The following is a 55,854-nucleotide window of genomic DNA, read 5'->3' on the forward strand; positions in this document are numbered from 1 at the left end:
ACGTCGAGCACCCGGATGTCGTGGCCGCGCCACTCCAGTTCGAGTGCCTCCGTGAGTCCGCGCACCGCGAACTTGGTGGCGCTGTATGTCGCGAGTTCGGGCTGGCCGTAGATCGCCGACGCCGACGCCAGGTTCACCACCTGCGCTCCCGGCGTCTCCTTCAGGTACGGAAACGCCGTGTACATGCCGTTCATCATGCCGACGACGTTGATGTCCACCATCCGCCGCTGTGTCTCCAGGGGAACGTCCTCGAAGTGCCCCGACGCCAGGACACCGGCATTGTTGACGAGGACGTCGAGTCGACCGTTCCCCGCGGTGAACTCGGCCAGACGCAGCCGCCACTCGTCGGCGTCGGTGACGTCCAGGACGCCGGTGCGGGCCCGGCCACCCTGCGCGACGATCTCCTCGTGCAGGGAGCCGAGCCCGTCCTCGTCGATGTCGTATGCGCCCACGAAGTACCCGCGGCGCGCGAACTCGAGGGCGGTCGCGCGGCCGATCCCCGCCGCGGCGCCGGTGACGAACACGGTGGGCCGAGATGTCGCTGCCATGCCGTCAGGCTAGGCGCTGCGGGACGAAACCGTGTGCACTCAGGCCGAGTTGGTCACCGGACGCACGTCGGGGGCCGTGTCCCGGTCGGCGGTCGGGCGCGGCACGGTGAACGTCGCGGCGACGCACGCGATCGCGACGGCGAAGCATGCGATCGCGTACCAGATGTTGCCGATCGGATCACCGTTCGTGGTGACGCCGTCGACCGCCCCGAAGAAGTCGGGCAGGGCACTCAGCCACAACCCGCCCATCACCACGAGGTACACGACGGCGTAGATGCGGACGAAGTCGTTGGAGTAGGCCGGAACGTCGGAGGTCCTCGACCGCAATCGGGACCACTGCTTGACCAGCAGCGGCACCGCAACCACCGTGACGGCCACCAGTTCGGCCGCGTAGAGGACGCCGCGGACCGTGTCGCTGCCCATGCCGAAGACCGTGGCCGGGAGCGGCAGAACGAACACCCCGACCGACGCCACGAGGCCGACCACGACAGTGCGCCAGACCAATTCGAGCCCGGAGAAGTGCCGTCCCCCGTCCACGTGCCGGCCGACGAAGAACTGGACGCACAGCGCCAGCGACATCGGCCACAGCGCGGCGAACACCACCACACTCGGCAGCGGCACCGAGTCGAAGAACGGCAGGTTGACCTTGTTGTCGAGCGTCCACTCCCACCACCGCAGCTGCGGTCCGAGCTGGTCGAAGATCTCGTAGAACGCGTGGTGGACGAAGCCGACGCACACCGCGCCGAGGAACACCCCGTAGCGCCGGAACACGCCGAGCATGCGGACGAGCTCGAACGCCAGCGTGGCCATCAACGGATAGATCGCGATGATGTACAGCGGCAGTCTGCCCCACAGGAAGTCGACGGTGAACACGTTGTGCGCGAACATCGTGCCGAGGTATTCCTCGGTACCGAACGTGCCCGGGAAGTAGATGGGCGGCTCGATCACGAACAGGAACGCGGTGGCGCCGAACCACAGCACGAGGTTGGTGGGATCGCCGTGCCGGCGCAGCCGCACGATCGCGTACACGAGCGCCAGGACCGAACCGAGGACGATGGTCAGCTCGAGGACGGGCAGCGTCCAGTTCTCCAACGCCGCCGGGTTACGCAGCTCGAAGAAGCCGCCGGCCTCCTCGCACGAGAAGCCGAGCCGGGTCGCCAGGTCCTCGAACGTGGGCGTACACAGGTCCGACATCAGTTCACCCCCGACGACACCGGCGCGGCCGAGTACCAACGGGTGCAGTCGTCACCGGCGTCGTAGCGGGTGAACCACTCGTCGGCCAGCACCGGCAGGTTCTCGTGCGTCGGATTGTGGCCGGGCATCTGGCTGCGGACGGCGCCGCGCAGCGCGGTGAGCTGCTCGCCGATGGGGAGGCCGTCGAACGCGCGCGGCATCGGACCCTTGGTCAGGTACGGCGCGAGGGTGGTGAGCACCCGCTGCTTGACCCGGTGCCGCGCGAACATCGACAGCGAGTCGACCTTCCGCTCGGACAGCGGAACATGCTGGTTGAAGCCGGCACACGCGATGCGGATGGACTTCATGACGTGCGCGAAGATCGACGGCGCCATCCGCATCCGGTACAGCTCGTTGCCGACGATCGAGTTGTAGATGATCAGTGCCGAACTGCGGTGCTCGACCTCCTCGACGAAGTGCCACAGGAACAGCGACGCGACCCGGTCGTCGCCGGGCCGGAACAGGGTGGCCTCGTTGTCGAGCATGAGCTTGAAGACGGGCGTGAACGTCGCCTCGAGGTCGGCGGTGTACGCCAGCCGGTAGTTGATCGAAGTGCGCTCGGTCAGCAGATCGAACTCGCCGACGACCGCGTCGAGGGTGTTCTGCAGGCCCGGGTAGCTGCGGATCAGCCCGTTCACGTGCTGGCGGTGTGCAGTCGAGTGGTGGCCCTCCTGCCTCATGAACGCCACCGCCTCCTCCGCGACCTCGGGGTCGGTGATGAGGGGCTTGGCCTGCAGGATCAGCTTCACGATCATCTTCTCGAAGCCGATGGCCAGGAACGACACCGCGTTCGACATGCTCGACCAGGCCGGGTTGTCGGGGTTCCACAGGAACGGGACGTCCCCGTCGTCGAAGCCGAAATCCATCTTCCGGGGCTTGAGATCCGTCATGCGCACTTACCTCGTTCGTCGTCGGTGCGGGCCCGTCCGGGCAGGCCGGGGCCACGATCGCAGCAATCATACGATCGACTTGTCACTTGTATGATTGGTTTCGGCGAAATCGTCGCCACCTGCGCGGGGACCGGCCGCACGGCTGGTACGGTCCGGCCGTGGCACGCAGACGCGGATGGGGCGGCAAGCCGCCGGTCGACGACGACGAGGCCGCGCGGCGGATCGTCGCCGCCGCGGTCGAGGGGATCTCCCGCACCGGATCGGCCGTCAGCATCGCGGACGTCGCCGAATCCCTGGGCGTGATCAGGCAGACGGTGTACCGCTACTTCCCGAGCGCCGACGCGCTGATGCGGGCGTCCGCGATCGCGTCGGTCGGCGACTTCCTCGATCGCCTCACCGACCACGTGCAGGGGCGCCGCGATCCCGCCGACGCCCTGGTCGAGGCCGTCGTCTACACGCTCGACGACGTCCGCCGGACTCCGCACCTGGGCATCATGCTCTCGGGCGCGCACTCCCACACGGACGGCATCACGTCCGAGGAGGCGCAGGCCTTCGGCCTCACCATGATCAGGCGCTTCGACGTCGACTGGGAGCGGCACGGCTACGACGACGCGGCCCTGAGCGAACTCGTCGAGCATCTGTTGCGGACGATGCAGTCGTTCTTCGTCTCCCCCGGCAACCCGCAGCGCCCGGACGCCGAACTACGCCGTTACCTGCGGCGATGGCTCGCTCCGGTGATCGTCGCGCAGCCCGGTTACGACGCTGCCGGGCGCACTTCGGGCGACTAGGCTAGGTGGCGTCAAGAAGAGAAGGCCATGAATCACCCACGCATCGTTCGCACCGTCTGCTTCATCACCGTCGGCTACCTCATCGTGCTGTCGGCCTGGCTCGGCTGGCTCGTCGAGCACACTCCCGAGGGCACGATTCCGTACCAGATCGGCGGTCTTCTCGCGGCGTACGGCTCCACCCTCGGGCTGGGCATGATGTGGGCCGACCGCCCCACCCGGTCCGAGCGCAAACTGGCCAGGCACGGGATCGAGGGATGGGCGACCATCCGCCGCGCGCAACCGCTGCGCCGGACGGTCGACAACGGTCAGCTCACCGAACTCGATCTGGCGCTGACAGTGCCCGGATCCGAGTCGTACACCGGCACCGTGGTTTACGAGGTCGCGCGCGAGTTCCGCGAGCGCTTCGTCCCGGGCGAGACGATCTCGATCCGCGTCGACCCGCGCAATCGCGATCGAATCCTGATCTACCCCTAGCCTATTCGCTTCCGGGCGTGTCGGCCCAACTCGATCATCCCCTCGACGAGCAGCAGTTGCGCGGCCGCGTACGAGGCGAGGATCGCGCCCTCGGCCACGGCCCGCGTCTTCTCGCCGCGCAGGAAGAGCTTGCGCACCACGATCGTTCCGTCGGAGCCGGTGAAGAGGAGCCCGCCGAGGCCGAGCCAGCTGCGGCGGTCGCCGCGGTTGGGCATCGGCAGTCCCGCGACGTCCGAGGCGCCGGGCGCGAGCGCGGGATCGGCGGCGAGCGTCGCGGTGGTGCCGAGCAGCGCCCCGTACCCGGTGAGGGTCTTCGCGACGGCGGGAGCTTTCGCGTGCAACAGGGTTGACGCGCCCGCCCAGGCACCGAGTCGCGGGAGAACCGCCGCCCGCCGCGGCTTGGCGCCCCGACGGACCAGCAACGACGAATACGTCGTCTGCATGACGCCGAACGACGTGGCGCCGCGGCGCAGGCGTGCGTCGACGTCGGGGTCGATCATGAACACGTCGCCGACGGTGGCGGCGGCCAGGCCCGCCACGAGCAGCGCGGCGTCGGCGGTGTCCAGGTCGTCGCGCCGGCGCAGGACCCGGGTCGCGAGCGCGGGCGCGATCAACGGCTTCGCCACCTGCTGGACCCGCTCCCGTCCGGTGACCGCACCGAAGATCGTCGCCGCCGTCGCCCCGGCGAACACCGCATGCTCGAGTCCCCACTTCTTGCCGCTCGCGAATGCCATGCCCACTCCTCGTGTCCGATCCGGCACGACGGTCTTCGTTGGGAGCGCCGTGTCCGATTTCGCACGACCGTACCGCCGCGCCCCTCCCTTCCCTGCCTTTTCCCCTCCCCGCGTTTTGCGCACTTGTCGCGGTTTCCGGGCCGCCGAACCCGCGACAAGTGCGCAAAACGCGAGGGGTAGACATAGATAGTTAGCTTATGTAATTATTATCTTCCGTGAGTTCCACCGATCCGCAGTTCCGAGACCTGCTCGTCGAGCTGGTGAGCAACGCCCACCGGTTCACCCGACTCGCGTCGGCACTCTCCGTCGACGACCGCCCCCGGCCGTGGATGCGGGCACTGTCGCTACTCGAGGAGCAGGGGCCCATCCGGATCAGCACCTTCGCGCGCCTCGACCGCTGTTCCCAGCCGTCGGCGACGGCACTGCTCAAGCGCCTCGGCGAGGAGGGGCTGGTATCGCGCCAGACGGATCCCGACGACTGCCGGGCCGTCCTCGTCGGCATCAGCGACGACGGACGGCGCTGGCTCGCCGAGGCCCGCCACGAGGTCGCCGACGCGCTGACGCCACACTTCGCGCACCTCGAGCCGGAGCAGGTAGCCCGCATCTCGGACGGACTGGGTGAACTCCGGGCGATCATCCGGACCGCCGCAGCAGAGCGCTGACCACCACGACATCACCCGAGGAGGGATACGTGAGCACCACGACCGCACCGGCCGCGAGCAAGCCGAGCATCCTGCATCAACCGAAAGCGGTGTGGGCCGTCGCCTTCGCCAGCGTCATCGCCTTCATGGGCATCGGGCTCGTCGACCCGATCCTCAAGCCCATCGCCGAACAGCTCGACGCCACCCCGTCGCAGGTGTCGCTGCTGTTCACCAGCTACATGCTGGTCACGGGCGTCGCCATGCTGTTCACCGGCATGATCTCGAGCCGCATCGGCGCCAAGAAGACGCTGCTGTGGGGCCTGGCGATCATCGTGGTGTTCGCGGCGGCGGCCGGCACGTCGGACACCATCAACCAGATCGTCGGCTTCCGTGCCGGCTGGGGTCTGGGCAACGCACTGTTCATCGCGACCGCCCTCGCGGCGATCGTCGGCGCTGCCAGTGGCGGTGTCGCACAGGCGATCATCCTGTACGAGGCGGCGCTCGGCATCGGTATCGCCGTCGGACCGCTGGTCGGTGGAGTGCTCGGCAACATCAGCTGGCGCGCACCGTTCTTCGGTGTCGCGACGCTCATGGCCATCGCCTTCATCCTGATCATGGTGATGCTGCCCAAGGCGCCCAAGCCGACGCACCGGACCTCGCTGGCCGCACCGTTCCTCGCGTTGCGCCACCGCGGTCTGCTGACGGTCGCGATCACCGCGCTGCTCTACAACTACGGCTTCTTCACGCTGCTCGCCTACACCCCGTTCCCGCTGGACATGGGCGCGTACTCGATCGGCTTCATCTTCTTCGGCTGGGGTGTGGCGCTGGCGATCGCGTCGGTGTTCCTGGCCCCGCGCCTGCAGCGCCGCTTCGGCACGCTGCCGATGATGATCGCCGCCCTCAGCCTGTTCGCCGTCGACCTCGCGGCGATGGCACTGTTCACCGACTCCAAGCCGGCACTGGTGGTGTGCGTCGTCCTGGCGGGACTGTTCCTGGGCGTCAACAACACCCTCATCACCGAGACCGTGATGATCTCGGCGCCGGTCGAACGTTCGACGGCGTCGGCCGCGTACAGCTTCGTCCGCTTCGTCGGCGGCGCAGCGGCTCCGTACGTCGCCGGCAAGCTCGGCGAGCACAACGTCCACATGCCGTTCTGGGTGGGCGCCGGATGCACCGTCCTGGGCATCCTGGTCCTCGCCACGGGGCGAAAGGTGCTGGCGCACGTCGACGATCACGATCCCGAACCGCACAGCGTCGAGGAGGCCGTCGCCGTCACGGTCGGCGACGCCGACTGAGGTCGGTACCCTTCCACCCTCCCCCTCCCCCTCCCTGTCCCCCTCCCCCTCGCGTTTTGCGCACTTGTCGCGGAAATCCCGGTGCCCCGGGCACGACAAGTGCGCAAAACGCGTTCGGGGGTCAGGTGGCCGGGGTGTGCACCAGGTCGACGTACTCCTGCGGCAACTCCTCGAACGACAGCTTGGTGACGCTCGACGGGCCGGAGTGGTACGAGTCCTCGCCCTGGATGAGCCCGTCCTCGTCCACCGGCCACAGGATCAGCTGACGGAAGACGACGAGATAGTCGGCCGCCTCGTCGTCGACCGGGATGCCGATCTGCGCGGCATACGAGCCGGGGTGGATCTGCTTGAGGAAACCCTCGGTGACCAGGCAGTGGTCGTCGACGACGAGCCGGTCGAGCTCGTACTCGAGGATGTTGGTGCGGGTCGCGAGGAAGTCGATGTAATACGTCTTCACACCCTCGGTGCCCTTCGGCCCGACGTCCTGGCCGCCGTTCCAGAAGTGGTAGTCGGGAGCGGGATTCAGCGTCGCCATCAGCCGATCCAGGTCCGGGGCGGCCTCCGCCCGCATGTGCTCGATCACCGCACCGAGAACGACTCGGTGGCGGGCATCGGTGGTGACGGCGAGGCGCTGCTCGAGCAGTTCCCACGTGCGATTCGGGTCGATCACGGCCATGTGCGAATTCCTTTCCGATGAAACGAACTTCGCGACGATCGTCACCCATCGGACCCGTACCGGTCACCCGACGCGCGTCGACCGTTCCGCCCGTCGGGTCCGACGTGCGTCGGGCGTCGGGCGTCAGGCGTCGGGCTCAGAAGCCCGAACCGAACACCTCGGACGCCGCCAACTCGGTAGACGACAAGGCCATCCGCCGGATCATCAGCACCAGCGTCGCAGTGAACCGGTCCATCGAGTCCTCGAGGTTCCAGCCCATCTCGGCTTCCAGGTGCGCCAGTCGAGCGGCGACGGTGCTGTGATGGACGTGCAGTTCGGCGGCTGTGCGTCGCAGGGACCCGAACACGCAGAACGCCTCGAGCGTCGCCACGTCCTGGGCGCCGGACGCCGACGCCGCGATCGCGTTGATCCGGGCGACGTCCCGGTCGTTGAGCAGGCGTTCGAGGGGCAGTTCGACCAGCAGCTCGAGCGAACCGAGCCGTGAATACGCCACCGCCCGCCGGCCGTACCCGGTGGACGACGCGAACCGCAGCGCCCGCCGCGCCTGTTTCCACGACGTCGGCGCCGCATACACGCTCAGTCGTTCCCCGATCCCCACCCACGGGCCGCGATCGACGCCCGACGTCGGGTACGCGTCGGCCATCGCGGCGTGCAGACCGTCGGCGAGCGTACGGCTGTCGGCGCCGTCCTGCAGGAGCACGGCCGTGAGGTTGCCGACGTCGACGGAGCGGACCAACCGGCCCGCGCAGATCCGTGAGATCTGTTCGACAGCAGCGGTACTCGTGTTCGACGACACCGCCAGGACCCGAATGTCGCGCGTGGGATCGAGTCCGAGCAGACCCACCGCCCGCACCCGGTCCTCACGGCGCTCCTTGTCCGACAGCACCACCTCGAGCAGCGCGGGATCCCCCAGCCGCAGTGTCTCCGACGATCCGGAGCGCGCGGCCGCGACCCGCAGGGTGTGGCGGAGGCGGTCCAGCAGCACCGAGTCGAGGGGGCGTTCGGTGCCGTCGCGGTCGAGCCACACGCCGGGCTCCTCGGGGCCGCAGGCCGGTGGGCGCAGGTCGCCCCGGGGGTTCCCGAGCGCGTCGTAGCCGATCACGGTGCCGGACGCCCAACCCGCACCGACGGAGCATTCCGCGAGCAGTGCCGCCGCCCGCACGATGGTGTCCGCGTTGGCGGCCGACTCCCCCAGTTCGTCGAAGTAGGCGATGATCCGCAGCACAGACACCGAGTCGGAGCCCAGCTCCGACATCCGCACCCGTTCCTGGCTCACCGGCGCTCCGTTCCTCGACTGGACCGAGCATGCCCGGTCCCTGCAGGGAGGGGATCCCCGTCTCCCGGTCCACGGGATCCCGGCTCCCGCGTTTTGCGCACTTATCGCGCCCCGGGGCACCCCGGAAGGCGCGATAAGTGCGCAAAACGCGAGAGGGGGGCGTCAGAGCAGGCGGCGGGCGGGGGCCGAAGCGGCGACGACGGCGAAGGCCGGTTCGGGCAGGCCTCGGTCCGCGGCCAGGCGGCGGGCGGTGTCGATCGCGTCGTCGACCTTCTCTGCGGGGAGCAGTGCGATCGCGGAACCACCGAACCCGCCACCGGTCATGCGCGCACCGAGCGCCCCGGCGACCATCGCGGCCTCGACGGCGGTGTCGAGCTCGGGGCACGAGACCTCGAAGTCGCGGTGCAACGACATGTGCGACGCGTACAGCAGTCGGCCGAACTCCGCGAAGTCCCCGGATTCCGCTGCCGCCACCGCGAGCCGGACGCGGGCGATCTCGCTGATCACGTGCCACGCCCGCCGCCGCAGGACGTCGTCCTTCAGCGACCGGACCGCGTCCGCGCCCTCCCGCCCCCGATCGGCCAGTACGCGCAGCGACGCCACCCCGAGCCGACGCGTCGCCCGCTCCACCGCCGCCCGACGTTTCGCGTACTGCCCGTCCGCCAACCGGTGCGGCGCCCGGGTGTCGATCACCAACAGCGACAAATCCTCCGGGACGAACGGTACGTGCGACACTTCACCCGACGCCGAATCCAACAGCAGCGCAGTCCCTTCCGATGCACGCAGCGACGCCACCTGGTCCATTCCGCCGGTGGGGGCGAGCGCGACGTCGTTCTCGGCCCGCACGCACGCCGCTGCCAGGTCCGCCCGATCGGCGTCCGGAACCAGCGCGAGCGCGAGCGAACATTCGAGCGCCGCCGAACTCGACAGCCCCGCGCCGATCGGCACGGTGGACACGAACACGGCATCCACTCCGCCGAAATCGCCAGTGAGCAAGCCCTTCTCGCGCAGTGCCCAGATCACGCCAGCCGGGTACGACGCCCACCCCGCCGGCCGTCCGGGGCCGATGTCGGCGAGCCGGCCGTCCCACGGGTCGCCGTTCGACGACCGCAGCCGGATCAGCCCGTCGGTACGACGCGTCACCGCGACCGCGGTGCTGTGCGGCAACGCGATCGGCAGGCACAGCCCGCCCGCGTAGTCCACGTGCTCACCGATCAGGTTGACCCGACCGGGTGCCGCCCACACGCCGTCCGCGCCCACGCCGAACTCGTGGCGGAACGAATCCGTTACCGCAGTAGCGAGTTCGGCGTCGGAACGGGCGTCGAACCAGACCGTCACGGCGCGACCTCCCGGAATCGTGCGGCGATCCGCTCGGGGGTGGTGTCACTGATCCACGCGCCCATCCCGGATTCGGAACCGGCGAGGAACTTCATCCGGTGTGGCGAACGCATCAGCGAGAACACCTGCAGGTGCAGCCGTCCCAGGTCACGGCCTGCGCCGATCGGAGCCTGGTGCCACCCTGCGATGTACGGCAGCCGATCGACGCCGTCGAAGAAGCGGTCCAGCCGCCCGAGCACGTCGAGGTAGAGGTGCGAGAGCTCGTCGAGTTCGGCGTCGTCGAGCTCGGTGAGATCGGCGACGTCCCGGTGCGGCGCGACATGCAGTTCGACGGGCCACCGCGCCGCAGCGGGCACGTACGCGGTCCAGTGCTCGCCCTCGACCACCACGCGGGTACCGGCGCGCCGCTCGGCGTCGAGGACGTCGCGTAGAAGCGAACGCCCCGTGCGCTTTCGGTGCTCCTCGGCCTGACGCAGCAGCGCGGTGGTGCGCGGCGGCAGCGTCGGATACGCGTAGATCTGACCGTGCGGGTGCGAGAGCGTCACCCCGATCTCCTCGCCGCGGTTCTCGAAGCAGTACACCTGCGCGACGGACGGCAGCGCCGACAGCTCGCGTGTCCGGTCCCGCAGCGCCTCGAGCACGGTCCGCACGCGGGAGACCGGAAGCTGCGCGAAGCCGCGGTCGTGGTCGCCGGTGAAGCACACCACCTCACACCGGCCGTCGGCGGCGCGCTGCGGCCAAAGATGCTCGCCGTCAACGAGTCCCGGAACCTCCTCCGCCGCCGAACCCAGCGACGGGAAGCGGTTCTCGAACACCGCGACGTCGTAGTCGCCGGCCGGGATCTCGGTCGCCGGACGTCCGGGCCGCGTCGGGCACAGCGGGCACTCGTCGGTCGCCGGCAGGAAGGTGCGGTTCATCCGGTGCGCGGCGAGCGTCACCCACTCCCCCGTCAGCACGTCGAAGCGCATCGTCGACGCCGCCTCGACCGGTGCCAGGTCACGGCCGTCGTGCAACTCGCGTGTCACTACCCCACTTGCGTACGGCTCGGTGTCGTCGAAATAGATCAGCTCGCGCCCGTCGGACAGGCGTGTCCGCGTCTTCCGGATCGGCATCGGAACACGATATGCGACAGCCACTGTTCCGTCGCCGACCATCCGGTTTGGTGTCGCCGCGGGTTGTGTGTGAGCATGCTCGAGGCTGTTGCAACGTGACGGGGAGTCACGGGACGGCCGGGGGAACGAAACACATCAAAAACGGGGGATTCACATGAAGCTTCGCAGCTTTGCCGTGCGCGCATTCGGCGCCGCGGCCATCGCGACCGCCACCATCACGGGCGTCGCCACCACCGCGAGCGCCGCACCGGCACCGGCGCCGCTCGTGCACATGACGATCAACGGACCCACCCTTCCGGTGCTCGGGCAGAACGACTACTGCAACGGCCTCATCGACACCGTCGTCGAGACCGATCCGGCGCGACCGGGTCTCGCGACCATCGCGTTCACGCCGCGTGTCCTGAACGGTGTCGGGCCGGGCTGGGCGCAGAACCCGGTCTGCCGGCTGAAGGTCGCCGTCGGATGGAATTTCGGGATCTTCACCGGGCAGCTCAGAGATGTCGAACTCCTCGCACGCCAAGGCGAGACCGTCCGAACCGAGATCAATCCCGGTTCCGGGCTCGCGAGGCTGACGATGCAGGTGAGCCCGATCGGCCCCTGGTACAACGAACTGCGCCCGCAGGCGGGATACGGCGTCGTCAGCGCGTTCTTCCTCGTCCCCTGACCGGACGCCACTTACAGCTGAAGGGACCCTTTATGCGCCGCGAGCGCACGAAGGGTCCCTTCAGCTGTTGAGAAAAGGCGCCTAGCTCAGCCCCAGATCGTCGAGGCCCAGGAGCGAGCGGTACTCGAGGCCCTCGGCGGCGATGACGGCGTCGGCGCCGGTGGCGCGGTCGACGACGGTGGCGACACCGACGACGATGGCGCCGGCGTCACGCAGTGCCTTGACGGCGGTGAGCGGCGAGTTGCCGGTGGTGGTGGTGTCCTCGACGACCAGGACGCGCTTGCCGACGACGTCGGGGCCTTCGATCTGACGCTGCATGCCGTGTGCCTTGGCGGCCTTGCGGACGACGAACGCGTCGATCGGCCGGCCCTCGGCGTGCATGACGGCCATCGCGACCGGGTCGGCGCCCATCGTGAGGCCACCGACGGAGGCGAAGTCCCAGTCGGCGACCAGTTCGCGCAGCAGCTTGCCGATCAGCGGTCCGGCCCGGTGATGCAGGGTCGCGCGGCGCAGGTCCACGTAGTAGTCGGCTTCCTTGCCGGAGGACAAGGTGACCTTTCCGTGCACCACCGCCAGCTCGCGCACCAGCGCGGCGAGCTCGTCGCGATCCGTCATCGGCCGCTCCCATCATCGTTCGAAGTCAGTGACTTTTCGTCGTGTCGAGCCTAGCGAGGCGGCCAGGTCACGGCGCTGGCGGCCCTATGCGGCCTGCTCGGCGGCGGACGCGTCGTCCGCGCTCGTGGGCATCTGGAGTGTCGCCGCCTCGAACAGCGGTGCCGCGGCGATTCCCGCGGGCCGCGCGAGCAGCGACGCGGGGAACGTGCGCAGCGAGTCGTTCAGTTTGCGGGCCAGATCGTTGTAGACGGTGACGGCGCCGGCGAGACGCGTCTCGGTCTGGTCGATCTCGTGTGCCGGGCGGACGAACGCCCAGTCGCGGCGCAGCGCGGGATAGCTGCGCGCGGTCCCCATCAACGACGCCAGCGCGGCGGAGAGAGCGTTCTCGGCGCCGGCCTGTCGGCCGAGGTCCAGATTCTCCTCGCGGACCCGCATCGCCAGGGAACGCGCCCCGGTGACCGTGCTGACCAGTTCGCGGCCCACGGTGTCCGCGACGGCGAGCACGAGACCGGGCACGTACTCGCAGCGACGGTCCTGTTCCACGTGGATCAACGACAGCGCGGTGCGCAGATTGGCGTCGAGGCGGCGCAGGTTCCGGTTCACCGACGCCAGCCAGGCCACAAGAATCACAACAACAACAAGAACAACACCCGACACAGCAACCACAGCTGCGGAATCTACTGAAACAGGATCCGAGCCGCTATTCGGGAACGGGTTCAGGGGCGATCGGACGGCCGGGATCGTGCGCGGCGGGCTGCATCGCCGGCGGTTCGACGGCCGGCGGCAGCACACGCAGCATCCCCGACAGCCGGGCCACGACCTCGATCGCGGCGTCCCAGTCGCGGCCGGTACTGCCGATCGGGAGCGAACCGAGCGTCCATTCCCCCTCGCTCCACAGCATCTGCAGCTGCGGCGGCACCGACTCGGTGAACGCCACCATGCGCTGATCGCACACGCGGCGCGCGATCTCGAGATCGGTCGCGAACACGACGCGCGGGCCGATCGCGCCCAGCAGGTTCAGGTCGCTGTCGCGCGGCGGAGGCGTCGACTTCAGGCGCAGATCGATGTCGACGTCGGAGCCCACCTCCCGGTGCACCGCGACGATCGTCGCCGTGTCCTCGAGGTCGAACAGCACGAACTGCTCGCCGCGGCGGACGCCGCGCACGACGTCCACGGCGCCCAGGTACTCCTGCTTGGCGAGGGCCGCCCGATGCCACTGCGACGGCAGATGCTCGTCCGCGGTGTTGTAGGTGTACCCCTGCGCCTTCGCCCAGATCTGCCGCACCCGACCGGTCTGGTCACGACGCGAACGATCGACATAGAGCAGCACGACAGCACCCGCGAGCGCTATCACTGCCAATCCGAACCACATAGCCGTCATCGAGGGTCAGCCTAGCCACTCCCGGCGCACTTCCGGGCATCCGGTGCCGCGAGTCAGTTACCGAACTCGGGAAGCGTGGTGCCGATGATCAACTTCGCGGTGAGGGTGCCGTCCTTCACCTTGTCGCCCTGCACCAGCACCGACTCGCCGGGCTTCAGTTCGGCGATGCTGTTCGCGGTCAACGAGATGAGCGAGGTGTCGGGCGTGGTCTTGACGGTGATCGTGGTTCCGCCGAGCCCGTCGATGGTGAGAGTGCCACCGTCGTTGGCGGTGATCGTGCCCATCGCCGTCCCGGCGTTGCCGATGACGTCACCGATGCCACCGGGCAGGTTCTCGAAGGGCGAGGTGGTCTCGGGTTCCGTCGTCGGCGCACCCGCACGGGGCGGGACGGCAGGCGCCGAGGTCCGCGGCGAGGGCGCGGCCGCGGTGTCGCTCTCGTCGGAGTTCCCGTTCAGCATCAACCCGACGATCAGGCCCAGCGCCAGCAGCACCACGCCGGCGCCGACCGCCGCCCACAGTCCCACCCGGCGTCCGGGCTTGTTGCCCGGACCGTTCTCGAGTGGCGGGACCTCACCGGTGGGTGGCTGTCCGGGCGGCGGGTAGCCGCCCGGCGGGTAGCCACCTGCGCCGTAGTAGGTCGGATACGCCTGTGTCGCGTTCGGCGGCGCGGCCTGCGGGTCGTAGCGCGGGTCGTACGCCGGATACGCCTGCGTCGGGTACGCCTGCGTCGCCTCGGGGGCCTGCGCGCCGTACGCCTGGTACGGGTCGGCCGTGTAGTACTGCTCGGTCGGCTGCTCCGGGGCCGGCGTCCCGACCGGCCCGAGCTGCTGGGTCGGGCCGTCCGCGGGGCGGGCCCACTGGACGGTCTCGTCCGGCGCCTGCTGCTCGGCCGGGTCGTATGCGCGTTCCTGCGGAGTGCGCGGATCCTCGGGGTTGGTCATGGGGCGGGCCTGCTCTCTTCCGTCCGGGCGCCGACAGTTCAGGGTAGATCCGGATTCTGAGATCCGTCTGAAGCCCGCGAGCCGCGGAATTTCTCCATGTCCCGGCGCTCGCGTTTGGTGGGCCGGCCCGCGCCCCGGTCACGCCGCGGGATCGACGCGATCAACTCCGGCGACGGCGGCGGCGGGCTGTTGTCCTGCAGGCACTCGGCCGCGATCGGCGGGCCGACCCGTTTCGCGACCGGCCGGACCACGACGACGATCCGTTCGCGCCCGGCGATCCGCACCCGCACCTCATCCCCCGGCTTGACCTGCACCGACGCCTTCGCGGCCGTCCCGTTCACCCGGACATGACCGGAACGGCACGCCGACGCGGATTGCGAACGCGTCTTGAACAGCCGCACCGCCCACATCCAGCTGTCGAGGCGGGCACTCGTCGGATCGGGGTTCGGGGTCGGCACGTCGCCCAGGCTACCGAGGCTCCCGTGGGCCGGAATCGTCCCTCGTGGTGGGAGCCTGCCGCGCCTGCACCGGGGCGGCATCCGCCCTGCAAGAAGCCGGTTTCGTCGCTCGCCGAAAGTCCCTGTTCCAGGGAAACGACCCGCTGGGCGGGACGGTCCGCTGTCACGTGGTTCACACGGCCATAGCGTGAATTCATCGCAAGAACCGTGAGGTCTGGTCCGATCCGGGCCGGCAGCTCACGCTCGTGGAAGGACAGTTTTCGTGAACGGACAGGATTCGGCACTGGGGACCACCGCTTCGTTCGACGTCGTCGTGGTCGGCGCGGGCGTCGCGGGACTCTACGCGGTACACCGGTTCCGTCAGCAGGGTCTGACGGTCCGCGCCTTCGAGGCCGCGTCCGGCGTCGGCGGCGTCTGGTACTGGAACCGCTACCCCGGCGCCCGCTGCGACGTCGAGTCCGTGGACTACTCGTACTCGTTCTCCCCGGAGCTCGAGCAGGAATGGGACTGGAGCGAGAAGTACGCCACCCAGCCGGAGATCCTCGCCTACCTCGAGCACGTCGCCGATCGCTTCGATCTGCGCCGCGACATCCAGTTCGACACCCGCGTCACGTCCGCGACCCTCGACGAGGAGACGCTGCGCTGGACCGTCCGCACCAACCGCGGCGACGTCGTCTCGGCGCGCTTCTTCGTCGTCGCCGCGGGTCCGCTGTCGAACGCCAACACCCCCGACTTCGACGGCCTCGACACCTTCGCCGGCGACGTCTTCCACACCGCGCACTGGCCCCACGACGGCGTCGACTTCAACGGCAAGCGGGTAGGGGTGATCGGCACCGGCTCGTCGGGCATCCAGTCGATCCCGCACATCGCCGAGCAGGCCGACAAGCTGTTCGTGTTCCAGCGGTCGGCGAACTACAGCGTCCCCGCCGGCAACGCCCCGCTCGACGACGCCACCCGCGCCGAGCAGAAGGCCAACTACGCGGAACGACGCCGGCTGTCGTGGGAGTCCGGTGGCGGCTCGCCGCACCGCGCGCACCCCAAGCTGACGCTCGAGGCAACCGAGGAGGAACGCCGCGCCGCGTACGAGGAGCGCTGGAAGCTCGGCGGTGTCCTCTACTCCAAGACGTTCCCCGACCAGCTGACCGACCAGGCCGCGAACGACGCCGCCCGCGAGTTCTGGGAGGAGAAGGTCCGCGCCGTCATCGACGATCCCGCGATCGCCGATCTGCTCATCCCCGACGACCACGCGATCGGCGCCAAGCGCATCGTCACCGACAGCGGCTACTACGAGACCTACAACCGCGACAACGTCGAATTGGTCAATCTCAAGGCCACCCCGATCGTCGGCATGGACGCCGCGGGTGTCAACACCACCGAGGCCCACTACGACCTCGACGCGATCGTCCTCGCCACCGGGTTCGACGCCATGACCGGCTCGCTCGACAAGCTCGACATCGTCGGCCGCGGCGGGCAGTCGCTGAAGGAGAAGTGGGCTGCCGGCCCCGAAACCTACCTCGGTCTCGGCATCGACGGCTTCCCCAACTTCTTCAACCTCACCGGGCCCGGTAGCCCGTCGGTGCTGGCGAACATGGTGCTGCACTCCGAACTCCACGTCGACTGGGTCGCCGACGCGATCGCCTACCTCGACGACCGCGGTGCCGCGGCGATCGAGGGCACACCGGAGGCCGTGGCCGACTGGGTCGAGGAATGCCGCACCCGCGCCGAGGCATCGCTGCTGAACACCGCGAACTCGTGGTACCTCGGCGCCAACATCCCCGGCCGCCCGCGGGTGTTCATGCCGTTCCTCGGCGGCTTCGCCGGCTACCGCCAGATCATCACGGAGGTCGCCGATTCCGGCTACAAGGGCTTCGCGATCCTGGAGGGGTGATCGCTGCATGACGGCGGAGGCCCGGCACCTGTGGTGAGGTGCCGGGCCTTCGCCGTATCCATTACTTCGACAGGTTCAGCTGCACAGCAGCCCGCACGAGGGCCGCGAACGCCGCACCGTCGATCTCGTCGTCCTCGTGGAAATCGATGGCACGTCGGGTGTTTCCCTCGAGGCTCGAATTGAACATCCCCGTCGGGTCGTCCAGCGATGCACCCTTGGCGAACGTGACCTTGACGATCTTCTTGTACGTCTCGCCGGTGCAGATCATCCCGGCGTGGGACCACGTCGGGACCCCGCGCCACTTCCATTCCTCGACGACCTCGGGATCCGCGCGGTGCACCAGTTCCCGGATCTCGGCGAGCTTCTCGCCGCGCCAGTCACCCAGTTCCTCGATGCGCTGATCGATCAGGTCGGACGGCGCGAGCACACCGTCGGCGTTCTTCGAACTGTTCGTGGCCATGTCGCGGTCGCTCTCTGCGCGTGGGGTTCTCCGGTCACCCGAGTATCGACGACGGCGGGGCAGACCGCACCACGAATCGGAGCGAAAGCGGTTGTCAGAAAGGATGCCCCGTGATGAGACCCAGAAGCTGGAGTGGCATCGCCAGGAACATCGAGCCGACGTAGAGCGGATACCGGATCGGGTCACCCGCGAGGTACCCCTCCGCCAGCCAGGACGTGATATCTGCAGCCGATCCCATTCGTGCACCCCTCCAGTAGTCGGTTCACCCTGCCTGTCGGCGATGCGGGTCCGAACGTTTCAGTCCACGCATTTCACGTTACGGCCGGTACCGCTCGTGCTAGGTTCCCCCGAGCGGTCGGGACGTCACACCGAGACAGGGAGCTCACGTGCGAAAGTTGTTCGCAGGACTTGCAATAGCAGCCTCGACCATACTCCTGGCAGCGGGTACCGCGCAGGCCGCGCCGACCCCGCCGCTCGCTGTGCCCGACGGCTTCTTCTCCGGCATCCCGCCGGAGCTGATCAATCCGGCCGGCTCGCTGCCCGGCTCCAACGACTTCTCGTGCAAGCCCACCGCCGAGCATCCCGAACCGGTGATCCTGGTACACGGCACCGGCGGTGGGCAGCAGACCAACTGGGGCAAGTACGCGCCGCTGCTCGCCAACGAGGGCTACTGCGTGTTCGCCCTGACCTACGGTGGGGTGCCCGGGATGCCGTGGCCGGTGAGCGCGATCGGCGGGATGCTGCCGATCGAGCAGAGCGCGCAGCAGTTCGGGCAGTTCGTCGACCGAGTGCTCGCCGCGACCGGGGCGTCGAAGGTGAATGTCGTCGGACACTCACAGGGCACGTTGATGCCCAGCTACTACCTCAAGTTCCTGGGCGGTGCCGACAAGGTGGACAAGTACGTATCGCTGGCGCCCCTGTGGAAGGGCGTCGACGCGCTCGGTGTCTCGCAGCTGGCACCGGCCGTCAAGCGTGCGGGGCTCGAGCAGGTGCAGGCCGACACGGTCGAGAAGCTGTGCGGGGCATGCTTCCAGATGGCGGCCGGTACCGACTTCATGAACAAGATGAACGAAGGTGGGCCGTACGTGCCGCAGGTGACGTACACCAACATCATGACCCGCTACGACGAGGCCGTCGTCCCGTACACCGCCGGGTTCGTCGAGGCCCCGAACGCCACCAACATCGTCGTGCAGGACGGCTGCGCACTCGACTACGCCGAGCACGCGGGCATCGCCGCCGACCCGATCGCAGCCACGCACGTGCTCAATGCGCTGGACCCGGCGAATCCGCGTCCGGTGCCGTGCTTCTTCGTCCCGCCGTTCACGGGCTGAGGCCTTCGGCCCGTGCGCCTTTTCGGTAGTGCGTACTACCGAAAAGGCGCACGGGCGCGCAGCGCCTAGCCCAGCACCAGACGATCCCCGTCCTCGGAGACGGTCACCGGCACGGTGTCGCCGTCCCGGACGGTGCCCGCGAGGAGCAGCTTGGCGAGCTGGTCGCCGATCGCCTGCTGGATGAGGCGCCGCAGCGGACGGGCGCCGTACAGCGGGTCGTAGCCGCGCACCGCGAGCCACAGCCGCGCCCCGTCCGACACCTCCAGCGTGAGTCGGCGCGCCGCGAGACGGGTTGCCAGCTGGTCGAGCTGGATGTCGACGATCGACTCGAGCTGCTCCTCCGAGAGCGGGTCGAAGACGACGACGTCGTCGAGCCGGTTGACGAACTCCGGCTTGAACGCCGACCGCACCGCCGCCATCACCTGGTCCCGGTCACCGCCCGCACCGAGGTTGGAGGTGAGGATCAGGATGGTGTTGCGGAAGTCGACCGTGCGCCCCTGGCCGTCGGTGAGGCGGCCGTCGTCGAGCACCTGCAGCAGGATGTCGAAGACGTCCGGGTGCGCCTTCTCGACCTCGTCGAACAGCACCACGGTGTACGGCCGGCGTCGCACCGCCTCGGTGAGCTGCCCGCCCGACTCGTAGCCGACGTAGCCGGGAGGGGCGCCGACGAGCCGAGCCACCGAGTGCTTCTCGCTGTACTCCGACATGTCGATGCGCACCATCGCGCGTTCGTCGTCGAACAGGAAGTCCGCCAACCCCTTCGCGAGCTCGGTCTTGCCGACACCGGTGGGGCCGAGGAACAGGAACGATCCGGTGGGCCGGTTCGGATCGGCGACGCCGGCCCGGGCGCGGCGCACCGCGTCCGACACAGCCTGCACCGCTTCGGTCTGCCCGACGACCCGCTTGGCGAGTTCGGTCTCCATGCGCAGCAGCTTGGCGGTCTCGCCTTCCATCATGCGGCCGGCGGGGATGCCGGTCCATGCGGCGACGACGTCGGCGACGTCGTCCGGGCCGACCTCCTCCTTGAGCATGACGGCTCCGTCGGACGCCCCGTCCGACACGGCCGCGGCGGCCTCGAGCTGCTTCTCCAGCTCGGGGATCCGGCCGTAGCGCAGCTCGGCGACCTTGCCGAGGTCGCCGTCGCGTTCGGCGCGTTCCTCCTCGCCGCGCAGCGCCTCGAGCTGCTCCTTGACCTCGCGCACCGAGTCGATGGCGTTCTTCTCGTTCTGCCAGCGGGCGGTGAGCTGACGCAGCTTCTCCCGGTCGTCCGCGAGTTCCTCGCGCAGCTTCTCGAGCCGCTCCTTGGACGCGGCGTCGGTCTCCTTGGTCAGCGCCATCTCCTCGATCTCGAGGCGGCGCACGGTGCGTTCCACCTCGTCGATCTCGACGGGACGCGAGTCGATCTCCATGCGGAGGCGCGACGCGGCCTCGTCGACGAGGTCGATCGCCTTGTCGGGGAGGAAGCGCGAGGTGATGTAGCGGTCCGACAGCGTCGCGGCGGCGACCAGCGCCGAGTCGGTGATGCGCACGCCGTGGTGCACCTCGTAGCGTTCCTTGAGGCCGCGCAGGATGCCGACGGTGTCCTCGACGGACGGCTCCCCGACCAGCACCTGCTGGAACCGGCGTTCGAGCGCGGCGTCCTTCTCGATGTACTGGCGGTACTCCTCGAGCGTGGTGGCACCGACCAGCCGCAGCTCACCGCGGGCGAGCATCGGCTTGATCATGTTGCCGGCGTCCATCGCCGACTCGCCCGTCGCGCCGGCACCGACGATGGTGTGCAGTTCGTCGATGAACGTGATGACCTGGCCGGCCGAGTTCTTGATGTCATCGAGCACGGCCTTGAGGCGTTCCTCGAACTCGCCGCGGTACTTGGCGCCGGCCACCATCGACCCGAGGTCGAGGGAGATGACGGTCTTGCCGCGCAGCGACTCCGGGACGTCACCGGCGACGATGCGCTGTGCGAGCCCCTCGACGATCGCGGTCTTGCCGACGCCGGGTTCGCCGATGAGCACCGGGTTGTTCTTGGTGCGCCGGCTCAGCACCTGCACGACGCGGCGAATCTCCGTGTCGCGGCCGATCACCGGGTCGAGCTTGCCCTCGCGGGCGCGGGCGGTGAGGTCGGTCGAGTACTTCTCGAGCGCCTGGTAGCTGCCCTCCGGGTCGGGGCTGGTGACGCGCGCGCTACCGCGGACGGCGGTGAACGCGTCGCGCAGCGCCTCCGGGGTGGCGCCGTGCCCGACGAGCAGCTTCGCGACGTCCGAGTCCTCGGCGGCGAGCCCCACCATGACGTGCTCGGTGGAGACGTACTCGTCGTCGAGTTCGGTGGCCAGGTGCTGCGCCGACGTGATGGCGGCGAGGGCCTCGCGGCCGAGTTGCGGCTGGGTGGTGGCACCGGTGGCCCGCGGCAGCCGGTCGACGATGACCTGCGCCTCGCGCCGCACCACCGTCGGATCGACCCCGACGGCCTTGAGCAGCGGCGCAGCGATGCCGTCGGTCTGGTCGAGCAGCGCCACGAGCAGGTGCGCGGGCCGGATGTCCGGATTGCCCGCCGCGGCCGCGGACTGCAACGCAGCCGTCAGCGCGGCCTGGGTCTTGGTGGTGGGAGAGAACGAGTCCACTGGTCACCTTCCTTGCGACGAACGAACGTAAGCATTGTGCCGCGGCGGACGGATCCGTACGGCTGTCGTTACCCTCAACGAACGAAACCTTGAGTCTGTTCCGCTCAACTTCGACAATATCGAAGAGATTTCCCCCACGGTCGGCGAGGCCACCACCGGGACACCGTCCGGCGCGGTGCACACTGGTATGCGGTGCCGGTCGGTTTCCCACGCCCGGGCCAGGAACACGCGAGGGAGGACGACGTGGACACGGCCGAGATCGGGCTCATCCGCTCACTTTTCACTACCGTCACCGCGTCCCCCGGCCACCGCGACCGCTTCGCCCGCACCTTCTACACGCAGTTCTTCGGACGGCTCCCGCAGTGCCGGTCGCTGTTCCCGGCCGGGATGGACGCGCAGCGCGCGAAGCTGGTCTCCGCGGTCGAGTTCATCGTGCGCGGGCTCGACGACACCGATCGCCTGCTACCGTTCCTCGCCCAGCTCGGTCGCGACCACCGCAAGTACGGTGTCGAGCGCGAGCACTACGCCGCCGCCGGCAACGCCCTGCTGGACGCGGCTCGCGACGTCGACTCGGACGAGCCGTGGAGCCCGGAGAGCGACGCCGCGTGGCGGGAGATGATCGCGCTGATCACCACCACGATGTCCGACGCCGCCGACGCCGACGACTTCCCGGCCCTCTGGGGTGCCACCGTCGTCGGTCACGAGCGGGTGCTGCGCGACCTCGCCATCATCCGCCTCGAGTGCGACTCACCGATCCCGTACGCGGCCGGCCAGTACGTGAGCGTGCAGATTCCGCAGCGGCCGCAGATGTGGCGCTATCTCTCGCCCGCGATCCCGACGAACCCGTTCGGCCAGATCGAGTTCCACGTGCGGCGGGTCTCCGGCGGGTGGGTGAGCCCGGCGATGGTGAACGAGACGGCGGTCGGGGACCGCTGGCAGATCAGCTCTCCGCTCGGCGGCCTGCACGTGGACCTCGCGAGCGACCGGGACGTGCTGATGATCGCGGGCGGCACCGGCCTGGCCCCGCTGCGCGCCCAGGTGATGGACATGGCGCACCGGGGGATCAATCCGCGCGTACACCTGTTCGTCGGCGGCGCCTACCCGTGCGACCTGTACGACATCGAGACGCTCTGGCATCTGTCGCTGAGCAACCCGTGGCTCACCATCGTCCCGGTCACCGAGGAGGACGAGAACCCGTGGTGGCACCCGTATCCGGTGCTCGAACCGCCACACGGCTTGCACCAGCGACTGCGCGGGCCGATCGGCGCCGTGGTGAGCCGCTTCGGATCGTGGGCCGACCGGCAGGTCCAGATCTGCGGTTCGCCGTCGATGGTCAAGACCACCGCGTACGCGTTGCAGCGGGCGGGCACTCCGGTCGAGGCCATCTCGCACGACCCGCTGCGCTGAAACGGCCCACCCAGCGGGAGCACCCGTGGAATCCGTCGCCCGACCGGACTAGTGGACTCGAAACACACTGTCGCGCAGATTCATTCGACACGCGCACGGTGAGCCGAGGTCGTTGACGCGACCCGTGTCACACCCCTAGTGTCGGCGCATCCAAGCATCCGCTTGCCATCCGTCGTGTCTCCACTGGAGGTAACTGGCATGAAGTTTCGGCACTCAGCGCTCGTGGCGTCGATCGCCGTGTCCGCGTTGACCCTCGCGGGCTGTTCGAGTTCGGCGGCCGACGACGAGGCGTCCGACAGCGGGCCGTTCCGCGTCCTGGTGACCGGGGCGATCAGCGGTCAGGGATCGTTGGCCGCGAACGCGCAGACCTCGATCCTCGCCGCCAAGGCCGGCGTCGAGCAGGTCAACAAGGACGGCGGAATCGGCGGCCGCCAGGTGGAACTCACCGTCACCGACGACGGCGGCGACGCGACCAAGGCCGTGTCCAACCTGCGCGACGCGATCAATTCCGGCAAGAGGCCGGACCTGTACCTCAACTCGGGTCCGTCCACGGTGTCCGCGGCGACGCTCCCGATCCTGAAGCAGAACAAGATCCTCTCCTTCAATGTCGGTCCCACCAACGACTCCTCGGACCCGGCGCAGTTCCCGCTCAACTTCGACCTGTCCCCGTCGCCCACCGAGTACGCGGTGTCGATCGCCCGGTACGCGAAGAGCAAGAACTACCAGCAGGTGGGCGTCATCCACGGCAGCAGCGCCTACGGTGAGGCCTTCGGCCAGGCGATGGACGACGCGCTGTCCGCCGAGGGCGTCAGCGCATCGGGCGCCGAGGAGTACGACGTTGCGGCCCTCGACATGACGGCGCAGCTGCAGGCGCTCAAGAACAAGGGGACGCAGGCACTAGTCATCGACGCCTACGGTGCGCCGTTGGGCTATCTGCTCTCGAGCCTCGAGCGTCTCGACTGGAACATCCCGCTGATCGGCAACACGTCCGTCTCCGGCACGGCGCTGATCGCGAAGCCGGCCCCCGAGGGCGCGCTCGGTACCCGGGCGGCGTCCAATCTCGTGATGCAGGTGTTCCCGAGCACCGTCTACGACGCGTCCGACGCCGCCGTCAACACGATGGTCGACGCGATGGCCTCGATGGGATCGATTCCCTCGACGCTGATCCTGGCCGACAACTACGACCCGTTCGGCCTCGTCGCCGCCGCCGCGAAGAAGGTCGGATCCACCACGGACGCCACCGAACTCGCGAAGGCACTCGAGGATCAGGACGTGCTCGACGACGCGAAGACCGCGTTCCTGCCGCGCTACCACTACTCGGCGCAGTCGCACGCCCCCAACCTCGCCGACGACGGCTACCGCTTCGTGCCGCCGAGCAAGGTGGTCAACGGCCAGTACGGCAATCCGGCAGCCGCGTGAACGAAGGACTCCGACCATGACGACGACATCACCGCTGCACGCACCGAGTCCGCCACCGGGCGGTTCGGTCGAGGACCGGCTGCGGGCGGTCGAGGACACCCTCGCCGTCCTGCAGTTGGAGGGCGCCTACTCGCCGGCGTGGGATTCCGGCGACGCCGACGCGTGGGCGGCGCTGTTCACCGTGGACGGAGTGTTCGAACTCGCGCAGGTCGGGGCGGTCCCCGGCACCACGGTCCGGGGACGCGACGCTCTCCGACAGTTCTGCGTCGACTTCACCGCCACGACGTCCGGGATCCATCTGCTCAACACTCCCTCGATCGTGCTGGACGGCGACGAGGCTACGGCGCGAGTACATTTCGAGTTCCGGTCGGGCGCCTCGTCCGACACCGAGACCCGCCACGCCCACGTCGCGGGCCACTACACGGTGCAGTATCGGCGAACGCCGGAAGGCTGGCGAATCGCGCATCGACGGGAGGTGGCGGTGCGGCGCGACCGAGGCTGGTTCCACTCGTACTGACCCCGGCCCGGATGTAGGCTCGCGTCGGCAGCACCCCGTGTCCGCGACCGGAGGAGATCCGATGCCCGACCACCCGATTCTCGTGCTCGCTGCCACCGGCGGGCAGGGACGTGCGGTGTGCACCGCACTGCTCGAGCGTGGTGCACCGCTGCGCGCCCTGGTCCGGAACCCGAACTCGTCCGGCGCCCGGGCCCTCGCCGAGCGTGGCGCCGAGATCGTCACCGGGTCGCTCGACGACGCGAACTCGTTGGCCGCCGCGATGACGGACGTCGCGGCGGTCTTCGCGATGACGACCCCGTTCGAGTCCGGTGTCGACGCCGAGATCGATCAGGGACGCACGATCATCACCGCGGCCGGGCGGGCGCGGGTGCCGCACCTGGTGTTCAGTTCCGTCGCGGGCGCGGACCAGGACAGCGGTGTCCCGCATTTCGAGAGCAAGCGGGTGATCGAGGCGGATCTGAGGTCGAGCGGTCTGGCGCACACGATCCTCGGGCCCACCTACTTCTACGACAACGCGCTCGGCGGCGAGGACCGGATCCGCACCGAGGGGGTGCTCGACCTGCCGCTGCCGCAGGACCGCCCGCTGCAGCAACTCGATCGTCGTGATCTGGGCGCCTTCGCCGCGCACGTCCTGCTCTCCCCCGAGTCCTTCTCCGGACGCCGCATCGAACTGGCAAGCGACGCGCCGACTCCCGAGGCCATGGCCGCGGCACTCACCGCCGCGATCGGGTCGCCGGTCCGGTTCGAACAGGTGCCCCTCGGCGCGATCGAGAGCCCCGACATGCACGCGATGTGGTGGTTCCTCAACGGCCCCGGCTACCGGGTCGACCTGGACGCATTGCACGCGGAATTCCCGGACGTCGGCTGGACGTCGTTCGCGGACTGGGCCACCCGCACGTTCGGGACGGCGAGCTGACGGCGTGCACGACATCCCACCCATGCGACCGGTCGACCGCGGTCGCCCCGACACTCCCCCGCCCCAACGGGGTTGGGTCGTGGGGGTCTGGTTCGTCGTAATCGTGTCCGCGGGCGTCGCACTGGCCGTGGCACCGGCTTCTCGGACAGCAGGGATCGTCGGGGGATCGGCAGTTGCCGCCGGTGTCGGCTTCGCTGTAGCCGGCACGTCGCGCACCCTTCGCGAGAATCGGGGACTGCGAGTGCCGTGGTGGGGCCCGCCGACGAACCGCCCCCGCAAGTGGGACCTATTAGCGGGAACCGGCCTGCCCCTGGTGAGCTACGGAGCGATACTCGTAGGCCGCAGCGTCCAAACCCTGCCGACGGTGGCCTTCCCGCTGACTGCGCTCGCCACCCTCTCCCTCGTCCTGTGCGCCGCCCAGTGGCGGCACAACCGCCGCGTCGTCACCTCGTGACCTGACATTCACACGGTTCCACCGAACCGGGGACAATATCGGCATGCAGCAGGATTCCTGGACCGCGACCGTCGTCGAACACCACCGTCTCCGCAACGATCTGGCGGTGGTGCGTCTGATCGGCGACCCAGTCCCGTTCCGTGCCGGACAGTACGTCGACGTCGCTGTGCCGCAGCACCCGCGGTTGCCGCGCCGGTTGTCCCCGGCTTTGCCGCCGTCGCTCGACGGCAAGCTGGAGTTCCATGTGCGGACGGTGCCGGGCGGTTGGGTGAGCCGCAGCATCGTCGAGGACACTCGGCCCGGCGATCGGTGGCAGATCTCCTCGCCGCGCGGCGATCTCCGCATCGACGAGGACGGCCCCGCCGTGGTGGTGATGGTCGCGGGCGGCACGGGCCTGGCCCCGCTGCGGGCGCTCATCCTGGATCTGCTGCAGGTCGAGAATCCGCCGCAGGTGTACCTGTTCGTCGGGGGCCGCACCGCCACCGATCTGTATGCGTCGGACATGCTGTGGGTTCTCACGCAGCAACTGCCGTGGCTCACCACGGTTCCGATCGTCGAGGACGTCACCGATCCGGGCGGGCCCGACGAGTGGTACGACCGCATCGTCGCCGAGGTGGGGCCGGTCAACTTCCACGAGGACGATCTGCTCGAGGGCACCCTCGCCGACGTCGTCGCCGATCACGGCGCCTTCGTCGACCACCAGGTGCTGCTGTGTGGTTCGCCGGCGATGGTGCAGACCACCCGGGAGCGGCTGATCGCCACCGGAACCCCCGCCGAGGCCATCCGCGCCGACCCGTTCTGACGGATCGGCGCGGACGGCGTTCGGATCACACCGAGCGCGCGGCGCCCTCCCAGAACTGTGCGCGCAGGGCCTTCTTGTCGAGCTTGCCGAGCGGGGTCAGCGGCAGCGCGTCGACGAAGTCCACCGACTTGGGTGCATGCACGGAACCCTTTGCCGACCGGACGCGTTCGACGAGTTCGGCCGCCTCCACCGTCTGCCCGTCGCGCAGCACGACGCACGCCTTGACGGCCTCGCCCCACTTCTCGTCGGGCACACCGACGACCGCGACGGACGCGACCGCGGGGTGCCCGGAGATGACGTCCTCGATCTCGCGCGGGAACACGTTGAAGCCGCCGGTGACGATCATGTCCTTCTTGCGGTCGACGACGTAGAGGAAGCCGTCCTTGTCGGCGCGGGCGATGTCACCGGTGTGCAGCCACCCGCCGCGCAGCGCCTCGGCCGTCTCCTGCGGCTTGCGCCAGTACTCCTTCATCACCAGCGGCCCGCGCACGCAGATCTCGCCGAGTTCGCCCTGCGCCACCTCGTTCAGGTCGTCGTCGAGCAGGCGGACGTCGAGCCACGGCACGGGGCGGCCGCACGACGCGAGTCGCTCGACGTTCTCCGGGTCGTGCTCCTCCTTGCGCATGACGGTGATCGTCATGCCGCACTCACTCTGCCCGAAGTACTGGAAGAAGATCGGTCCGAGCTTCGCGATGCCCTCCTGCAGTCGCGACGGCGACATCGCGGCGGCGCCGTAGAACAGTGTCTGCAGGCTCGAGACGTCGCGGGTCTCGAGATCCGGGTGGTCGAGCAGCATGTAGATCATGGTGGGCACCAACATGGTCGAGGTGATCTTGTACTTCTCGATCGCCTCGAGCACGGCGCCGGGCTCGAACGCCGGCAGCACCACCAGCGAGCCACCGCGCATCAGCGTCGGCACGAAGAACGCCATGCCCGCGTGCGACAGCGGCGTGCACGCGAGGAATCGCATCTCGTCCGGGAACTGCCATTCGGCCATCTGGATCTGCGGCAGCGTCACGCCGGAGCGGAACGTGTTGACCACGCCCTTCGGCTTACCGGTGGTGCCGCCCGTGTAGACCATGCTCGACGGGTCGTCGCCGTCCACGGCCGCGGCCACCAACCGCTGCGGCGCGAACGTCTTCGCCAGTTCGAGGATGTCGACGCCCACCTCGGAGGGGCCGAGCGAGAACAGATTCTTCAACGTCGGCACCGCGGCCTTCAGCTCCGCCGCCCGGCCCTCGAAGGCCGTCGGGTCGAAGATGAGGGTCTCGATCTCGGCGTCGCCCAGGATGTAGCTGTGGTCGTCGAGCGAACCCATCGGGGCGAGCGCGGTGTTGCGGCAGCCGAGGATCATCTGCGAGCCCACACTGATGAGGACCTCGGGGCGGTTCTTCGACAGCATCGCGACGGTCGAGCCCTTGCCGACGCCCAGCGATTCGAGGGCCTGCCCGAAACTGCTGATCTGGTCGCGCATCTGGCCGCCGGTGAGCACGACGTCACCGAGGTAGAGCGCCGGCCGGTCGGCGTTGCGCTCGAGCGCGGTGATCAGCAGGTCAGCCAGGAAACGCGGGCGGTGGAGAAGGTCGTCGAACTCGTCGGTCATGTGTGTTCCTTCTGCGTGCACGGATCCGACGGCAGCGCTGCGCGCGCCCGTCGCGCCGGGTCGGCCAGTGTGGCCCGGGTCACCGACACGATAACCGCATTACGGCAGAACTGGAACCTGTTACACCTTCCCGCCCGGCCCCGCACCCCTCAGTTCCGGCCGTCGAACAGCGCGTCGGGACGTAGCTTCTCGCCGAGCACCCGGGCGCGCTTGGACGCGAGCCGCTCGAACGACTCGGGGTGCGTGAGGATCCAGAAGTCGTCGCGGGCGATGCCGTCGAACAGCAGCTTCGCGGCCTCGTCCGCGGTGATGCCTTCCCGGATCTGGTCGCGCCAGAATCCGGCGTCGGCCGCGGTCTGCTCGTGCACCGGGGCGTCCTCGAAGATCCGCGTGGCCACCTGGCCCGGACTGAACACCGACACCGCGATCTGCGGGAACGCCTCGGCGCATTCGAGATACACGCTCTCGGTGAGCGCCTGGACGCCGTGCTTGGACGCCGCGTACGCGGTCATCCGCGGGGTGATCGCGATGCCGCCCACCGAGCACGTGTTGACGATGTGCGACGGCCGCGGGTCGGCGCCCATCCGCGGAACGAACGACCGGATGCCGTGGAAGACGCCGAGCAGGTTCACATCGATCACCCGCCGCCACTCGTCGGCGGGCACCTCCCACGTGAAACCGAGCGACTCGAGACCGGCGTTGTTCAGCAGCACCGTCACCTCGCCGAACTCGGCATAGGAGGCTTCGGCGAGCGCGTCGACCGCGGCAGCGTCGCGGACATCGGTCGGCATCGCGAGCACGGCGGCGCCGCCGGCCCGCAGGTCGGCGGCGACGGCGTCCAACCGCTCGGCCGCGACGTCGGCGAGCACCACGTTCATGCCGAGCGACGCCGCGTACCGCGCGGCGCCCTCCCCGATCCCGCTGCCCGCACCGGTCACGACCGCGGTGCGGCCTCGCAGATCCTCGAGCCTCACAGGTCTCCTCCTACTTCACGCAGTGGCCGGCATCGACCGGCAACGTCACGCCGGTGATGTAGCGGGATTCGTCGGACGCGAGGAACAGGCTCGCGTTGGCGATGTCCTCGGGTTCGATCATCGCGACGGGCAGCAGGTGCATCGACTGCGTTCCCGCCTCGAACTGTTCCTGCGTCGGCTCGTCGACACCGGGGCAGAACGTCCGCATCGTGGACTCGTTCTGGATCATCGTGGTCCGCGTGTTCGCGGGATGGATCGTGTTGACCCGCACGCTGTGCGGCGCAAGCTCGTTCGCCAGCGACTTCATCAGGCCGACGACGCCGTGCTTGGCGGCCGTGTAGTGCCCGACGCTCACCAGTCCGCGCAGACCCGCGATGGAGCTGATCAGGATGATCGAGCCACCGCGGCCGCCGTCGACGATGTGCGGGATGCCGGCCTTGCAGGTGCGCCACACGCCGGTGAGGTTCACGTCGAGCATGGTCTGCCAACGCTCGGCGCCCATCTCGACGGCGGCACCGGACGAGCTGATACCGGCGGTCGCGCAGATGACGTCGAGCCGCCCGAGCGCCTCGACACCGGCGTCGACCGCTGACGTCAGCGCCTGCTGGTCCCGGACGTCGGCCTCGAACGCGCAGATCTTGCGGCCCAGCGACTCCACCTGCCGCACGGTCTCGGCGAGATCCTCCGGCGACGCCCCGGGGGTGGTCGAATGTTCGACGGGCGCGCACACGTCGACGGCGATGATGCCGGCGCCCTCCTGCGCGAAGCGCACCGCCTGCGCGCGGCCCATTCCCCGCGCGGCGCCGGTGATCAGCGCGACCTTGCCTTCGAGACGTCCGCTCATCACGCCACCTTCTGGGTCTGACCGGCATCGATGACCATCTGCAGGCCTGTGACGTACCGGGATTCGTCCGATGCCAGGAACAGCACCGCATTGCTCACGTCGATCGACTCCACCCACGGCACCGGCAGCAGCATCCGCTGCGACAGCACCTCGGCGACGTCGGCCTCGGTCGGGTTCTCGAGGTCGGGACGCAGACGGGCGAACGTCGTCGGATTGATCGTCATCGGCGTCGCGACGGCGCCGGGGTGAATCGTGTTGACGCGGATCGACCGCTTGCCCAGTTCGTTCGCGAGAGTCTTGGACAGACCGGTGATCGCGTGCTTGGCCGCCGAGTAGTGCGACGCGCCGGGCACGGCCTTTATCGCGGCGGTGGAGCTGACGATGACGACCGAACCGCCGTCCGGGTTCAGTTCGGCGACACCCGCCTTGACGGTGTGCCACGTGCCGGTGACGTTGACGTCGATCGACCGGTTCCAGATGTCGTCGTCGATCGTCCACGACGGTCCGGGGTTGTCGCAGATACCGGCGTTGGCGACGACGGTGTCGAGCGGGCCCAGCTCGCGCACGCCCGCCTGCACGGCCGCGGTGAGCGCGTCGAGGTCCCGGATGTCCGCGGTGCCGGTGACCGCGCGGCGGCCCAGTTCCCGCACGAGGTGCGCGGTCTCGGCCAGGTCGGCCTCCGACTGCTCCCCGGGGAGGTCGATCGCGAGGATGTCGGCGCCCTCCTCCGCGAGACGGACCGCGTGCGTGCGTCCCATTCCCTTGCCTGCGCCCGTGATGAGCACGACCTTGCCGGCCATTCGTGTCATGGTCAGTCCTTTCGCCCTTCGCGACGCTAACCAGCGCGACCGAGCCGGCGGCAGGGTTCGTCCCGTGTGGTGGGAGGCCCCCGTGGTGTCCGGCCGTCCCGCATCTCACGGACCGCGTGAGCAGCGGGACGACGTGGTGCTATACCACAGCTACCAGGGTGTTCCACCCAGCGGGAGAAGCCCTTCCCGCGCGACACGCCGCCGAGTTCTATGAGGCGCATCACAGGACGGTGACCCCTCACTGCACGGAGGAACACATGGCATTCGACGCTGCCCCCACCAACGACACCGACGAGATCCGCGAGATCGTGGCCGCTGCGGCGCCCACCCGTTTCGCGCGCGGCTGGCACTGCCTCGGTCTCATCCGGGACTTCAAGGACGGCAAGCCGCACTCGATCGAGGCGTTCGGCACCAAGCTGGTCGTGTTCGCCGACAGCAAGGGCGAGCTCAACGTCCTCGACGCGTACTGCCGCCACATGGGCGGCGACCTGAGCCAGGGCGAGATCAAGGGCGACACCATCGCGTGTCCGTTCCACGACTGGCGCTGGAACGGCAAGGGCAAGTGCACCGACATCCCCTACGCCCGGCGCGTTCCCCCGGTCGCCAAGACCCGCGCGTGGACCACGCTCGAGCGCAACGGCCAGCTGTACGTCTGGAACGACCCGCAGGGCAACCCGCCGCCGGCCGACGTCACGATCCCCGAGATCGCGGGCTACGGCACCGACGAGTGGACCGACTGGAGCTGGAAGACACTGCGCATCAAGGGTTCGCACTGCCGCGAGATCGTCGACAACGTCGTCGACATGGCGCACTTCTTCTACATCCACTACTCGTTCCCGCGCTACTTCAAGAACGTCTTCGAGGGCCACACCGCCACGCAGTACATGCACTCGACCGGCCGTGAGGACATCGTCTCGGGCACCAACTACGACGACCCCAACGCCGAGCTGCGTTCGGAGGCCACGTACTTCGGCCCGTCGTACATGATCGACTGGCTCGAGTCGGACGCCAACGGCCAGACCATCGAGACCGTCCTCATCAACTGCCACTACCCGGTGAGCAACAACGAGTTCGTGCTGCAGTACGGCGCGATCGTCAAGAAGCTGCCGGGCCTGTCGGAGGAGGAGTCGACCGGCATGGCGGCGCAGTTCGCCGAGGGTGTCGAGATGGGCTTCGAGCAGGACGTCGAGATCTGGAAGAACAAGGCGCCCATCGACAACCCGCTGCTGTCGGAGGAGGACGGTCCGGTCTACCAGCTGCGTCGCTGGTACCAGCAGTTCTACGTCGATGTCGAAGACATCACGGAAGACATGACCAAGCGCTTCGAGTTCGAGATCGACACCACCCGGGCGGTCGCGAGCTGGGAGCAGGAAGTCGCCGAGAACATGGCCAAGCAGGCCCCGAACTCGCCCGCGAACTCCTAGCCTCCGGTTCGCCGAACCACACCCACCCAGAAGGAAATCCAGATGAGTTACGAAGTCCTGTCCCGCATCGAGGCCGCCGCCGACGACATCTTCGTCGAGGGCGTGGAGGCCGAGCGGATCGGCAAGGTGGCCGATGCGACCGCCAAGCGCATGAAGGAGGCCGGCTCGATCCGGATGCTCCAGCCGAAGGAGCACGGAGGCCTCGAGGTCCATCCGCGCGAGTTCGCGGAGACCGTCATGCGCACGGCGTCGCTGAATCCGTCGGCCGGCTGGGTCCACGGCATCGTCGGCGTGCACCCGTGGCAGCTGGCCTTCGCCGATCCCAAGGTCCAGCAGGAGGTCTGGGGCGAGGATCAGGACACGTGGCTCGCGTCGCCGTACATGCCCGGCGGCATGTGCGTGCCGGTCGACGGCGGATACAAGTTCTCCGGCAAGTGGTCGTTCTCCTCGGGAACGGACCACTGCGACTGGGCCTTCCTGGGGGCCTTCGCCTGCAACCCGGACGGCAGCATGGAGATGCCGCCCCGGATGCTGCACGTGATCATCCCGCGCACCGACTACGAGATCATCGAGGACTCGTGGGACGTCGTGGGTCTGCGCGGCACCGGCTCCAAGGACGTCGTCGTCAAGGACGCGTTCGTGCCGGACTACCGCGTCATGGACTGCGACGAGGTCATCGACGGCACCGCGGTGCGCAAGTACGGCCGCACCGAGACGCTCTACCTGATGCCGTGGTCCAACATGTTCCCGCTCGGCATCACGTCGGCCACGATCGGCATCTGCGAGGGCGTGCTGCACCACGCCAACGAGTACCAGCGCGAGCGGATCAACCCGCAGGGCACCGCGGTCAAGGACGACCCGTACACGATGTTCGCGGTGGGCGAGGCCACCGCGAAGCTGCGTGCGGCCCGGGACTCGCTGCTGGCCAACGTCGATCGCATGTGGGATCTGGTGGACGCCGGCAAGACTCCGACGTTCGAGCAGCGCGCGCTCGGCCGCGAGACCCAGGTCAACGCCGCCTGGCAGGCCGTCACGGCGATCGACCAGGTCTACGCCCGCTGCGGCGGCAACGCACTGCGCATGGACAAGCCGATGCAGCGCTTCTGGCGTGACGCACACGCGGGTCTGCACCACGCGATCCACGTCCCCGGCACCGTGTACCACGCGGCGACGCTGAGCAGCCTCGGCGTGGATCCGCAGGGTCCGCTGCGTTCCATGATCTGATCCGCTGGATCAGCACTACTTCGAATTCACAACGGAGACAAACCATGACGAACCCCAATGTCGGCGGCTTCGGCACCGACATCCGCGCTCTGGGCTACGTGAAGGTCCAGACCAACGACATCGAGCGCTGGCGCACCTTCGCGTTCGACGTGCTCGGCTTCGCACAGGGCTCCGGCCCGGACCCCGATGCCCTCTACCTGCGCGTGGACGAGCGGGCCGCCCGCATCGTCGTCGTGCCGGGTGAGACCGACGAGGTCGTCACCGTCGGCTGGGAGGTCCGCGACCACGCCGCCCTGGTCCGGGTCAAGGAGGCCGTCGAGCGCGCCGGCATCGCGGTCAAGCCGCTCTCACTCGAGGAGGCGGACGCCCGCCGCGTCGAGGAGGTCATCACCTTCCAGGATCCGGCCGGCACCACGCTCGAGGTCTTCCACGGCGCGGTCCTCGACCACAGCCCGGTCGTCACCCCGTTCGGCGCCAAGTTCGTCACCGGCGCACAGGGTCTCGGCCACGTCGTGCTGCCCACGATGGATCCGAACGGCACGTTCGACTTCTACACCGACGTCCTCGGCTTCCTGCCGCGCGGCGCCTTCCGGATCCCGGCACCGCCGGAGTTCGGTCCGCTGCGGGTGCGCTTCCTGGGTGTCAACCAGCGTCACCACAGCCTGGCGCTGTGCCCGGCCCCGCACGGCGGAGCCCCCGGCCTGGTGCACATCATGGTCGAGGTCGACACGCTCGACGCCGTCGGCCAGGCGCTCGACCGCGTGATGAAGGACGGTTTCTCGGTGTCCTCGACGCTGGGCCGCCACACCAACGACAAGATGGTGTCCTTCTACGTCCGCGCCCCCGGTGGTTGGGACATCGAGTTCGGCACCGAAGGCAGCCTGGTCGACGAGGCGTTCTACACGTCCGAGGAGATCACCGCCGACAGCTACTGGGGCCACGACTGGTCCGGTAGCGAGCCGCTCGCCGCGATGTAAGACCGCTCCACAGCTGCACGGTAAGACCGCTCCACAACTGCACACCGCTCCCGTCAGGGGGAACCCCGTCCCACCAGGGACAGCCGGGTTCCCCCTTTCGGCGTTTACCGATCTTGGTGATCCACTTCACAAATCTCGAATCGTGTGCGATTATTTCTAATCGAAACACCCACGTCAGATGGGTCTCGCCGCGATGCTCGACAACAGTGAGGGAGACATCGATGACCGCACACGACTCCACGGACGCGGCTCCGACCGCAATTCTCGAGCGAGTCTCGCTCGTCCTGGACACGTTCGACGGCCCCGGCCGCCTCACGCTCGCCCAGGTCGTCAAGCGCACCGGACTGCCGCGCTCGTCGGCGCACCGGATCCTCGAACGACTCGTCGACATGCGGTGGCTGCGACGCGAGGGTCGCGACTACGAGCTGGGGACGCGGCTGATGGAGCTCGGCTCGATCGCCGTCCATCAGAACCGCCTGCACACCGCGGCGGCCCCGATCCTCCAGGAACTGCACCGCGTCACCGGGTACGTCGTCCACCTCGGCGTGCTCGACGGCACCGACGTGCTCTACCTCGACAAGGTCGGCGGTCGCCTCGCCGCCGAGCTACCGACCCGCGTGGGCAGCCGCTACCCGGCCCGCAACTCCGCGATCGGCAAGGCCCTGCTCGCGTACACGCCGGGCGGCAGCGAGGACCTCCTCGACTTCACGCCGGAACTGCACAAGGTCCGCGAGATGGGGGTCGCGTACGAGGTCAGCCAGATCTCCGGCGGCATCGGCATGATCGCGGTCCCGGTCGGACCCATCGGAGGGGTCACCGCCGCCATCTCGATCTGCGGGCCGACCACCCATCTCAAGTTCGACCACCGGCACACCGCGCCGGTGCGAATGGCCGCCGCCTCGATCCTCCAGGCGATGACCGGACGCACCCGCGGCGCCGCACCGATCACGCACCGCAATCGTCTGCAGAGCCTGCCCACGGCGGCGCCGCGCACCCGACTGCAGTACGCCTGAGTTCCGATCAGACCGGCCCGAGGGAGGGTAGGGCAGTCAGCCCTGCTCGCCCTTCCCCAGGCCCTGGACGAAATCCTCGACATCACGCCAGGATCCGGCCACTTCCGGGATCGGGTTGCCGAGTTCGTCGCGTTCGCGCACCCGCGAGAGCGTCTCGGCGGCGTCGTCGATGTCGGCGAGCAGTTCCTTCGCGAGGTCGATCTCCGACTGGTAGTAGCGCTGCGCCCACTTCAAGCTCATCTTGGAGAACGCCCACGCCGGCTCGCGCGTGGCGTGGTCGCCGTGCAGCTGCGCGCGCTGCCGGAGGTCCTCCATATTGTCGATGTGCGACTGCACCAACGCCTTCAGCTGCTCGGGCTCGTTGAGATGGCCCATCCACAACCGGAGCAGTAAACCGTGCTTGAGCACCGGCTGCTCGACCGGCGCGTCACGGGACCAGTTCCGCACGGCACGGGTCCCGCGCGCGGTGATCGTGTAGACGCGACGTCCGCGCTCGCCGGGCTCGGAGACCATCTCGGATTCCACCAACCCGGAGGCCTCGAGCTTCTTGAGTTCGCCGTACACCTGGCTGATCGACGGGCTCCAGTAGAAGAACCCGATGCTCCAGTCGGCCCACTTCTTGAGGTCGTATCCGGTGAGCCCCTCGCCCAGGGTCAGCATCCCCAGAACCGCCCAGCTGGTCGCGGGCAGCGACGGGTAGCCGGCGTCGTCGGCGTCGGTGACGGGCTCGGTGTCGGACATGGCCGAAGCCTAACAGCCCAGGTAGAAGCGGGTTACAGGCGAGTAGCACATGCCCACTCACCGGGAGCGAGCCTCCCGCTCGGTGGGAGAACTGCACGCGCGGGGCCCGAGAAGTGACTACCGTCACCGGAGGAATCAGGAGGTCCGTCCATGGAAAGCGTCAACTGCAACACCTGCGGTAACCGAGTGCTCGTCGAGAAGTACAGCGATGCCCACACCAGCATCCAGTGGCTCGACGACGCCGACAACGCGTGCCCCCAGTTCGCCGAGTCGCGGACCCAGGACGGTCGCGCATGGGTCCCCACCTGCCACAAGCTGCAGGAGACGATCGACGACCTGATCATCTCCGGCCAGCTCGGCCTGTCGCTGCGCAGCTACCCGGTGCCCGGACGCCTCGAGTGATCGGTCGGCGTGGCAGTCCCTGCTACCGGGATTGTCACGCCCCCAGCTCGATTCGTGCCCTACGTTCGAACGATGAAGTGGGCATTGCCGGGCGCGATGATCGCGACCCCAGAGCTGATCGAACTGGCGCGCGTGGCCGACGAGTGCGGCTACGACGCGATCGCCATGCCGGATTCGGTGTTCTATCCCGAACACGTCTCGGCCGACTACCCGTACTCGCCCGACGGCAAGCGGATGTGGTCCCCCGAGACCCCGATGCCGGACCCGTTCATCGCAATGACCGCGATGGCCGCCGTCACCACGCGAATCGGCTTCTACACCAACGTCCTGAAACTGCCGCTGCGTGACCCGCTGCTCACCGTCAAGCAGGTCTCGACGATGGCGGTGATGTCCGGCAACCGGATCGCGATCGGCGTCGGACTGTCGTGGATTCCCGAGGAGTTCCGTTTCACCGGCACCGAGATGCGCACCCGCGGCGCCCGGACCGACGAGGCCATCCAGATCCTGCGAGCCGTCTGCGCCGGCAACGGACCCCAATGGGTCGAGTTCCACGGCAAGCACTACGACTTCGACCGGTTGATGATCAGCCCCGCGCCGGATCGTCCCGTGCCCGTCTACGGCGGCGGCCACAGCGAGGCCGGACTGCGCCGTGCCGCACGCTTCGCCGACGGCTGGATCTCCGTCAACACCGACACCGTGCAACTGAAGGACGCGATCGCGCGCCTGACCGAACTGCGCACCGAAAACGGCCGGGCGAACGAGCCGTTCGAGATCGACGTCTCCCCCACCGACGTCTCCGACATCGACGGCTACCGCGCCCTGGCCGACATCGGCGTCACCCGGTGCCGGGTCACGCCGTGGCGGCTGTACGACGTCGACCCGTCGGATCCGCGGGCGCGCCTCGACGCCGTCCGCCGCTTCGCGGACGACGCCGCGCGCGTCTGAGACGTCAGTCCCGGCGTCCGTCGAGTCCCACCAGCCAGGTGAGAAATTCGTCGAGGTCGTCGGCGCCGATGTCCAGCGCCGACGGCCGCACCAGCACGGTGTCGACGCCGAGGTCCCGAGCTTCGCGCGCCGACGCCGTCATCGCGTCGAAGCCGCCGGCCGTCGGCAGCATCATCTGGACCTCGGCCTCGGCCGGGTCGCGGTCCTGTTCCTCGAAGCAGGTGCGCAGCAGCGTGATGCTCTCCGCGAGCCGGACCGTGTCGGCGGGTGCCGCGGTCCAGCCGTCGCCGACGCGCGCGATCCGGTCGAAGTTCCGCTTGGACGGCGCCATCCCGAAGATGATCGGGACCCGGGTCTGCACGGGCCGGGGCAGGCTGTGGAAGTCGTCGAACGCGAATCCGCTGCCGGTGAACGACGCCGGCGGCGCGTCCCACAGTTCGCGGCACGCGGCCACCGTCTCCTCGAGCCGGCCGAACCGACGCTCGAACGGAATGCCCGCCGCCGCGTACTCGGCCTGCTGCCAGCCCACCCCCACCCCGATCCGGGTGCGGCCGCGGGACAACACGTCCAGCGTCGCGATCTGCTTGGCCAGCAGCAGTGCCGGGCGCAGCGGGGCCACCAGCACGTACACCCCGAGGTCCACCCGCTCGGTCACCGCGGCCACTGCCGACAGGAGCGACATCGGTTCGAGCCACGGCTGCCCCAGTTCGAACGGGAAGTCGTTGTCCCGTACCCGTTCGGCGTGCGCCTGCCGTGAGAACCCGAGATGGTCCGACGTCGTGATCAGGTCGACGCCCCGCCGGTCGGCCTCGGCCGCCAGGTCGAGCAGCCCGCGGTGGTCGCCGTCGTAGAAGCGCTCGGCGCCGAAGACGTCCAGTCCGATCCGCATGTGTTCCTCTCCTCGTATCCGTGAAATGCCGTATCCGTGAAATGCCGAACGGGAGTCCGCGGCACGGTTTCGCGGGCGAAGCGTGCCGGGGACTCCCGTTCGGCGGGGTGTGTCAGACGCGCCCGAAGTACGCGTCCTTGAGGACCGCGATGTCGTCGATCTCCGACGCCGGCGAGTCCATGACGACCTTGCCGATGTCGAGGACGGTGACGTGGTCGGCGACGCTCATCGCCGCCTCGACGGCCTGCTCGACGAGGAGCACGGCCAGGCCGGTCTCCTTGAGCAGCTGCACCCGCTCCATGACCTCGTTGACGATGACCGGAGCCAGGCCGCCGGACGGCTCGTCGAGCAGCAGCAGCGTCGGGTTCGACATCAGTGCCGCACCGATCGCGAGCATCTGCTGCTGGCCACCGGACATCGAGCCCGCCAGCAGGTTCCGCTTCTCACCCAGGACCGGGAACATCTCGTAGATGCGCTCGACGTCGGGCTTGAGCGCGCTGCGCCGCATCTTCCGCGTGTAGCCGCCGAGCAGCAGGTTCTGCTCGATGGTCTGCTTGTGGAAGACCCGTTTGCCCTCCTGCACGTACGCCATCCCGCGGCGCACCCGCTGGTGCGCGGCGACACCGGAGATGTCCTGGCCGTCCATCTCGATGGTGCCGCCGTGGACCTTGTTCAGGCCCGAGACGGCGCGCAGCGTGCTGGTCTTGCCGGCGCCGTTGCGGCCCAGCAGTGCCGTGACCTGACCCGGGTAGACGTCGAACGAGACGTCCCACACCACCCGCAGGTCTCCGTAACCGGACTGCAGATTCCGAACGCTCAGAACCGGTTTCATCACTCCACCTTCTCCAGCTCGGAGGCCGTGCCGCTGTCGGGATCGACACCGAGGTACTCGCTGAGCACCCGAGGGTGATGCTCGATCTCCGCGGGCGGGCCGGACGCGATGACCTGTCCCTGTGCCAGCACGACGATGGTGTCGGCGAGCGAGAGGACCAGTCGGAAGTTGTGCTCCACCAGGAGCACGGTGGCTCCGGCGTCGCGCAGTGCCTGGATCAGCACCGACAACCGCACCAGTTCGTCCTCGTCCATGCCGGACGCGATCTCGTCGAGCAGCAGCACGCGCGGTTCGGCGATCACCGCGCGGGCCACCTCGAGCATGCGCCGCATGCCCAGCGGCAGCGACGTGGCGACCTCGTTGCGCAGGTGCGACATACCGACGAGCTCGAGAACCCGCTCGGCCTCGGCGATGTCCGCCTTGGCGACCTTGCGGAAGCTCGGCAGCCGCAGGATCGCGGAGATCATCGACGCCCGGTCGGTCATGTACCGACCCGACGCGACCGCCTCGAGCACGGTGACGTTCTCGGGGATGTTCGGGGTCTGGAACGTGCGGGCCACGCCCTCCCGTGCCACCCGGTGCGACGAGAACTTCTGAACCTCGGTGTCACCGATGACAATCCGGCCCGCGTCCGCGGTGTAGAAGCCGCAGATCATGTTCAGCATCGTCGTCTTGCCCGAACCGTTCGGGCCGATCAACGCCGTCACCTGCCCCGGCTCGGCGCGCAGCGTCGCCGACTTCAGCGCCTGATTGCCGCCGAACGCCTTCGAGATGCCGTCGACCACCAGGGTGGACCCGGAGATCGGCGCCACGACCGGGATCTCGTTCGGATCCCGTGGCTCCGGCCGCTCCATCGCCCCGATGCCGGACTTGCGGTCCAGTTTGGTCGCCAGGGCGCGGAATACCTTGGTCAGACCGCCCGAGAGCAGCACCCCACCGAGGATCAGGAAGCCGCCGTAGAACAGCAGCGAGTACTCCTGGAACGCGGTGGACTGGTTGGGGCCGAACTGCATGATGGCCGCACCGATGACCGCGCCGTACACGCTGGCCGAGCCACCGAGGATCGACGCCGCCAGCACCGCGGTGGCGAACGTGAACCCGAACGCCTCCGGGGAGATGAACAGGTCGGTGTTCGCGAACAGGGCACCCGCCAGACCGGCCGGCAGGGCACCGATCGCGTAGCCGAGCAGCTTCATCCGGTACACGGACACGCCCTGGGACTGGGCGAGGACCGGCGACTGCTTGAGCGTGCGGAACGCGATGCCGTGACGCGACACCACCAGGTTGCGCATCACCACGAACCACAGGATCGTCACGCCGACGACGAGGTAGTAGAAGTCCTTGTCGATGTCCTGCCCGAAAAGCGTCGGAGGCTCCATGCCGGACAGGCCGTTACGGCCACCGGTGTTGCCACCGAAGATCGCCAGGATGTCGGGCACCAACAGGATCAGGAAGAACGACGTCATCGCCAGTGACCAACTGCCCAGGCGCAGACCCGGGATACCGGTGATGATGCCGACCAGGAGCGCGACCGCACCGGCGGCCACCAGTTGCAGCAGGATCTCGGTGTGCCCGGCCTGTGACAGCAGCCCGGCCGTGTACGCGCCGGCCGCGTACATCGCGGCCTGACCGAGTGCGAGTTCGCCTGCGTAGCCGAGGCTGAGGTTCAGACCACTGACCACCAGGGCGAGGATGCAGGCGAGCTGCAGCTGACGGGTGTTGGTGGCGTCCATGCCGAGCATGGGCGCGAAGAACACCGCGGCACCGAAGACGAGCGCGAAGATCCAGCTGGGGATCGCGCGGAGAGTCCGCCAGATCTGCATGGCTACACCACCCGTTCCTTCACCGTGCCGAACAGTCCGGCCGGCTTGACCATCAGGATGACGATCAGCACCACGAACACGGCGATGTTGCTGTACTGGCTGCCGAACCACAGCGCGGTGAACGACTCGACCAGTCCGACAGTCAGGCCACCGATGAGAGCGCCCGGCAGCGAACCGAATCCACCGATCGCCAGTGCGACGAAGCCCTTGAGGGCGAGTGCCGCGCCGAGCGTCGCGACCGCGAACGTCTTCGGGCCGACGAACAGGCCCAGGACGCCGGCGAGCGCACCGGAGAAGGCGAACGCGCCCATCGCGATCCGGCGCACGTTCACGCCACGGAGCATCGCGGCCTCGCGGTCCTCCGAGACACCCATCAGCGCCAGACCGGTCATGGTCCGCTTGCTCAGCTGTCCCAGCGCGATCACGAGCACGATCGACAGCACCAGCAGCGCGATCTCCACCGGATACGTGCGCCCACCCAGCAGGGTGATGGGATCGTTCGATCCGAAGAACGGAACCGTCAGCGGCTCGCTGCCCCAGATCAACTGCGTCGCGCCGTTGAGCAGGGTCGCCGCGCCCAATGTCGTCACCAGTTGGTTCTGGTGGTCGGCGACCGGTCTGATCGCGACCACCTCCTCGATCGCGGCGAGGACCATCACCGTCACCGTCGCCATGACGGCGACGACCAGCACGGGAAGCTTCAGGGTCACCAGACCCGTGTAAGCGACGAACGTGCCGACCATCATCAACTGCGCCTGCGCGAAGTTGAAGGTGTTCGACGAGACGAACACGATGTTGTACCCGATGGCGACGAGCACGTACACAGCGCCGAGGGCGAGCCCCGACCACAGAATCGTCACTGCGAGAACCTCCTTCGCGTCGCGGAGGGAGCGTTGGTCAGGGAACTCATGCCGCCGGGTTACCGAACTGGCCGTTGACGACCTTGGTGGGCGCGATGAACTTCATCTCGTCCTGGTTCGGGTTGGGACCGTGGTTGTCGGCGGTGAAGTTGTAGCGCGACAGGAACGCGGTCTTGGCGTTCGCCTGGACCTCTTCGGTCTCGAGTGCCTGCGCGAGCTTCTCGGCGTCGGTGGTGGTGCCGGCCTTCTCCGCGGCCGCGGCGACGAGCGGGAACGCGTCGTAGTTGTCGGCGATGATGAGCGTCGACGGGATGGTGCCCAGAGAGGCCATGGTGTCGACCATCTGGTTCACGGCCGCGTTGTCCGGGTCGTACACGGTGCTCGTGAAGACCTGCGCGACAAGGTTCTTGACCTCAGGTGTACCCAGGACACCGTTCGGCGGCTCGTTCGCGACGAGGCTGGTGCTGGCCACCGAGGTGTTGCCGACCAGCGGCACGTCCCAGCCCAGACGCTGCATGCTCTGCAGGAGGTAGCCGAGCGGGGCGCCGTAGGCGTCCACCGCGAGGGCCTTGGCACCGGCGTTCTTGAGCGCCTGCAGCTGGGCGGTCATGTCGAGGGCGGTGGCCTCGTACTCCTCGTTGCCGGCCTGCTTCAGACCTGCCGACTCGAGCGCGGTCGTCATCTCCTTGCCGAACAGCTCGCCGTAGGCGGTGCTGCCGTGGATGACGCCGATGCTGTCGTAGCCCTTCTCCTTCGCGTGGCCGACGATGCCGCGAGCATTGTCGGCGGCACCGGGCGCGAGGTCGAAGTTGAGCGGGAACTTCGACGGATCCGTCGAGTCCTGCGTCGGCGCAACGTTGAACGAGAGGATCTTGTTCTGCTTGAGGATCGGCAGGACGGCCGCGCCGACGGACGACGGGCCGGAGTTGAGGACCAGGTCCGGCTTCTGCTTGTTGATCGCCTCGCGCACCTTGGTGACCGCGATCGTGGCGTCGCCGGCGTCGTCGACGACGGTCAGCTCGATCTTGCGGCCGCCGATGCCGCCCGCCTGGTTCTGCACCTCGACGCCGGCCTTGGTCGCGAGGATCGACGTGTCCGCGTTGGCCTTGAGGACACCCTGCGCGCTGATGCCGCCGGTGACGAGCACGCGGTACGGCTGATCGGCACCGCCGGCCTCGGCGGAATCCGCACTTCCACACCCGGCCATCGTCAACACCGACGCGGCCACTGCCGCGACGAGAACTGGACGCCGACTCTTCATGACTGCCCTCCTAGAACACCCGCTACGTACAAAACCAAGCGCTCGCTTGGCGTCTTGGGACGCAGAAATGCCCGGCCGACGACCACGAGGGCCCTACCTTGACAACCGGTAGTGGCGCAGCAGACGCCCCGACACGTCGAACTGCACTGTCTCACCGACCGAGCACTTCCCATCAAGCACTTGCTTGATTCACCAAGCACTTGATTGAGTGGGAGCATATGGGTGTGACATAGGTAACGTCAACCGGGAGCCCCACGGGGTGGGAAGCGGCCAACGGGAAGCCCCGGCACGGATCCCGGGCCACCGCGTGTCCTGAACTCCCGTTCGCCGACCGGCGGAGGAGTTGTCCACAGCTCCCGGCAATTCCACAACGATTCTCGAACGCGTCTCCCGAACCGACTTCCCGTCGGATCACGCGGCAACGGTTTCGGCATGACCGCACTCCTGGAACCTTTCCGTGGCACCGTGGCGCTCGACCGGGGGTTGGTGAGTCGACGCGGCCTGCGTCGCCACTACACCCGCCTCTACCCGGACACCTACGTACGCAACGATCTCGACGTCGACGCCTGCCTGCGCGCCCGAGCGGTGTGGTGTTGGGCCGGCGGCCGCGGCGCGCTCGCGGGACACTCCGCCGCGGCCCTGTGGGGCACCAAATGGATAGACGGCGCTGCGCCCGGCGCGCTCGCGTCCACCGACCACCTTCGTCCGCCACCCGGCATCGCGCTCTACCGCGACGCGATCCCGGCGGCCGAGATCGCCTCCCGCGGCGGCGTCGCGCTGACGAGCCCGCTGCGTACGGCATTCGATCTGGGACGTCGAATCGAGTTCGACCGGGCAGTGGAGATCGTGGACGCGCTCTACCAGTCGACGGGAACCACCCGCGCCGAACTCGCGTCGTTTGCCGAACGGCACCCGGGTGCTCGCGGAATCGTGCAGTTGCGCTCCGTGATCGACGCCTCCGACGAGGGCGCCGAATCACCGTGGGAGACAAGGACCCGGCTGACGCTCGTCCGGGCCGGCCTCCCCCGCCCGGGCACTCAGTTGGCGATCCGGGACCGTGGCCGCTTCGTCGGCCGAGTCGACATGGTGTGGGAACAGTGGGGCGTCATCGTCGAGTACGACGGTGATCACCACTTCGAACCCGAGCAGCGCAACCGCGACGTCGAACGCTGGAACGCGCTCGAGGCAGCGGGGTGGCGGGTGATCCGGGTGAAGGCCCGGCAGTTGATCCACGGCCGGGCCACGCTGATCGCGCAGGTGACCCGCGTTCTACGCGACGCCGGCGCCCCGGTGTGAAAAGCCGAACGGGAATCCACGGCACGCTTCCGGGCGGAAGGTGTGCCGTGGATTCCCGTTGGAGGCCCGAAATCAGCGCTGGTTGCGCGGTTTCCAGACGACGAGGGCGTTGCTGCGCGGAATGGGTACGAGTTCGCGGCGGTAGCTCGCGTGGACGCGCGCGATCTCGGCGGCCATCTCGTCGACGCGGTTCTGCAGCGCCTCCACCTGGTTGGTCAGCTCGATGATGCGCTTGATGCCGGCGAGGTTGACGCCCTCGTCCTGGGACAGGCGCTGCACTTCACGCAGCAGCGCCACGTCCCGCGGCGAGTACCGGCGTCCACCACCGGTGGTGCGGTGCGGGGTGACCAGTCCGAGCCGGTCGTAGTTGCGCAGCGTCTGCGCGTGCATGCCGGCGAGTTCGGCGGCCACCGAGATGACGAACACCCGCGCGTCGGGGTCCGCGGGGACCTCCGATTTCTTGCGTGGCTTGTCGCTCATGATGGTTCACCTGTCCGATCGGTTCGGAGCCGGTCAGGCCCCGGCCCATCCTGCTCGCGGATCGAATCCGCTGGCCTTCTCCGCCTCCAGGTACGTCCGGAGGGCTTCGATGGCGGGATCGTCGAGTTTCTGCGGAACCGCCACCTTCACGGTGACGAGCAGATCTCCGGCGCCTCCGCCGCGCTTGGGCACACCGCGCCCTCGCACCCTGAGAATTCGTCCGTCCGCGGTACCGGCGGGAACCTTCACGCCCACCCGGCCGTCCAGCGTCGGAACGGACAGCGTGGTGCCGAGTACCAGTTCGCCGTAGCTCACGGGAACCACGAGCGTCAGGTCGTCGCCGTTGCGCCCGAACACCTTGTCGGGGCGGACGTGGACGGTCACGTACAGGTCGCCGGACGGCGCGCCGCGCAGACCGGCCTCGCCCTGACCGGCGAGACGGATCTTCTGACCGTCACTCACCCCGGAGGGGACGCGGACGGTGATGGTGCGGGTCCGGTTGGTGACACCGTTGCCGTGGCAGTCGCTGCACGGCTCGTCGATGATCGATCCGGTGCCGCGGCAGTCGTCGCACGGTTCACTGAATCCGAATGCACCCTGGTTGCGGCTCACGACACCGGTGCCGTTGCAGCGCGGGCACACTCGCGGGCTGGTACCCGGCTTGGCGCCACTGCCGTGGCAGGTGGTGCAGGCGGACGGGCTCGTGAGGCGCAGCGGGACGGTCACACCCTGCGCGGCCTCGCGGAAGTCCAGGGTGGTCTCGGTCTCGACATCGCTGCCGCGGCGCGGTCGTGTGCTCGACGCGGATCGGCCGCCGCTCCGGTTGAACAGCCCGCCGAAGATGTCGCCGAGTCCACCGTCGCCGCCGGCGGCGCCGCCACCGAACAGGTCGCCCAAGTCGAAGCCGCCGCCACCGAATCCACCACCGCCGGTGGAGTACCCGGCGCCGGGGCCGAATCCGCCGCTCGCGAAGAGCCGACGGGCCTCGTCGTACTCCTTCTTCTTGGCCGGATCGGAGAGAACCGCGTTGGCCTCACTGACCGCCTTGAACCGCTCCTCCGCCTTGGTGTCGCCGGGGTTGGCGTCGGGATGCAGATCCCGCGCCAGCTTCCGGTACGCCTTCTTGATGTCGTCGGCGGACGCGTCGGAGGAGACGCCCAGTTCCTTGTAGAAGTCCTTCTCGATCCACTCCCGTTGGCTCACTGGGCGCCTCCTCCTTTCACTGTTATGTGTCTATCTACTCGGCTGCCGCATCGGCTGCAGGCTCGCCGTCGGTGACGGTGACCATCGCCGTGCGGAGAACCCGGTCTCCGAGGCGGTAGCCCTTGCGCAGCACGTTCCCGAGCACGGGGTTGTCGCCGTTGCCCTCCATCTGCACAGCCTCGTGCAGATCCGGGGAGAACGGGTCGCCCTCCTCGCCGAACCCGGCCAGGCCGAGCCCGTCGAGCACTCCGGAGAGCTTGTCCGACAGCGCCTTCAGCGGACCCGTCTCCAGGTCGCCGTGGGCGCGCGCCCGGTCGAGGTCGTCGACGAGGTCGAGGAACTTCGACACCACCGACACCCGCTCGTCCTCGACGGCCCGATCGATCCGGGCGAGGGCGTTGCGGCGGATGTTGGCGATCTCCGCCTTCGCGTAGCCCAGCTCGGTGCTGGCCTTCTCGAGTTCGGCGGTGATGGCGCTCAGGTCGTCGGACTCCGTCGCGCCGGCCTCGGCCGCCTCCGGAGAGGCGGCCGCGGCGGTGGCGTCGGCGGTGTCCGTGACCTGGTCGTCGGCGGTCACCTCCCGCTCGGGGTTCTCCGCCGTCACTTCTTGTCCTGATCGGTCGGCTCGTCCACGACCTCGGCGTCGACGACGTCGCCGTCCTGGGCCTGTCCGGCGCCGTCACCGGCGGCGGAATCGGCAGCCTGGGCGTCGTAGATCGCCTGGCCCAGGGCCTGCGACTCGGTCGACAGCTTCTCCACCGCAGCCTTGACGGCGGCGATGTCGGTCCCGGCGAGAGCGGTCTTGACCTCGGTGATCGCGGCCTCGACCTTCTCCTTGACGTCGGCGGGCACCTTGTCCTCGTTGTCCTTGATGAACTTCTCGGTCTGGTGCACCAGCGAATCGGCCTGGTTGCGGACCTCGGCCTCCTCGCGGCGGTTCTTGTCCTCCTCCGCGTGCGCCTCGGCGTCCTTGATCATCCGATCGATCTCTTCCTTGGACAGACCGGAGCCGTCCTGGATCTTGATCGTGTTCTCCTTGCCCGTGCCCTTGTCCTTCGCGGTCACGTGCACGATGCCGTTGGCGTCGATGTCGAAGGTGACCTCGATCTGCGGCACACCGCGCGGGGCCGGCGGGATGCCGGACAGCTCGAACGATCCGAGGAGCTTGTTGTGCGAGGCGATCTCGCGCTCACCCTGGAACACCTGGATCTGCACCGACGGCTGGTTGTCGTCCGCCGTGGTGAAGGTCTCCGACCGCTTGGTGGGGATCGTGGTGTTGCGCTCGATGAGCTTGGTCATCACGCCACCCTTGGTCTCGATGCCGAGGGACAGCGGGGTGACGTCGAGCAGCAGGACGTCCTTGACCTCACCCTTGAGGACACCGGCCTGGAGCGCGGCACCGACGGCCACGACCTCGTCCGGGTTGACGCCCTTGTTGGGCTCACGGCCACCGGTGAGCTCGCGAACCAGGTCGGAGACGGCCGGCATACGAGTGGAGCCACCGACGAGCACGACGTGGTCGATGTCCTTGACGGCGATGCCCGAGTCCTTGACCACGGCCTGGAACGGCGCGCGGGTGCGGTCCAGCAGATCGGAGGTGATCTTCTGGAACTCGCTGCGGGTGAGCTGCTCGTCGAGGAACAGCGGGTTCTTGTCCGCGTCGACGGTGATGTACGGGAGGTTGATGGAGGTGCTCTGCGAGCTGGACAGCTCGATCTTGGCCTTCTCCGCAGCCTCACGCAGACGCTGCAGGGCCATCTTGTCCTTGGTGAGGTCGATGCCGTTCTGCGCCTTGAACTTGTCGACGAGCCACGACACGACGCGCTCGTCCCAGTCGTCGCCACCGAGGTGGTTGTCACCGGAGGTCGCCCGGACCTCGACGACGCCGTCGCCGATCTCCAGCAGGGACACGTCGAAGGTGCCGCCACCGAGGTCGAAGACCAGGATGGTCTGTTCCTTCTCGCCCTTGTCGAGGCCGTAAGCCAGCGCGGCCGCAGTGGGCTCGTTGACGATGCGCAGGACGTTCAGGCCTGCGATCTGTCCGGCCTCCTTGGTGGCCTGGCGCTGCGCGTCCTCGAAGTAGGCGGGGACGGTGATGACCGCGTCGGTGATCTCCTCACCGAGGTAGGCCTCGGCGTCGCGCTTGAGCTTCATCAGCGTGCGGGCGCTGATCTCCTGCGGCGTGTACTTCTTGTCGTCGATCTCGACGGTCCAGTCGGTGCCGATGTGGCGCTTGACCGAGCGGATGGTGCGGTCGACGTTGGTGACCGCCTGATTCTTGGCGGGCTGACCGACGAGCACTTCACCGTTCTTGGCAAAGGCGACGATCGACGGGGTGGTGCGCGAGCCCTCGGCGTTGGCGACCACTACAGCTTCGCCGCCTTCGAGCACAGACACGACCGAGTTGGTGGTCCCGAGGTCGATTCCGACCGCACGAGCCATAGTGATCCCTCACTTCCCTCTGTTGCAGCTTTGTGAGCTGCGGTTTCCGATCCGTACACTGACCTGACGAACCTCAGATGAGCGTATTCGGCTCAAGTTTGCATCCGACCTCGATCGAAGTCAACTCCAAAGTTGAGTCTCTTACACTCAGGTTCTCGATAGGCTCAACGGGCGCGGTGGCGAGTTTGTTCCCGGCCCGTCGAACGTTCCGGTTCCGCCGATTCGTTCCCTACGCTGGATACGATTCCGACGTGGACACCACCGGCGAACCCGAGGCCACCGCGCACCGCCCACGACCGCCCCGTCCGGACGTAGCGGTCGCGCCGCTGCACGTCCGCGCGGTCGATCCGGGTACCGCACCGCGGAGCCTGCGCGCGGCGGTCACCACCTGGGCCCTCTCGTTCGCGGCGTTCACGATCCTGGCCGGTGCCCTCGGAATCGAGTACGACGCCGTCGTCGACGCCCTCGCCTCCGGGCTCGGCTTACGCAACCCGACGGCCGACCCGACCACGGTCGACCAGGTGGCGGGACTCACCGTGCTGGGAGTCGGCGGCGTCGGACTGCTGTTGGTCCTCGCCGCCGTGCTCGGCATCGTGCGACTGCGCAGCGGTCGCGGCCGGGTGTGGCTCACCGCGGTCGCCGTCCTCACCGCCGCCGGGGCGGTGACAGCGTGGAGTGTGCTCGCCGATGCCGGCGACCTCACACTCCACGCGCTCACCTGGGCGCCGCTGCTGCAGGCCGGACTGGCCGCCGTGGGGACGGCCCTGCTCTACACGGGGGCCGCCTCGGCATGGCTCCGTCAGCGGGGTGACGCGGTCCGATGACCGAGGGAGTCGTCGTCGGCGCCGGCCCCAACGGACTGGCCGCGGCGGTGACGCTCGCGCTGCGCGGGGTGCGGGTCACCGTCTACGAGGCCGCCGACACGATCGGGGGCGGCACCCGCACCACCGAGCGACTGGCCCCGGGCCTGCTGCACGACGACTGCTCGGCAGTCCACCCGATGGGGGTGGCGTCGCCCTTCTTCCGCTCCCTCGACCTCGCCGCGCACGGGCTCGAATGGTGTTACCCCGAAATCGATCTGGCGCACCCGCTCGACGACGCGGTCGCGGCCGTGTTCGTGCGGTCCCTCGAACAGACGGCCGGCCGCCTGGGGCCCGACGGCCGGGCGTGGGCGAAACTGTTCGGCCCCATCGCAGATCGCTTCGACGACATCGCCGCCGAGGTGCTCCGTCCGATCGCTCACCTGCCCCGCCATCCGATCGCACTGGCCGGTTTCGGAATCGGCGCGCTCGCGCCCGCGACGCTCACGGCCCGACGTTGGCGCACCGACCAGGCCCGCGCCCTGTTCGCCGGGGTGGCCGCGCACGCCTACTACCCCCTCACCCGTCCCACGACGGCGGCCGCGGGGCTGCTGATGCTCGGCGCCGGCCACCGCTACGGGTGGCCCGTCGCCAAGGGCGGGTCCCGCGCCGTCACCGACGCGCTGGCGTCGTTACTGCGGGCACACGGCGGCCGTATCGAGACGGGCCGACGCGTCCGCTCGCTGGGCGAGTTGCCCCGCGCCGACGTCACGCTGCTCGACCTGTCCCCCACCGGTGTCGCGGACCTGGCCGGCGACCTCCTGCCCGGCCGGGTCGCGCGGGCGTACCGCCGCTTCCGGTACGGCCCGGCGGCGTTCAAGCTCGATCTCGCGGTGGAGGGTGGCGTCCCGTGGCGCGATCCGGCGTGCCGCCGGGCCGGCACCGTGCATGTGGGCGGCACCCTCGAGGAGATCACGGCCGCCGAACGCGACGTGCACCGCGGCCGGATGCCGGAGCGGCCGTTCGTTCTGGTCGCTCAGCAGTATCTCGCCGATCCGTCCCGCTCCGCGGGCGATGTGCACCCGGTGTGGGCCTACGCGCATGTACCGCACGGCTATCCCGGGGACGCCACCGAGGCGATCCTGCGTCAGCTCGAGCGTTTCGCACCGGGCGTGCGCGACCGGATCGTGGGGGCCTTCGCCCGGTCGGCTACCGAGATGCCCCGCTACAACCCGAATTACGTGGGCGGCGACATTGCGTCGGGTGCCAACGATCCGGTGCAGATGCTGTCCCGGCCGCGGATCGCGCTCGATCCGTACTCGACGGGCATTCCCGGCGTCTACATCTGTTCCGCATCGACACCGCCCGGCGGCGGAGTGCACGGCATGGGCGGGCACAACGCGGCGCTGTCGGCGCTGCGCAGGCTGCAGCGATAGTCCGTTCCCCACTTCTCGAGAACGGGTTCGTATCAGTCGCGCTCGTCCCTCGAGTCGGGGCCGGCGTCCGTCGCCGGTCCCTGCGGGGTCGCGCCGCCCTCTTCCGCCCAGGTCCCGCGCCCACCCGGATCGGACTCGACGTCTTCTCGAGCGGTTTCACGGTTCTTCTCGTCAGGGGTCATTCGTCTCGTTCCTCCGTTCGTGTCGGGTACGGCTACGTGTACTGCGCAACCAGTCGGTCGAACTCGTCGGCGTCGACCAGCCCGGGTTGACCGATGTCGTATGCCGTCAGGAACTTGTGCACCAATCCGAAGTCCCGGCGCAGGTCCGCGCCCGAGACGCCGGCGGCCTTCGAGCTCGCGCCGCTGCCGATCATCGCGTCCAGACTCGCCGCGATCGCGTTCAACGTGACTCGGTCGGCCTCGTTGCGACTTCCCGTTCCTCGAGTCGTCATCAGATCTCCACCTCGTTTCCGCCTGTTCGTCGTTCGCAAGGTTTCCGGCCGGATCTCCATCATGACGGCTGGCGGAGTGTTCTGCTGGACAGCACTTCTCCGGCAAGGCTCGGAAACCGACCACTCACACCTGTGGACAGCTCTGTGAATGATTCACGGCTGCGGCAGGACTCGTCGGTTCTCGAGAACGTTTCCGCCACTCGAGTTGACGGGGCGAGGATTTCGCGGACCGGGTGCCGGTGCCCGCCCGATCAGACCAACTTGCGCAGTTCCGCGATCGCGGTGCGGGCCGCCTGCCCGATCGCCGCATCGGCCCTGGGCAACAACGCGTCCGCGCGAGCGGCACGCGTGAACACCGCGACCGCGAACGCGTCGCCGTCGGGAAATTCGATGACACCCACCTCGTTTCGGACCGCACCGAGCGTTCCGGTCTTTCCCGCCACCACGACGTCGGCGAACGGGAACCCGGACCGTAGGCGCGCCGTGAAGATCTGACTCGCCATCACCGCGCGCACGAAAGCCGTCTGGTCCGTGGACAGCACGGCACCGCTCCACACCGCCGACAGCAGCGTGGTCATGTCCCGCGGCGTCGTCGCGCTCGACAGCACCGGATCGTAGCCACGGGGGAACACGACGCTGTCGTTGTCGCCGATCGCGGCGAACGCCTCGGCGGGCGAACGCGTGCCGGTGTCGGCCACCAGCGACTCGAGAATGTCCGACGTGCCACCGACGATCCGGGTGGACGACAGCCCGAGGGACCGCATGGTTTCGTTCACCCGGTCCACGCCGACGCGGCGGAGCAGTTCGTCGGCGGCCGCATTGTCGGACATCGCCATCATCGACCGCGCCATGTCGCGTAGCGACATTCGCACCGGATCCGACATCTGCGAGACGCCGGTGGGTCCGGTGGTCCGGGTCGACGGGTCGAGCGTCACCTGTTCCCGCGGGTCGAGGTCGCCGGCGTCGACGAGGCGGCAGAACGCGACGACGAGCGGCAACTTGTACACCGACGCCGTGACCACCGGGTCGTCGGCGCCGACCCCGACGTCCACCCCGGCGCGACCGCCCGACACCGGGACGGCGTGCATCCAACCGCGGACTGCGGCGTCGGCGAACACGTCCGCGACGCGACCGGTCGCCGTCACGATGTCACCTGCCCGCCCGCCGCGTAGACGGCGATTCGGGCGGCGACGGCGTCGAGCACGCCGTCCGGCACGTCCGCCGACGATGACCGCAGACAGCGCAGGCGTAGCCGGATCGAGTCGTCGCCCGGACGGACCCGCGCCACCCCGGTCGCATCGAGGGTGCGGTCCGCGGTGAGCGCGAAGGCCTGGCCGGCCGCGACGAGCGCGAGGGCCCATCGGTCGTCGGGCGCGTTGACGACGTCGAGGTCGGCGCCGACGCGCGCGAACGCGTCGTCCAGCAGGTCGTACGCGGCAGGCCCGTCGGATCGTGGTGGCGACGCGAACCGCAGGCCCGTGAGCCGGGACAGCCCGCACGGGTCCTGCGCGGCGGCCGGATGCGACGCCGGGACCAGCAGCGTCAGCGGCAGCGATACGACGTCGGTACCGGTGAGCGGGTCCACCAGCGCCGGATGTTCGATGACCCCGAGGTCGAGCGCGCCCGCGGCCAGTTGGTCGACGAGGTCGGTGCTGGGCGCGATGCTCACCTCGACCCGCGCCGGCTCGTCGAACGTCCGGAGGGTCGCGGCGACATCGGCGACGAGGGCGGTCGGCACCTTCGGCATCACCCCGACCCGCAGCGTGCGGTCCTGGACCCTGCGGCGTCTGGCGGTGTCGGTGAACCGCCCCGCCTGCCGCACCAGGTCGATCGCGTCGGGAAGCAGCGCGTGCCCGCTCGCGGTGAGCACGACACCCTTCGATCCTCGGTGGAAGAGGGTGACGCCCAGCTCGCGCTCGAGCTTCTTCACGCCCTGGCTGAGCGGCGGCTGCGTCATCCCGAGGCGCGCGGCCGCGCGGCCGAAGTGTTGTTCCTCGGCCACCGCGACGAAGAATTCGAGATGTAGCAGCAGGTTCATTACGACTCTGAACTGCAATTATTCTGATCGACTATCACGCTCACCCCGATAGCATATTGGACTGGACCCGGGCGTCGATGCTTCGCTGCCACTCGGTATCGACGTCGAGCGAGCGGAGTGACGATGACCCCCATCGGGACGAACCCGGTCGGTCCGGTCGGATGGAGGCGCGGAGCGCTGGTGCTCTCCGCGGCGCTGACGCTGACGTCGTGCGGCATGCTGGGCGGGCCGGACTCCGGTGAGAAGGTGGCGAAGAAGTTCGTCGGTGCCCTCGGCGGCGCCGACGTGGCAGCGGCCGCGGCGCTCACCGACGACCCGGACGGCGCGAGCGACGTGCTGCGCCGGACGTTCGACGGCCTCGGCGAGGAGACCGACGCCGACTTCACCGTCGAGCACGCCGACGACACTGCGTTCACGTACCGCTCCGACTGGGACTTCGGCGGGGGCCGGACGTGGAGCTATTCGACGACGGTGCCACTCACCACCGCCGACGGGTCCCGGCGCGTCGACTGGTCCGCCTCGGTGGTCAACGAACGACTCCGCGGCGACCAGGCGTTGCAGTACACGCCGGTCACCGACACCCGGGCGGTGCTGGACGCCAACGGCATGGCGTTGATGGAACCGCGGACGGTCACGGTGGTCGCCGTCGAGTCGAGCGCGCTCGTGCCCACGGTCCGCACCCGCCTGGGCGCACTGCTCGCGAAGGCCGTGCCGGGGTTCGAACTCGCGCCGCCCGACCCCGGTGCGCCGACCGCGCCGGGCGCGCGGATCGACCTGGTGACGCTGCGCCAGGAGGACGTCGAACCGATCCGTGCGGACCTCGAACGAATTCCCGGCATCCACCTGTCCGACCAGCTGCGGCTGCTCACCGTCGATCGGGAGATGACGTCCCCGGTCGTGGCCGGGGTGCGGGCGACATGGGAGGCCCGGCAGAAGGATTCGGCGGGCTGGCGGGTCCAGGCCGTCGACGCCGACGGCGGCGTGACCGGCACCCTCGCCGGCGGCGATCCGCCCGCCGGGACGGCGATGCGCACGACTCTCGATCCCCGGCTGCAGTATCTCGCCCAGCGGGCGGTGGACACCGAGCCTCGTGCGGCCGCGCTGGTCGCCCTCGATTCCGGGAACGGCCAGGTGCTCGCGGTGGCCCAGAACGCACCCGCCGACCGGTCCGGGCCGATCGCCCTCACCGGCTTGTATCCGCCGGGCTCGACGTTCAAGACCGTCACGACGATGGCGGCACTGCAGAGCGGCGCCGTGAACGCCGACAGCGTCGTCGACTGCCCGGGCACCGCGAACATCTCCGGGCGCGTCATCCCCAACGAGAACGAGTTCGATCTGGGCCGGGTTCCGCTGCACACCGCGTTCGCGCACTCGTGCAACACCACGATGGGCCGGCTCGCGGTCGACCTGCCCGCCGACGCGCTGCAGAACCAGGCGCGCGAGTTCGGCCTGGGCGTCGACTACGTGACCCCGGGGCTGACGACCGTCACCGGTTCGGTGCCGTCGGCGGACACCCCGGCACAACGGGTGGAGGCCGCGATCGGCCAGGGCGAGAATCTCGCGAGCCCGTTCGGGATGGCGATGGTGGCCGCGGCGATCGCCCGCGGCAGCGCCCCGTTGCCGCAGTTCATCGGCGGCGAGACCACCACCGCCGACCACGAGCCCGACAAGCTCGACCCCGCGCACGTGCGGGATCTGAAGGCCATGATGACCGAGGCCGTCCGCAGCGGCACCGCCACGAGCCTCTCCGACATCTCCGGGCTGATGGGTAAGACCGGCACCGCGGAGTTCGGCGACGGCAAGCACTCCCACGGCTGGTTCGTCGGGATCCGCGGCACCGTCGCGTTCGCGGTGCTGGTGGTCTCGGGGGAGAGTTCCGGTCCCGCCCTCGACATCGCCGGGCACTTCCTGCGGCCGCTCGACGAGCAGTAGCTAGGCGGGCGTCACCCGCACCGAACCGGTGTCGAGGTCCAGCCGCATCGCCCCGCCATAGCCCCCGGCGCCGCCGACACCGCCCAGGTCCGCCAGCACACCCTCGGCGCTGCGGGCCGCGACGCGGCAGGCGCGCGCCGTGAACTGGTCGACCAGTGGGTGTGCGGCCCGCTCGCGCCACTTGCGCACCGCGGTGAGCCCGGCCTCCCGGCCGTCCTCGATCGACGCGTCCGCCGCCAGGCCCAGACGCTGCGCCGGATCGATGCCGAACCCGCC

General features: G+C 69.0%; 57 protein-coding genes (2 of these 57 cut by a window edge). 22 read left to right on the forward strand and 35 right to left on the reverse strand.

The features are described 5' to 3' along the window. The 3 genes in view from C7H75_RS20620 to C7H75_RS20630 are tightly spaced (at most 39 nt apart) and all read right to left on the reverse strand, a layout consistent with a single transcriptional unit that may run on beyond the window. A protein-coding gene (locus C7H75_RS20620; protein ID WP_084847616.1) for an SDR family oxidoreductase crosses the window boundary here: on the reverse strand, positions 1-548 show its 5' portion. The gene continues 244 nt to the left of window position 1, outside the view; the window shows 548 of its 792 coding nt (coding positions 1-548); the start codon lies at positions 546-548; its stop codon lies beyond the left edge, outside the window. A 39-nt stretch (positions 549-587) separates the two neighbouring features. Beyond that, positions 588-1,742 (reverse strand): hypothetical protein, encoded by a 1,155-nt coding sequence (locus C7H75_RS20625; protein WP_084847781.1) that lies wholly within the window; start codon positions 1,740-1,742, stop codon positions 588-590. Continuing rightward, on the reverse strand, positions 1,742-2,671 hold the full coding sequence (locus tag C7H75_RS20630) for a metal-dependent hydrolase (protein WP_005517751.1): 930 nt from the start codon (positions 2,669-2,671) through the stop codon (positions 1,742-1,744). The genes C7H75_RS20625 and C7H75_RS20630 overlap by 1 nt, the downstream gene beginning before the upstream one ends. 158 nt (positions 2,672-2,829) lie before the next feature. On the opposite strand from C7H75_RS20630, the gene C7H75_RS20635 reads away from it, so the two are divergent. Beyond that, entirely contained in the window at positions 2,830-3,459 is a 630-nt protein-coding gene (locus C7H75_RS20635; protein ID WP_106851752.1) for a TetR family transcriptional regulator, read from the forward strand. A 27-nt stretch (positions 3,460-3,486) separates the two neighbouring features. Then, positions 3,487-3,933 (forward strand): hypothetical protein, encoded by a 447-nt coding sequence (locus tag C7H75_RS20640; protein WP_041674431.1) that lies wholly within the window; start codon positions 3,487-3,489, stop codon positions 3,931-3,933. Here C7H75_RS20640 and C7H75_RS20645 read toward each other — a convergent pair. Next, on the reverse strand, positions 3,930-4,667 hold the full coding sequence (locus C7H75_RS20645; protein ID WP_106851753.1) for a lysoplasmalogenase family protein: 738 nt from the start codon (positions 4,665-4,667) through the stop codon (positions 3,930-3,932). The two genes, C7H75_RS20640 and C7H75_RS20645, sit on opposite strands and share 4 nt — an antisense overlap. 215 nt (positions 4,668-4,882) lie before the next feature. Between C7H75_RS20645 and C7H75_RS20650 the strand changes: the two genes are divergently transcribed. Together C7H75_RS20650 and C7H75_RS20655 are read left to right on the forward strand one after the other, a co-directional pair. After that, complete coding sequence (locus C7H75_RS20650; RefSeq protein WP_013417147.1) at positions 4,883-5,329, forward strand: MarR family winged helix-turn-helix transcriptional regulator; 447 nt, start codon at positions 4,883-4,885, stop codon at positions 5,327-5,329. Positions 5,330-5,358: 29 nt separating this feature from the next. Further along, the gene (locus C7H75_RS20655; RefSeq protein WP_106851754.1) at positions 5,359-6,603 is read left to right on the forward strand and encodes an MFS transporter; all 1,245 of its coding nucleotides are present in this window, start codon (positions 5,359-5,361) and stop codon (positions 6,601-6,603) included. Positions 6,604-6,724: 121 nt separating this feature from the next. Here the strand turns inward: C7H75_RS20655 and C7H75_RS20660 are convergent, their stop codons facing one another. The 4 genes from C7H75_RS20660 to galT all read right to left on the reverse strand — a co-directional run bounded on the left by C7H75_RS20660 (position 6,725) and on the right by galT (position 11,005). Further along, complete coding sequence (locus C7H75_RS20660) at positions 6,725-7,279, reverse strand: nuclear transport factor 2 family protein (RefSeq protein ID WP_041674432.1); 555 nt, start codon at positions 7,277-7,279, stop codon at positions 6,725-6,727. 136 nt (positions 7,280-7,415) lie between these two features. Next, complete coding sequence (locus C7H75_RS20665) at positions 7,416-8,534, reverse strand: PucR family transcriptional regulator (protein ID WP_175279394.1); 1,119 nt, start codon at positions 8,532-8,534, stop codon at positions 7,416-7,418. A gap of 183 nt (positions 8,535-8,717) precedes the next feature. Beyond that, positions 8,718-9,893, reverse strand: coding sequence for a galactokinase (gene galK / locus C7H75_RS20670; RefSeq protein WP_106851755.1), 1,176 nt, complete (start codon positions 9,891-9,893; stop codon positions 8,718-8,720). Beyond that, positions 9,890-11,005: a galactose-1-phosphate uridylyltransferase gene (galT, locus tag C7H75_RS20675; protein WP_233281803.1), complete on the reverse strand. Its 1,116-nt coding sequence runs from the start codon at positions 11,003-11,005 to the stop codon at positions 9,890-9,892. Before galT ends, galK begins: the two co-directional genes overlap by 4 nt. Before the next feature lie 154 nt (positions 11,006-11,159). Between galT and C7H75_RS20680 the strand changes: the two genes are divergently transcribed. Further along, positions 11,160-11,669, forward strand: coding sequence for a hypothetical protein (locus C7H75_RS20680; protein ID WP_106851756.1), 510 nt, complete (start codon positions 11,160-11,162; stop codon positions 11,667-11,669). A gap of 81 nt (positions 11,670-11,750) precedes the next feature. On the opposite strand, the gene pyrE is transcribed toward C7H75_RS20680, so the two are convergent. The 5 genes from pyrE to C7H75_RS20705 form a co-directional block, all read right to left on the reverse strand. After that, positions 11,751-12,284, reverse strand: a complete 534-nt coding sequence (pyrE, locus tag C7H75_RS20685) for an orotate phosphoribosyltransferase (RefSeq protein WP_005517738.1) — start codon at positions 12,282-12,284, stop codon at positions 11,751-11,753. 84 nt (positions 12,285-12,368) lie between these two features. Next, on the reverse strand, positions 12,369-12,914 hold the full coding sequence (locus C7H75_RS20690; protein ID WP_037084887.1) for a LemA family protein: 546 nt from the start codon (positions 12,912-12,914) through the stop codon (positions 12,369-12,371). Between the two features lie 70 nt (positions 12,915-12,984). Continuing rightward, complete coding sequence (locus C7H75_RS20695) at positions 12,985-13,656, reverse strand: TtfA family protein (RefSeq protein ID WP_013417154.1); 672 nt, start codon at positions 13,654-13,656, stop codon at positions 12,985-12,987. Between the two features lie 62 nt (positions 13,657-13,718). Further along, entirely contained in the window at positions 13,719-14,606 is an 888-nt protein-coding gene (locus tag C7H75_RS20700; protein ID WP_022597838.1) for a DUF5666 domain-containing protein, read from the reverse strand. 38 nt (positions 14,607-14,644) lie between these two features. Beyond that, a complete protein-coding gene (locus tag C7H75_RS20705; RefSeq protein ID WP_005517730.1) occupies positions 14,645-15,064 on the reverse strand; it encodes an Hsp15 family ribosome-associated heat shock protein in 420 nt (139 codons plus the stop codon). A gap of 262 nt (positions 15,065-15,326) precedes the next feature. Here C7H75_RS20705 and C7H75_RS20710 point away from each other — a divergent pair, with 262 nt between their 5' ends. Next, positions 15,327-16,952: a flavin-containing monooxygenase gene (locus C7H75_RS20710; RefSeq protein ID WP_022597840.1), complete on the forward strand. Its 1,626-nt coding sequence runs from the start codon at positions 15,327-15,329 to the stop codon at positions 16,950-16,952. A gap of 61 nt (positions 16,953-17,013) precedes the next feature. On the opposite strand, the gene C7H75_RS20715 is transcribed toward C7H75_RS20710, so the two are convergent. After that, positions 17,014-17,412: a DUF1801 domain-containing protein gene (locus C7H75_RS20715; protein ID WP_005517727.1), complete on the reverse strand. Its 399-nt coding sequence runs from the start codon at positions 17,410-17,412 to the stop codon at positions 17,014-17,016. Between the two features lie 94 nt (positions 17,413-17,506). After that, entirely contained in the window at positions 17,507-17,650 is a 144-nt protein-coding gene (locus tag C7H75_RS26025) for a hypothetical protein (protein WP_005517726.1), read from the reverse strand. Between the two features lie 148 nt (positions 17,651-17,798). Here C7H75_RS26025 and C7H75_RS20720 point away from each other — a divergent pair, with 148 nt between their 5' ends. After that, a complete protein-coding gene (locus tag C7H75_RS20720; protein WP_013417158.1) occupies positions 17,799-18,743 on the forward strand; it encodes an alpha/beta fold hydrolase in 945 nt (314 codons plus the stop codon). A gap of 65 nt (positions 18,744-18,808) precedes the next feature. Here C7H75_RS20720 and clpB read toward each other — a convergent pair whose 3' ends face one another. Beyond that, on the reverse strand, positions 18,809-21,361 hold the full coding sequence (clpB, locus tag C7H75_RS20725) for an ATP-dependent chaperone ClpB (RefSeq protein WP_005517724.1): 2,553 nt from the start codon (positions 21,359-21,361) through the stop codon (positions 18,809-18,811). 243 nt (positions 21,362-21,604) lie between these two features. Between clpB and C7H75_RS20730 the strand changes: the two genes are divergently transcribed. The 5 genes from C7H75_RS20730 (at position 21,605) to C7H75_RS20750 (ending at position 26,876) form a co-directional block, all read left to right on the forward strand. Continuing rightward, complete coding sequence (locus tag C7H75_RS20730) at positions 21,605-22,768, forward strand: FAD-binding oxidoreductase (RefSeq protein WP_022597844.1); 1,164 nt, start codon at positions 21,605-21,607, stop codon at positions 22,766-22,768. Positions 22,769-22,966: 198 nt separating this feature from the next. Further along, complete coding sequence (locus C7H75_RS20735; RefSeq protein ID WP_106851757.1) at positions 22,967-24,187, forward strand: ABC transporter substrate-binding protein; 1,221 nt, start codon at positions 22,967-22,969, stop codon at positions 24,185-24,187. 16 nt (positions 24,188-24,203) lie between these two features. Further along, on the forward strand, positions 24,204-24,704 hold the full coding sequence (locus C7H75_RS20740) for a nuclear transport factor 2 family protein (RefSeq protein WP_022597848.1): 501 nt from the start codon (positions 24,204-24,206) through the stop codon (positions 24,702-24,704). A gap of 61 nt (positions 24,705-24,765) precedes the next feature. Beyond that, positions 24,766-25,620 (forward strand): NmrA/HSCARG family protein, encoded by an 855-nt coding sequence (locus C7H75_RS20745; protein ID WP_022597850.1) that lies wholly within the window; start codon positions 24,766-24,768, stop codon positions 25,618-25,620. A gap of 497 nt (positions 25,621-26,117) precedes the next feature. Further along, positions 26,118-26,876 (forward strand): FAD-binding oxidoreductase, encoded by a 759-nt coding sequence (locus C7H75_RS20750; RefSeq protein ID WP_005517716.1) that lies wholly within the window; start codon positions 26,118-26,120, stop codon positions 26,874-26,876. Positions 26,877-26,901: 25 nt separating this feature from the next. Here C7H75_RS20750 and C7H75_RS20755 read toward each other — a convergent pair whose 3' ends face one another. The 4 genes from C7H75_RS20755 to C7H75_RS20770 form a co-directional block, all read right to left on the reverse strand. Next, positions 26,902-28,479 carry an AMP-binding protein gene (locus C7H75_RS20755; protein ID WP_106851758.1) on the reverse strand — a complete coding sequence of 526 codons (1,578 nt, stop codon included), beginning with the start codon at positions 28,477-28,479 and terminating at the stop codon, positions 26,902-26,904. Between the two features lie 149 nt (positions 28,480-28,628). Further along, on the reverse strand, positions 28,629-29,453 hold the full coding sequence (locus tag C7H75_RS20760) for an SDR family NAD(P)-dependent oxidoreductase (protein WP_106851759.1): 825 nt from the start codon (positions 29,451-29,453) through the stop codon (positions 28,629-28,631). A 10-nt stretch (positions 29,454-29,463) separates the two neighbouring features. Continuing rightward, entirely contained in the window at positions 29,464-30,297 is an 834-nt protein-coding gene (locus C7H75_RS20765) for a mycofactocin-coupled SDR family oxidoreductase (protein WP_064059132.1), read from the reverse strand. Next, positions 30,297-31,106 (reverse strand): mycofactocin-coupled SDR family oxidoreductase, encoded by an 810-nt coding sequence (locus C7H75_RS20770; protein WP_106851760.1) that lies wholly within the window; start codon positions 31,104-31,106, stop codon positions 30,297-30,299. Before C7H75_RS20770 ends, C7H75_RS20765 begins: the two co-directional genes overlap by 1 nt. 257 nt (positions 31,107-31,363) lie before the next feature. Between C7H75_RS20770 and C7H75_RS20775 the strand changes: the two genes are divergently transcribed. The 4 genes from C7H75_RS20775 (at position 31,364) to C7H75_RS20790 (ending at position 35,744) form a co-directional block, all read left to right on the forward strand. Continuing rightward, positions 31,364-32,530, forward strand: coding sequence for a 3-ketosteroid-9-alpha-monooxygenase, oxygenase component (locus C7H75_RS20775; RefSeq protein WP_005517710.1), 1,167 nt, complete (start codon positions 31,364-31,366; stop codon positions 32,528-32,530). Between the two features lie 42 nt (positions 32,531-32,572). Continuing rightward, entirely contained in the window at positions 32,573-33,754 is a 1,182-nt protein-coding gene (locus C7H75_RS20780) for an acyl-CoA dehydrogenase family protein (RefSeq protein ID WP_005517709.1), read from the forward strand. Between the two features lie 44 nt (positions 33,755-33,798). Beyond that, positions 33,799-34,731, forward strand: coding sequence for a biphenyl-2,3-diol 1,2-dioxygenase (gene bphC / locus C7H75_RS20785; protein ID WP_005517708.1), 933 nt, complete (start codon positions 33,799-33,801; stop codon positions 34,729-34,731). Between the two features lie 221 nt (positions 34,732-34,952). Next, a complete protein-coding gene (locus C7H75_RS20790; protein WP_005517707.1) occupies positions 34,953-35,744 on the forward strand; it encodes an IclR family transcriptional regulator in 792 nt (263 codons plus the stop codon). Between the two features lie 36 nt (positions 35,745-35,780). Here C7H75_RS20790 and C7H75_RS20795 read toward each other — a convergent pair whose 3' ends face one another. Next, complete coding sequence (locus C7H75_RS20795) at positions 35,781-36,485, reverse strand: PadR family transcriptional regulator (protein ID WP_005517706.1); 705 nt, start codon at positions 36,483-36,485, stop codon at positions 35,781-35,783. 150 nt (positions 36,486-36,635) lie between these two features. Between C7H75_RS20795 and C7H75_RS20800 the strand changes: the two genes are divergently transcribed. Further along, positions 36,636-36,887, forward strand: coding sequence for a hypothetical protein (locus C7H75_RS20800; protein WP_005517705.1), 252 nt, complete (start codon positions 36,636-36,638; stop codon positions 36,885-36,887). Between the two features lie 72 nt (positions 36,888-36,959). Next, a complete protein-coding gene (locus tag C7H75_RS20805) occupies positions 36,960-37,832 on the forward strand; it encodes a TIGR03619 family F420-dependent LLM class oxidoreductase (protein WP_106851761.1) in 873 nt (290 codons plus the stop codon). A gap of 4 nt (positions 37,833-37,836) precedes the next feature. Here the strand turns inward: C7H75_RS20805 and C7H75_RS20810 are convergent, their stop codons facing one another. The 5 genes from C7H75_RS20810 to C7H75_RS20830 form a co-directional block, all read right to left on the reverse strand. Continuing rightward, on the reverse strand, positions 37,837-38,721 hold the full coding sequence (locus C7H75_RS20810) for a TIGR03619 family F420-dependent LLM class oxidoreductase (protein ID WP_106851762.1): 885 nt from the start codon (positions 38,719-38,721) through the stop codon (positions 37,837-37,839). Between the two features lie 112 nt (positions 38,722-38,833). Beyond that, positions 38,834-39,553, reverse strand: a complete 720-nt coding sequence (locus C7H75_RS20815) for an ABC transporter ATP-binding protein (RefSeq protein ID WP_106851763.1) — start codon at positions 39,551-39,553, stop codon at positions 38,834-38,836. Next, positions 39,553-41,376 (reverse strand): branched-chain amino acid ABC transporter ATP-binding protein/permease, encoded by a 1,824-nt coding sequence (locus C7H75_RS20820; protein ID WP_005517697.1) that lies wholly within the window; start codon positions 41,374-41,376, stop codon positions 39,553-39,555. The genes C7H75_RS20815 and C7H75_RS20820 overlap by 1 nt, the downstream gene beginning before the upstream one ends. Positions 41,377-41,378: 2 nt before the next feature. Then, entirely contained in the window at positions 41,379-42,236 is an 858-nt protein-coding gene (locus C7H75_RS20825) for a branched-chain amino acid ABC transporter permease (RefSeq protein WP_005517696.1), read from the reverse strand. A gap of 46 nt (positions 42,237-42,282) precedes the next feature. Further along, the gene (locus C7H75_RS20830; protein WP_005517695.1) at positions 42,283-43,497 is read right to left on the reverse strand and encodes an ABC transporter substrate-binding protein; all 1,215 of its coding nucleotides are present in this window, start codon (positions 43,495-43,497) and stop codon (positions 42,283-42,285) included. Between the two features lie 432 nt (positions 43,498-43,929). Between C7H75_RS20830 and C7H75_RS20835 the strand changes: the two genes are divergently transcribed. Then, complete coding sequence (locus C7H75_RS20835) at positions 43,930-44,793, forward strand: endonuclease domain-containing protein (protein WP_084847630.1); 864 nt, start codon at positions 43,930-43,932, stop codon at positions 44,791-44,793. Between the two features lie 72 nt (positions 44,794-44,865). On the opposite strand, the gene C7H75_RS20840 is transcribed toward C7H75_RS20835, so the two are convergent. From C7H75_RS20840 to dnaK, 4 genes are read right to left on the reverse strand one after another with little or no spacing between them, the layout of a single operon-like run. After that, complete coding sequence (locus C7H75_RS20840; RefSeq protein WP_005517693.1) at positions 44,866-45,273, reverse strand: heat shock protein transcriptional repressor HspR; 408 nt, start codon at positions 45,271-45,273, stop codon at positions 44,866-44,868. 33 nt (positions 45,274-45,306) lie between these two features. Next, positions 45,307-46,476, reverse strand: a complete 1,170-nt coding sequence (gene dnaJ / locus C7H75_RS20845) for a molecular chaperone DnaJ (protein WP_084847631.1) — start codon at positions 46,474-46,476, stop codon at positions 45,307-45,309. Between the two features lie 34 nt (positions 46,477-46,510). After that, positions 46,511-47,080, reverse strand: a complete 570-nt coding sequence (grpE, locus tag C7H75_RS20850; protein WP_005517691.1) for a nucleotide exchange factor GrpE — start codon at positions 47,078-47,080, stop codon at positions 46,511-46,513. Continuing rightward, the gene (gene dnaK, locus C7H75_RS20855) at positions 47,077-48,918 is read right to left on the reverse strand and encodes a molecular chaperone DnaK (protein ID WP_005517690.1); all 1,842 of its coding nucleotides are present in this window, start codon (positions 48,916-48,918) and stop codon (positions 47,077-47,079) included. The genes grpE and dnaK overlap by 4 nt, the downstream gene beginning before the upstream one ends. Positions 48,919-49,169: 251 nt before the next feature. On the opposite strand from dnaK, the gene C7H75_RS20860 reads away from it, so the two are divergent. Together C7H75_RS20860 and C7H75_RS20865 are read left to right on the forward strand one after the other, a co-directional pair. Next, positions 49,170-49,742, forward strand: coding sequence for a hypothetical protein (locus C7H75_RS20860; protein ID WP_106852050.1), 573 nt, complete (start codon positions 49,170-49,172; stop codon positions 49,740-49,742). After that, complete coding sequence (locus C7H75_RS20865) at positions 49,739-51,154, forward strand: phytoene desaturase family protein (RefSeq protein WP_106851764.1); 1,416 nt, start codon at positions 49,739-49,741, stop codon at positions 51,152-51,154. Before C7H75_RS20860 ends, C7H75_RS20865 begins: the two co-directional genes overlap by 4 nt. Positions 51,155-51,186: 32 nt before the next feature. On the opposite strand, the gene C7H75_RS26030 is transcribed toward C7H75_RS20865, so the two are convergent. The 4 genes from C7H75_RS26030 to C7H75_RS20880 form a co-directional block, all read right to left on the reverse strand. Next, positions 51,187-51,336 (reverse strand): hypothetical protein, encoded by a 150-nt coding sequence (locus C7H75_RS26030; RefSeq protein WP_005517686.1) that lies wholly within the window; start codon positions 51,334-51,336, stop codon positions 51,187-51,189. Positions 51,337-51,368: 32 nt separating this feature from the next. Continuing rightward, positions 51,369-51,608, reverse strand: a complete 240-nt coding sequence (locus tag C7H75_RS20870) for a hypothetical protein (protein WP_005517685.1) — start codon at positions 51,606-51,608, stop codon at positions 51,369-51,371. A 251-nt stretch (positions 51,609-51,859) separates the two neighbouring features. Continuing rightward, entirely contained in the window at positions 51,860-52,753 is an 894-nt protein-coding gene (locus C7H75_RS20875) for a serine hydrolase (RefSeq protein WP_106851765.1), read from the reverse strand. Further along, complete coding sequence (locus tag C7H75_RS20880) at positions 52,750-53,646, reverse strand: LysR family transcriptional regulator (protein ID WP_106851766.1); 897 nt, start codon at positions 53,644-53,646, stop codon at positions 52,750-52,752. The genes C7H75_RS20875 and C7H75_RS20880 overlap by 4 nt, the downstream gene beginning before the upstream one ends. Positions 53,647-53,769: 123 nt before the next feature. On the opposite strand from C7H75_RS20880, the gene C7H75_RS20885 reads away from it, so the two are divergent. Beyond that, a complete protein-coding gene (locus tag C7H75_RS20885; protein ID WP_005517682.1) occupies positions 53,770-55,578 on the forward strand; it encodes a penicillin-binding transpeptidase domain-containing protein in 1,809 nt (602 codons plus the stop codon). On the opposite strand, the gene C7H75_RS20890 is transcribed toward C7H75_RS20885, so the two are convergent. Then, positions 55,579-55,854, reverse strand: the final stretch of a protein-coding gene (locus C7H75_RS20890; protein ID WP_081185234.1) for a dynamin family protein. The gene runs 1,272 nt beyond the window's last position; the window shows 276 of its 1,548 coding nt (coding positions 1,273-1,548); the start codon falls outside the window, past its right edge — the gene reads right to left on this strand; its stop codon occupies positions 55,579-55,581.

Origin of the sequence: Rhodococcus (subgen. Prescottella) equi (assembly GCF_003013675.1) — a bacterium.
GTDB classification, from domain to species: domain Bacteria; phylum Actinomycetota; class Actinomycetes; order Mycobacteriales; family Mycobacteriaceae; genus Prescottella; species Prescottella equi.

Coding starts and splice junctions, on each gene's coding strand:
- C7H75_RS20625 (WP_084847781.1), bottom strand. CDS start 1,742: ATGTCGGACCTGTGTACGCCCACGTTCGAGGACCTGGCGACCCGGCTC.
- C7H75_RS20630 (WP_005517751.1), bottom strand. CDS start 2,671: ATGACGGATCTCAAGCCCCGGAAGATGGATTTCGGCTTCGACGACGGG.
- C7H75_RS20640 (WP_041674431.1), top strand. CDS start 3,487: ATGAATCACCCACGCATCGTTCGCACCGTCTGCTTCATCACCGTCGGC.
- C7H75_RS20645 (WP_106851753.1), bottom strand. CDS start 4,667: ATGGCATTCGCGAGCGGCAAGAAGTGGGGACTCGAGCATGCGGTGTTC.
- C7H75_RS20660 (WP_041674432.1), bottom strand. CDS start 7,279: ATGGCCGTGATCGACCCGAATCGCACGTGGGAACTGCTCGAGCAGCGC.
- C7H75_RS20665 (WP_175279394.1), bottom strand. CDS start 8,534: ATGTCGGAGCTGGGCTCCGACTCGGTGTCTGTGCTGCGGATCATCGCC.
- galT (WP_233281803.1), bottom strand. CDS start 11,005: ATGCCGATCCGGAAGACGCGGACACGCCTGTCCGACGGGCGCGAGCTG.
- C7H75_RS20680 (WP_106851756.1), top strand. CDS start 11,160: ATGAAGCTTCGCAGCTTTGCCGTGCGCGCATTCGGCGCCGCGGCCATC.
- pyrE (WP_005517738.1), bottom strand. CDS start 12,284: ATGACGGATCGCGACGAGCTCGCCGCGCTGGTGCGCGAGCTGGCGGTG.
- C7H75_RS20695 (WP_013417154.1), bottom strand. CDS start 13,656: ATGTGGTTCGGATTGGCAGTGATAGCGCTCGCGGGTGCTGTCGTGCTG.
- C7H75_RS20700 (WP_022597838.1), bottom strand. CDS start 14,606: ATGACCAACCCCGAGGATCCGCGCACTCCGCAGGAACGCGCATACGAC.
- C7H75_RS20715 (WP_005517727.1), bottom strand. CDS start 17,412: ATGGCCACGAACAGTTCGAAGAACGCCGACGGTGTGCTCGCGCCGTCC.
- C7H75_RS26025 (WP_005517726.1), bottom strand. CDS start 17,650: ATGGGATCGGCTGCAGATATCACGTCCTGGCTGGCGGAGGGGTACCTC.
- C7H75_RS20735 (WP_106851757.1), top strand. CDS start 22,967: ATGAAGTTTCGGCACTCAGCGCTCGTGGCGTCGATCGCCGTGTCCGCG.
- C7H75_RS20740 (WP_022597848.1), top strand. CDS start 24,204: ATGACGACGACATCACCGCTGCACGCACCGAGTCCGCCACCGGGCGGT.
- C7H75_RS20745 (WP_022597850.1), top strand. CDS start 24,766: ATGCCCGACCACCCGATTCTCGTGCTCGCTGCCACCGGCGGGCAGGGA.
- C7H75_RS20750 (WP_005517716.1), top strand. CDS start 26,118: ATGCAGCAGGATTCCTGGACCGCGACCGTCGTCGAACACCACCGTCTC.
- C7H75_RS20755 (WP_106851758.1), bottom strand. CDS start 28,479: ATGACCGACGAGTTCGACGACCTTCTCCACCGCCCGCGTTTCCTGGCT.
- C7H75_RS20765 (WP_064059132.1), bottom strand. CDS start 30,297: ATGAGCGGACGTCTCGAAGGCAAGGTCGCGCTGATCACCGGCGCCGCG.
- C7H75_RS20770 (WP_106851760.1), bottom strand. CDS start 31,106: ATGACACGAATGGCCGGCAAGGTCGTGCTCATCACGGGCGCAGGCAAG.
- C7H75_RS20775 (WP_005517710.1), top strand. CDS start 31,364: ATGGCATTCGACGCTGCCCCCACCAACGACACCGACGAGATCCGCGAG.
- C7H75_RS20780 (WP_005517709.1), top strand. CDS start 32,573: ATGAGTTACGAAGTCCTGTCCCGCATCGAGGCCGCCGCCGACGACATC.
- bphC (WP_005517708.1), top strand. CDS start 33,799: ATGACGAACCCCAATGTCGGCGGCTTCGGCACCGACATCCGCGCTCTG.
- C7H75_RS20790 (WP_005517707.1), top strand. CDS start 34,953: ATGACCGCACACGACTCCACGGACGCGGCTCCGACCGCAATTCTCGAG.
- C7H75_RS20795 (WP_005517706.1), bottom strand. CDS start 36,485: ATGTCCGACACCGAGCCCGTCACCGACGCCGACGACGCCGGCTACCCG.
- C7H75_RS20800 (WP_005517705.1), top strand. CDS start 36,636: ATGGAAAGCGTCAACTGCAACACCTGCGGTAACCGAGTGCTCGTCGAG.
- C7H75_RS20805 (WP_106851761.1), top strand. CDS start 36,960: ATGAAGTGGGCATTGCCGGGCGCGATGATCGCGACCCCAGAGCTGATC.
- C7H75_RS20810 (WP_106851762.1), bottom strand. CDS start 38,721: ATGCGGATCGGACTGGACGTCTTCGGCGCCGAGCGCTTCTACGACGGC.
- C7H75_RS20815 (WP_106851763.1), bottom strand. CDS start 39,553: ATGAAACCGGTTCTGAGCGTTCGGAATCTGCAGTCCGGTTACGGAGAC.
- C7H75_RS20820 (WP_005517697.1), bottom strand. CDS start 41,376: ATGCAGATCTGGCGGACTCTCCGCGCGATCCCCAGCTGGATCTTCGCG.
- C7H75_RS20830 (WP_005517695.1), bottom strand. CDS start 43,497: ATGAAGAGTCGGCGTCCAGTTCTCGTCGCGGCAGTGGCCGCGTCGGTG.
- C7H75_RS20835 (WP_084847630.1), top strand. CDS start 43,930: ATGACCGCACTCCTGGAACCTTTCCGTGGCACCGTGGCGCTCGACCGG.
- C7H75_RS20840 (WP_005517693.1), bottom strand. CDS start 45,273: ATGAGCGACAAGCCACGCAAGAAATCGGAGGTCCCCGCGGACCCCGAC.
- dnaK (WP_005517690.1), bottom strand. CDS start 48,918: ATGGCTCGTGCGGTCGGAATCGACCTCGGGACCACCAACTCGGTCGTG.
- C7H75_RS20865 (WP_106851764.1), top strand. CDS start 49,739: ATGACCGAGGGAGTCGTCGTCGGCGCCGGCCCCAACGGACTGGCCGCG.
- C7H75_RS26030 (WP_005517686.1), bottom strand. CDS start 51,336: ATGACCCCTGACGAGAAGAACCGTGAAACCGCTCGAGAAGACGTCGAG.
- C7H75_RS20870 (WP_005517685.1), bottom strand. CDS start 51,608: ATGACGACTCGAGGAACGGGAAGTCGCAACGAGGCCGACCGAGTCACG.
- C7H75_RS20880 (WP_106851766.1), bottom strand. CDS start 53,646: ATGAACCTGCTGCTACATCTCGAATTCTTCGTCGCGGTGGCCGAGGAA.
- C7H75_RS20885 (WP_005517682.1), top strand. CDS start 53,770: ATGACCCCCATCGGGACGAACCCGGTCGGTCCGGTCGGATGGAGGCGC.